The organism is Corynebacterium sp. (genome assembly GCF_030532965.1).
In the GTDB taxonomy this organism is placed as follows: domain Bacteria; phylum Actinomycetota; class Actinomycetes; order Mycobacteriales; family Mycobacteriaceae; genus Corynebacterium.
The window spans coordinates 1-53,965 of sequence record NZ_JAUNKC010000021.1 but is presented as its reverse complement, the minus strand read 5'-3'; the positions used below and the strand labels follow the sequence as shown (position 1 = coordinate 53,965).

Sequence of the window (53,965 nt, the reverse complement as noted above, 5' to 3'; positions counted from 1 at the left end):
AACATGAATGCGGTACCACCATTATAAAATACATGTTCGATTATATTCAATACCCCAAATCCCCATTCACCCGCGTTTTACCCCCAACAATCCCACTCGAATGTAATGACGTCTTCTCGTTAGTTCTTTGTTGAAATGCATATGAAAAGCCAGGTTAACTTTTAACCTGGCTAAGGGTAAACAGGTGCCAAATGATGGTCGTGTTTTAGGTCTAAATTTCTATGACGATTCCATGCCGCCGTAGAGTTTTGCCGGTTTACTGGCCGGATCGGGAAGTTCCAGGATTTGGAAATAACCGCAGTCTCCGATTACGAACGAATCGTCAATTGATTCCAAGGTGACAAGATGCCGCCAGTTTGATTGATGTGATTCGTCAAGACCATGATACTTACAAGCATCTTCACTGGGGTCGTGGTAACCGGCGTAGTGGCCGCCGTATCGAATATCGCCATACGGGGCGACTACTTCAAGCACCTCCCCGTAGACATCTTGGACGTCGTAATCGTCGCCGAAAAGCTCTTCATACTGGTAGCCACATTCACGTGGAATGTCGTGGGCGAGGGCGCTTCTAAGCAGATGCGGAGTGGCGAAAAGTTCATGGACTTTTGTGCTATCGCCCACCACATAAAACGAGGGGTACACAAAGCTTTTAGGTGAAGGCATGCGCACCAGCGGGGTTCCGGTTGGGATACGTTCCACATGGACTGCTGCTGGATATGCCTCTTTTCCGGCAAAGACCAGCAGAAGTTCGTCGGCAAGCGGTGAAAGCTGAAGCTGGAATAAAAACGCAAGCGGATTACCACCATCATCGATCGGCCAAGTAAACTCGGCCGGAACGTCAGGTTCGCCACCGATGCGGCTGACCCCAAGCGGTATCTCGGCGGGGGTTGCGGCAAGGATATTAAAGCAGAGCGTTTCACGCACGGAAGCGATGATGCGGTCGGCGTATTCGGCAAGGTACTCGTCACCGGTTTCATCGATTGTGGTGCGGATTGCATCGAGGGCGTCCATGAGGCTAATCGCTTTCGTTAAGATTTTTAGTCTGTGATGCAGCCATAGACGCGACGGTTACCTAATGCGTCGACATGCTGCAGTATGTGGAAGTATCCGACATTCCGAATACAAAGATCATCGTATGCTGTTTCGGCGGATTACGTTACTGATTCCAAGCACCAAACAATCGGCCATATTGCTGCCATGATCGTTGTCCGGGGCATCACCGATCCGACGAATTCCAGTTGGAGTTTCTTGCGTTACGGGTGCTCCGATCGGATGGCCGGGGTATGCGCGGTGAAAGCCTTAATGATTTAGGTTTCCAATGATCCGTAGGTGTGGCGGACACCGTTTGTATCAGTGCGTTGCAAGATTTGGAAGTAGCCAGCGTCCCAGATGCACAACTTGTCCAGTTCTAACTGGTTGGAGGGTTCTACGGATTCTAAACAGGTCAGTAACGACCAGTCGGCCACATTGCTGCCGTCTGTGATGAATTCTGCGGGGTCGTATCCGATCCCACGATGGTAGCCGCCGAAGCGAACAATGACGTTTCCATGGTCCGGTTCAGCCATGAGAATAAATTGTTCGTAGGTTTCTGCAAAACCTTCAATGATGTCCTCATCGTCCGGGACTATGTCGAGAAGCTTCTCGTAAGCTGTGGAAACCCACCGGGGGAGGTCGAGTCCTTCGTGGGCGGTGAGGGTGTGCGGGGTGGTGAATATGGAGCGGGGGTTGGTGTCGTCGTAAAAGCGGGGGAGTTGTCTGTTCGTCGGGACAGTTGCTGGTGCTAGTGGAGTGTTTTTCGGGAAGAATTCCACGTGATGGGGGACATCAGCGCCGGAGCCGTGAGCGCCGATGAACACTGCAATAAGATGATCGTCGATTGCTAGTTGGTACAGGAATGTTAATGGTTGGTTGTTGTGGGTGGGCCAGACGAAGTCGTGTGACACATCAGGGGCACCCCCGATCCGACTTATTCCTATTGGGGTTTCTTTGGTTACAGGTGCACCGATCGTGAACCAGATTGAAGGCTTAGCGGCCTGGCAGATTACTTCGGTATACGGGTCGAGAATCCTCTGATCACAGTGGGTGATAGCGGTGGCAATATCCTGTATCGAATGAAACAAAGTAGTGTCCTAGCGTGATCGGGCGGTTGGGGTATGCGCGGCGAAGGCCTTAATGATTTTAGGTTTCCAATGATCCGTAGGTGTGGCGGTTACCGTTTGTATCGGTGCGCTGCAAGATTTGGAAGTAGCCAGCGTCCCAGATGCACAACTCGTCCAGTTCTAACTGGTCGGAGGGTTCTACGGATTCTAAACAGGTCAGTAGCGACCAGTCGGCGGCGTCGCTGCCGCCATCAATGTCTTCTGCCGGGTCGTAGCCGATGCCGCTGTGGTAGCCGCCAAACCGCACGATGACGTCGTCGCTGGGTTCCGTCATGAGGCTTAGCGTATTGAAACTATCTTCCTGGTCGAGGAAATCGGCGTCGTCGGCAAAAAGTTCTTCGTGCGCCCGCGAAAACCAGCGGGGGAGGTCGAGTCCTTCGTGGGCGGTGAGGGTGTGCGGAGTTGCGAATACGGAGCGGGGGTTGGTGTCGTCGTAAAACGAGGGGAGTTGCCTATTCGTTGGGACGGTTGCGGGTGCTAGCGGAGTGTTTTTCGGGAAGAACTCCACGTGATGGGGGACATCAGCGCCGGAGTCGTCGTCGCCGATGAATATTGCGATGAGTTGGTCGTCGATTAGTAATTGGTAGAGAAACGTCAGCGGTTCGCCGTTGTGGATGGGCCAGACGAAGTCGTGTGGTACGTCAGGAGCACCCCCGATCCGACTTATTCCGATTGGGGTTTCTTTGGTTACTGGTGCACCGATCGTGAACCAGATTGCAGGCTTAGCGGCCTGGCAGATGCGGTCGGTGAAGGGGGCTAAAACGCCGTCGTCAAGCGTGCTTATGGCGGCTGCGATGTCCTGTGGATTCGTAAACACAGCAACAGTCTAGGGCATGGAGGTTGTAGCTTTTCGATGTTTTGCCGCACAGGCGGTGGTGCGGGGGTACTTATAGGAAATCTGTAACAGTCGCTTAAGAAAAACTGACACTCTAAGTGAGATGCATTATTGCTAACGCAAACCTAGACCGAGAGGAAAGACGATGAAGTTATCGCGTTTGACTATCGCCGCTGTCTCGGCGGTGGCTATCACTGCGGGAACTATTGTCCCGGCAGCAGCACAAGACGTTCCGTGGATCACGATGGAAATGACCGGATTCACCGAAGATGGTAAATGTGTTTACGGACCGGCGAAAATTGAGGAAGCCGGCGTCGTGGCCTTCAAGGATAAATTCACCGGCCAAGCAAACTCCGCGATGACAGCTACTCTAGCGGACCTCGCAATCACCCAGGAGGAACTGGATCGGTGGGTGGCTACCGGCGAAGGTGATAAGGAAATCTACGCAAAGGTGGATAAGGTTACCAAAGGCCAATACACCTACGACACTGTTGATCTTTTGAAGAAAATGCATCCATTCGCCAAGGGTGATATCAATGCGTATCGTGACTATTTGGTCAATGGCGCCAGGCCGGGAGTCCTAAATCTGGATGGCTTTGAAATTGATCCGGCGAAAATGCGGGTGAACCGTGACTTTTTGCGGAACGCCGAACGGATTGCTAATAATCCGATAGCTGATTTTATTAATACCCGCGATGTTCGGCGTCACCTCACTATTGTCAAAAGAGATATGGGAAATGCCGCAAGCAAGTCACTGTATCCAATCATGGATCCTTGCGCGGATAAAGCATCGGGCTCGTCGGCTCTTGGTCGGATTTCCTCAGATTTCAGCAGAAATTTCAATGAGATCCGTAAAGAACAAGAAAAGGAGCCAAAGGGTGAACGGAATACGCTGTTAACAAAGCTCTTCGGCTCACTCTTTGGCTATGACGGCGTCATTGTGGCCTTCTTCAAGACGATCCTGCGGACGCTGACAAGCTTGTCGAGCACCCCGGATATCAAAGGATCTTCCTAAGCCACGTAATTCGGACTGACTAAAAGTAATTGCCGCGCACTGCCTTTAAGTGCGCGGCAATTTTTAGCCCAAGATGCTTAGATCTTTGTTGCTTCTAGTTTCCACACTTCACGGGCGTAATCGCCGATGGTGCGGTCGGAGGAGAAGCGGCCAGATTCGCAAATATTGATCCAGCACTTCCGGGCCCACCCGAGCCGGTCGTTGTAGAAGTCCCGAGCCATCTTGTCGCGGGTCTCGCGGTATGCGGCGAAATCGCCGAGCACGTAGTAGACGTCTGGGGTTTCCCAGCCGCCGCCGTCGAGAAGCGAGCACCGCAGGTCGTGGAACATTCCAGAGTGGTTGTCGTGTAAGGTGCCGTCGACAAGCGCGTCGAGTACCCGCTTGAGACCTGGGACGGTCTCGTAGTGGTGATGCGGGTTGTAATGCGCGCGCAGTTCCGGAAGTTCTTCCACCTTCGCGCCGAAGATGTAGGCGTTGTCGTCGCCGACGGAATCAACGATTTCGACGTTGGCGCCGTCGAGCGTGCCCAAGGTCAGCGCACCGTTCATCATGAACTTCATGTTGGAGGTACCGGAGGCTTCCTTACCGGCGGTGGAAATCTGCTCCGAGACGTCTGCAGCAGGAATGATGTGCTCCGCTGGGGAGACGTTGTAGTTTTCGACGAATACTACCCGCAGTTTCTGGGACACCACTGGGTCGTTATTGACCAGGTCGCCGATGGCATTGATGAGCTTAATGATTGCCTTGGCACGCACGTAACCCGGTGCCGCCTTAGCGCCGAAGATAAAGGTGCGTGGTGGAACGTTTGCTTCGCCGTCGACCTTGATGCGGAAGTAGAGGTCAAGAACGTAGAACGCGTTCATCAACTGACGCTTGTACTCGTGCAGACGCTTGATTTGAACGTCGTAGATGGAATGCGGATCGATGCTTATGTCCTGGCGATCCTTGATCCAACCGGCGAAATCAGCCTTGTTCGCGTCCTTGATATCAAGAAGCTCTTGCATGACTGCATCGTCGGTCACGTAATCGCGTAGTTTCTTCAGCTCGTCGAGGTTGGTGACCCACGCATCGGAGCCGGATAGGCGAGTGAGTAGTTCAGACAACCGTGGGTTACACATCTTCAACCAGCGACGTGGGGTAACACCGTTGGTCTTGTTGTTGAATTTCTCCGGCCAGATCCCGTACCACTCTTTGAGGGTGTCGGCTTTGATGATCTCCGTGTGAAGTGCCGCAACGCCGTTGATGGAATACGAGGCGTAGCAGGCGATCCACGCCATGTGGACTACACCGTCGCGCACTGGGGACATGTAGTGAATCTGGTCGGGGTTGATGCCAAGACCGGCTAGTTCGTCACGGAACCGACGGTCGATCTCCACCACGATTTCGTAGACGCGGTGGAATAGCTGCTGGAAGATAGAGCAGGACCATTGTTCCAATGCCTCAGCCAGTACGGTGTGGTTGGTGTAGGCGAAGGTTTCGGTGACGATCTTCCAGGCGGCTTCCCAGGTCATGCCGTGCTCGTCGAGAAGCAGGCGCATGAGTTCCGGAATTGCCAGCACCGGGTGGGTGTCGTTGAGCTGAATGCAGTTGTACTTGCCAAAGTCGCTGAGATCTTCGCCGTGGTGCGCGATGTAATTATCGATCATTGCCTGCAACGAGGCGGAGACGAAGAAGTACTGTTGCCGCACCCGCAGGACTTTTCCGGCGTAGGTGGTGTCGTTGGGATAGAGCACCCGGCATAGATCCATGACGGCTTCGCGTTCGACGATGGCGTCGGTGAAACGCTGGGAGTTGAAAGCGTCGTAGTCGAACTCGGCCATGGGTTCTGCTTTCCACAGCCGCAGGGTGCCCACGTTGTCGGTGCCGTAGCCGGTAATCGGCATGTCGTATGGGGTTGCGCGCACGGTCATGTCGTCGAAGCGGACGATGCGCTGTTGGTCTTCCCGGCGGATGACGAATGGGTAGCCGTCTTCTTTCCACGCGTCGGGTTCTTCGGTTTGGAAGCCGTCGGTGAAGATTTGTTTGAACAAACCGTAACGATACAGAATGCCGTAGCCGGTGACTGGGTAGTCTTGGGTGACTGCGGAATCGAGGAAGCAAGCTGCCAGGCGTCCGAGTCCGCCGTTGCCAAGAGCGGCGTCGTTTTCGGCATCAAGGATGTCTGAAAGCTCGTGTCCGCAGGCGCGGGTAGCGGCTTCGGCTTGCTCAACCAGGCCGAGGTTGGTCAGGTTGTTAAGAAGGGCCCGCCCCATGAGAAATTCGGCGGAGAAGTAGTGCTGTTGCCGGGTGGCGTCGTATGCCTTGATGGTTGCTTCCCATTTGTCGGCGATCTGTTCCATCACGGATGCGGAAAGTCCGAACCAGAATTTCCGGTCAGTTGCGGATTCGGGGCTTACGCCAGAAGCTGCGCGGACATGCCCGCTTACGGTGGATTGTAGCTCGGGGAGCTGATTAGAAACGCTCATATTCGAGTGGAATCTCCTGAAGATAGACAGTAAAAACTTTTGTTATTTAAGTTTCTCGGGCTCTTAGTTTAATCATTGGTGCCTAAAAACGCTTATCGACGATCCTTGCAGGGAGTTTGGCACGGTGCTTTTCGACACCAACCGGCGGGACGAATAAAAACCGGCCCCCTTGATACTGCGAGTCAAAGGGGGCCAGCTGAAGGAAGAAAATATGGCTCAGGGAAGATTAAGCCTTGAAGTAAGAACGGAAGTTCTTGAAGAATTCAACGATCTTCTCGAATACCTTGCCAAGGCCGATGGCTGCGGCGAGGGAGGAGAAGAAGGTGAGAAGCTTCTCGCCGAAGTTCTCCTTGTTCTTGTCCTTGACGATGGAGCTGAACTCGTTGAGCTTGTCTTTAGCGTCGCTGGAGCGGCTGCTCTTATCGTCCTTCTTGGTCGAGCAGGTGCCCAGAGCCTTAACAACTTCACCGTTGATGGTCTCAGGGATAACTGCCAGAGGGGTTTCGATTACTGCGAGCTTCTCGGTCTTCGCAGCTGGGCCTGCAGCCTTGATAGCTTCGATCTTTGCATCGACTGCGGAAACCTCGACGGAGTTTTCTTTAGCTGCATTGTCGTAAGCGGCCTTCAGGCCTGGGCCGAACTTCTCGTTGTCCTTGCTTTCGATCAGCTTCTGAGCGGCAGCGAGGTGCAGGTGCAGCTTAGCAACCTCGTCGTCGGTCAGGGTGTTGTCCTTTTGCTTGATGACAGCTGCGACCTCGTTGTAGTTGCTGTCGCCCTTGGTTGCTGCAACGAACTTGGTGTAGTTCTGCTCGTCCAGGCCGAACTGGGTCTTGGCTGCAGCGATGCCTGCCTCGAGCTTCTCAGCGAAGCTGTTCTTGAAAGCGGTCAGCGCGTCAGCGTTTACCTCAGATGCGGTCAGGGTGCACTTGGTTCCGTCGACAGCGCCCGTGATGGTTACAGGGCTGGTTGCGCCTTCTGCGGCGAACGCTGGAACAAGGCCGGATGCGGTTACTGCGGTAGCGCAGGTAACTGCGGTGAAGATGCGGGAGAACTTAGACATGTTCCAATAATCTCCTTATTTAAAATTTAGGAAAATCTTACATTGGTGAGCATACTTACTAACGTTGAAAAAATGCAACCCGGGGTATAAATGGGGGAGTCTTGCTGGATCTAGCAGGCGAAATATCGGAAGCTTATGTGGTTCGCCAGGTTGGGGTGTGATGCTTTTGGGGCATAGGGTCATGATGGCGAATGTAGGCGTTTGGCCTGATTATTAATTTAGGATTAGTAAATAACGGCTGATCGATAAGGATATGTATACATGGCTGCCGAATTCCCCCAACACTGCAAGTTGGGTACCCGCATTGTTAAGCGTAGGCTGAACGGTACGTAGGTAACATAAGGAACCGAAAGGACGACGATGAAAAATCGTGGTGTTCTAGCGATGGTACTTGCCACCGCTTTAACCACCGGCCAGCTAACCGCCAACCAGGCCACCCCAGTGCTCGCGCAGCCAGCACCCGCCGCCGACAGTGCAGCTGAGCAGCCAGCTAATCCGGACGCACCAACAGACAAACAACCGCCAGCCCAGGACGAGAATCCGTCGGACCAGGGCTCCTCAGAAAAAGACAAGATGATTGCCAAAGGCGTCGGGATCTTTGCCGCCGTCATGGTAGTTATTGCTGGTATCGTAGCCCTTATCCGAAAGCTCGGAATCAGGTCCCCGTTCTGATAATCAGCATGCTAAACAACCAGTCAACAATCCGGGCAGGCAGAAGTTACGGTAACCAGATTCTCAAGGGGGCGAACAGATACTGAACCGGCAAAAAGATTGTGATGTGGGTGGGCTGAAACTGAAGAAGTGGCCGATTTTTGAAGGACGTCCATGATCCAGCACAATAGCGATAGCAGAAACACGAGCGGAGGAGACCTGGTGAAACCCATTGACGTTGTGTACTACGACGCCGATTGCGGATTCTGCCAGCGTGCCGCCCTATGGCTTAACACCCTGACCGCCCGCTCAATACCCAGCCGTCCCGCCCACCCGGACCACCTAGACTGCGATAGTGACGTGCGCCGCGAAATAGCCACCCACGTGGTGGCCTATTGCGGCGGCACAATGTTCGTCGCCCACCACGCAATCGGCCAGGTCCTACGCACCCACGGCCGAAACGGGCTCGTGCGCCTTGCAGGAAACGCGCTCCTAATCCCGGTTCTCTCCCCGGTGTGGGCCCGAATCTACTACTTCATCGCCAAACATCGAAGCGCCATCAGCGCCCGCATCGGCGCACCGCAGTGCACCATATCCGATAGCCAAACACATATTGGAACCAAGCACTAGCGAGCCAGGTACGCCAAAGTAGCAATCAACCCCGCCTCCTGGGCGGCGGTCACAGTCGGCGAAAAATCCGGCAAGAAAGTGCCCATATGATTCACCGGAATCGTCTCAGCGATGGTGCCAGCCGCCGCAGCAGCATCCCACTGATCGGCAGGGGTCGCCCCAACAAACCAGAACAAATACGGGCAATCAAACGACCGCGGAATATGCGAAAAATCCTCCGACGCCGACCACGGGGTCGCCGTAACCGACCGCGCTGCAAAATGGGCGTCGAAAAGCGGCCGAACCTTATCGAACACAGCAACGCTGTTATCCGTCACCGGACCAGTGCCGAAATACCGAAACGTCGGCTCCTCCTGGATACCCGAAGCGGCGCACTCCGCCCGAACCACCCGTTCAATCGCAGAATACAACTGGGCTTTAATGGCGTCGTTATACGTGCGGCAATTCAACACCAACCGGGCCTGATGCGGGATGGTGTTATTAGAACGCCCCGACTCCAACGTCCCCACCGACACCACAGCGAACTCCTCCGGTGGAATCTCCCGCCCCACAATTCCCTGCAACCGAATGACAATCATCGCCGCCGCAAAAGTCGGATCGATGCTCGCATGCGGCATGGAGCCATGCGCAGATTTCCCAGTGATGGTTATCTCGATGGAATCGCACGCCGCCAGGATCGCGCCGGGCATACTCATCACATTTCCGGCGCGCCCGGCGACAACATGCTGGCCGAAACACACATCGGGGCGCGGGATTACCTCACCAAGCCCGGAGTCTACCATGCTCAAAGCGCCAAGCCCGTTTTCTTCGCTGGGCTGGAATAACGCGATAAACGTCCCCGACCACTTGTCGCGGTTGCTATCCAACATCGCACAAACCCCGAGAAGCGCGGTGACGTGAAGGTCATGGCCACAGGCATGCATCACCGGGGTGGTGCCATCCTGCCACGGCATTTCCTTGGTGCTGGCGTAGAACACACCGGTAGTTTCCTTAACCGGCAGCGCGTCGAAATCAGCGCGCATGAGAACAGTCGCGCCGGGGCCGTTGCTGAAAACTGCGGTGATGCCATGACCGCCGATGCTGGTGGTTACCTTGCACTCGAAGTCGGCGAGTTTAGCCGCTATGGCGGCTGCGGTTTCCGCCTCGTGGCCGGACAGCTCCGGGTTGGCGTGGAGGTGTTGGTAGAAGTCTTCTTGCCAGCGTAAGTCGCAGTCAAAATCGGCTGGGGTGGGTGGTGTTGACGTGCCGTTGTGGTTCATGATTGCCTATCGTTGCAGGAGCGGGTTGTATTTGAGGCTATTGCGCTGGACGCGGCATTCGGTGGCGATGCGGATATTCGCCGCGATCTTTCCTTCTTTCCGCAGCCCGTACATGGCAGATACCACCCGGTCGCGCATGTCCCAGGGGGAGATGGTGTTGAGATAGATTTTGGTTCCGCCTTCAAACCCGGCCAGCGTGGAGACCCGCCATTTAATCATCACGCGCCACGGGGTGGGGATGTCAAGGTCGATGGGTTTATGGTGCCACTCTTCGTTGCACGGAATATCCGGTCCGGCGGCCGCATGGCAGGCGTGGACGAGGTCGCTTAGCGCTTGGATTTCGGCGGTGGATTGGAGCCACGGTTCCGGTGTGGCGGATTTGGAAAAGACTTCCAAGGTGGGGAAGCGATGGCCGAAACCGGCGAAGCAGACGGCGTGGTCGTTTTCGGCGATGATGAGGTTTCGGGTGGCGGCGTAGTCGACGGCCCACTCGTTGTACATATTGGGGTTTTGTCGGAGTTTGGATATTTCGTGTTCGGCCTGGAAACCGCGTTCGTCGATGGCGACGAGTTGTTTATGGAGATGATCGAAGGACGCCCCGGCAGGCTTCAACCAGTTTTGGAAAACAGCAACATACGGGGCGTAACGATTCCGGGCATAAAGATCGCGCATGGAATCCACGGTGAAGGTGGTGAATGCGAAGTGTTCTTCGGGGGTTAGGGTTCCGCTTGATGCTAATTGGCTGTGGTCGGTGGCGTCGTCGATAAAGTGGCGGCGTCCGATGATGATGTCGTGGCCGCCGCCGAAGAAGCACTCGGCGCGTTGCAGGAGTTCTGATTCGGTGAGTGGGGTGTCCTCGCCGCTGGCTGCGCGTTTGGTTTCCACGGTGTCCAGGACGTGTTGTTTGCCAAGCGGGCTGGACAGGTATTCGGCCATGCGCGTGGCGGTGCTTGGGTCCATTTCGTACTGGTAATTTGCTTTCCAGTATTCGTAGGTGACGATTTCAAACAGGTTGGGTACCCGTCGGAATTCGGCGTGGGTGCTGTCTAATTCGGCTGCGGGCACGCCGCGTACTATCTCCCAATTGTCGCCGCTTCGGATCACCCGGGATTTCTCCGGTGGGGTTTCTAACTTCCGGTTTTCGCAAAAGGCGCAGGTAGTTTCGCGTTCGGCGGGGTCTAATGGGCGGTGATCCTGCTGGGGTTGGGTCAGAGGGCGATTGCCTCGACCAGGGACGGTCCATACTTCGGTTCCGGAAAACGGGTTGATTTGTTTAACGGTGCCATCCGCCATGACTTGGATGGGGTTGATGCGGGCTGAGAGTGCAGTCATGGTTATTAATGTAGTAGGGAGGTTTTGGTGATTCATAGCGTGGCTGCGGTATCAGTGTCATGTGTCGTAGCGTAACGTGACCGAGCGCGCTGTGCTCCGCTATGCTCACGGATATTATGAGTGCCGCTGAATCTTCCTCGTTGCAGTCTGCCGCCGGGTTTTCGCTTGTCGACGAGTTCTCCCGCACGTTCACCTGGCCCTTCGGTTGGTTGCAGGGAGTGGGTTTAAATGCCCTCCTGGCGGCCACCTATTTGGTGATATGGCCGCTTGCCGCAAACGATCATTACGACGTGGTGACGCTATTTACGGTATATTTCGCTAATTTCATCATGGCGGATGTGACTACAACTAATATTTTCGGCCATGACTTCTTCCGAGCCCAATCCGCTGCGACAAATCGGAGGCGATTTGCTAGGTTTTTGCGAAATAAGAATATCGTGCAGGCGGTTGTGATCATGCTTCCGATGGCGATTATCACTGCGGTAATCACATGCGTGGTCGATGGCTTCGCGGAATTAACGTTGGCCATCCCCGCGGTTGTGTATCCGATGCTGCTGTGGCTCGGGGTGGGCAATGTCCTATCGGTGGTGTTTCCGGTCATCGCGGTGGGGGCGAAGTGGCGCTTAGGGCATTTTCGCCAGTGGCGCTGGCACGTCCCGGTGTTTATCAGCTATGCGATTCCATGGTTGTTATACGCGGCGTTTGCGATTTCGGATGTCCCCGGACACTTGAATGCAGTTATCCGGTGGTGTTGCGGAAACCCCCACCCATGGGAGAGCGCAGTGGCGTTGTTGGTGGTCTCCATTTTTATTTTCATTGTGCTCAATCAAATTGCGGTGTGGTGGGCTACACGACGTGGCTTGGTGCTGCGCTATCAAGACGACGTGATCGCCCACCAATCAGCGGCGTAGGTCATGGTTGCGGACGTTAGGGGGAGAGTTGTGTTTGAGATGAGTCGTGAATTTGGGTGCTGGTGGTCGCTGAAGGCGGTGGGGACGGAAAAATCGGTATGGTAGTAAGGTATGCCAAACATATGCTTTGATTGCCTGGTTCCCGATGCCGAAATTGACCAGCTTGTGGGGCGGTTTCGCATGTTGAGTGACATGCTTGCTCGTGACGAACGACTGTCGGGTGCGACCATCAGCGTGAGCGATGACCCCCAAATCGCGCCGGATATTCCGGCCCAATTACGGCAAACGTACCGGGATGAACATCGCGAGATCTTCGACAATATCGAACAAGCGCCAGCTAAGGTAGCGCAGCAACGCATGGTTGAACACGGAATATTCGACCCGGACGCCGCCCAGGTGCATCGAATCGTTGTTGCCCTTGACCACGTTAACGGCTCCGTCAATCAGATCGCCATGCTGTATTCCCGGTTGCTTACCCCACCAGCACCGATGGTCGACCCCACCGCCGTGCTTTTCGACGACCAGGCCTTAGAAATTCCCGCCAGGTATCCCTGGACGGTTATGGTAACCGGTTAAGCAGGTCAGCGATCCGATGGCCAACTTCGGTGAACTGGGCTTTCGGGTCGGCGTCGATAAGCTCAAGTACCGAAACCCCGGTCGGCGGGTTTATCAACGAGGTGCCAGTCACCACGATCGCCGGTGTGTCGCGGGCGAGTTTCAGCACTTCGCCCACCACCTTTCCGGAAAGCGATTGAGCATCAAACCGGCCTTCGCCCGTGATAACCACATCGGCATCGGCAATGTGATCGGCCAGGCCAGTCGCCTCCGCGACGATGGCGGCACCGGGCAGGATGTGTACCTGGGAGGACGTCCCGTGTAAAAGGGTCGATAACCAGGTAATACCTACCGCTAACGCGCCTGCCGCCCCCATGCCCGGTGTTGTCGGGTCGATCGCACACACCTCGCAGAGCCGGGAGATCCCGGCGTCTAACAACGCAACGTCTTCTGGTGAGGCGCCTTTCTGTGGGCCAAAAACCGCCGCCGAACCGGTCGGACCAGTAGCGGGATTGGTGACGTCGGCAAGCAAAACCCACTCCAGTGCAGCGGCCGGAATATTCAATTGCGCGGTATCAATCGAATCTAAATCCCGCAACGCCGCACCACCCGGCTGCAGCGCATACCCCGCCGCAGAAAGAGGGCTTGCCCCCAAAGCCACCAGAATCCCGGTGCCACCGTCGGTGGTTGCGCTGCCACCTAGCCCTAAAGTAACCCGCGTTGCGCCACGAGTTTGTGCGTCCGCGATGAGCACCCCGGTACCGAATGTATCCGCAGTTAAGGGACGTAAATCGTCCGAGACCTGCGGCAAACCGGAAGCGGCGGCGACATCAATATAGGCGGTGTGCGTGGTTTCATCGAAGATATAACTGGCCTCCATTAACCGGCCATTCGCATCGGTCGTGGGCAGGGTAATGCGCTCACCGCGAAAAACTGCGGCGGTGCCCTCGCCGCCATCGGCCATCGGGATAACAGTGATCTCTAGATCCTCGGCACTGCTGGTTCCCGTGACTGCGTGACGAATCCCCGCACTGATCAGCGCGGCCGCCTCATCGGCCGAAGCCGTGCCTTTAAAAGAATCTGGTGCAATAACAATGCGCATAACCGCCACGCCCTCACATAATTGAACGAAACTTAATAGACCTCATCGCAATATTCTCATGAAAATACCACGATTACTAGGCGATCTCACCTGGCGGAACGGCAGCCGCTTTGCGGTGGAACGAAGTGAATATAACCCATCTGAAATCTTATTTTATGTGTCAAAGTCGAAAAAATTTCCAACCAGATAGGTAATATTTTTTCTCGCTGTGTAAAATTACCAACCGTAAATTCGCGCAATAGCGAAACATATAAGCCACATGAGGGAAAGGAACCACATGTCCACTGTTGAAGAAAAGGTTTCTGGCTACTACGACCTCCTACTCCAACGCAATGCTGGCGAACCAGAATTCCACCAAGCGGTGGCGGAAGTCATGGAATCGCTGAAGATTGTATTAGAAAAAGACCCACACTACGCCGACTATGGTCTTATCCAGCGGCTGTGCGAACCAGAACGTCAATTGATCTTCCGCGTCCCGTGGGTCGATGACGAAGGTGTGGTCCAAGTCAACCGTGGCTTCCGCGTCCAATTCAACTCCGCTCTCGGCCCATACAAAGGCGGGTTGCGGTTCCACCCATCCGTGAACCTCGGCATCATCAAGTTCCTTGGTTTCGAGCAGATCTTCAAAAACTCCCTCACCGGTCTGCCAATCGGCGGCGGTAAAGGCGGCTCCGACTTTGACCCCAAAGGTAAGTCGGACGCAGAAATCATGCGGTTCTGCCAATCCTTCATGACAGAACTCCACCGTCACATCGGCGAATACCGCGATGTTCCCGCCGGTGACATCGGTGTCGGCGCCCGGGAAATCGGCTACCTCTTCGGCCAATACCGCCGCATGGCAAACCAGCACGAATCCGGCGTACTTACCGGTAAGGGCCTTACCTGGGGCGGTTCGCTGGTTCGCACCGAAGCAACCGGTTATGGTTGCGTCTACTTCACCCAAGAAATGATGAAGGCGCACCGCACCACCCTGGAAGGCGCAAAGGTCATCGTTTCCGGTTCCGGAAACGTTGCGATTTACGCCATCGAAAAGGCACAGGAACTGGGTGCAACCGTCATCGGCTTCTCCGATTCTTCCGGCTGGGTACACACCCCGAACGGCGTTGACGTTGCCAAGCTCAAGGAAATCAAGGAAGTTCGCCGCGAGCGGGTTACCGCTTACGTGGATGAAGTCGAAGGCGCTACCTTCCACGCCGAGGGTTCCATTTGGGATCTGCCTTGTGACGTTGCTCTTCCGTGCGCTACCCAGAACGAGCTTGATGGCGATAATGCCCGCACCTTGGCAGCCAACGGCTGTAAATTCGTGGCCGAAGGCGCAAACATGCCATCCACCGCAGAAGCCATCGAAGTGTTCCGCGAGACCGGTGTCCACTTCGCCCCAGGTAAGGCCGCTAACGCGGGCGGTGTTGCTACCTCGGCGCTGGAAATGCAGCAGAACGCTTCTCGCGACTCGTGGTCCTTCGAATACACCGACGAGCGGCTGCGTGACATTATGAAGAACATCTTCCGCACGTGCGACGAAACCGCTCGGGCCTACGGCCACGAGGGTGATTACGTTGTTGGTGCAAACATTGCTGGCTTCAAGAAGGTTGCCGATGCGATGTTAGCGCAGGGCGTGATTTAATCCGAAGCATCTGATTATTTCCCTGTAAGTGTCGCCCCGTCGGTGAGGTCATTATTATTACTGCGGCTTCACGGGCGGGGTTTCGTCGTCGAAAAGCAAAAACTTGCGCGATTTCTGCGAGCGTCACCCGGTGGCGCGGCGAATCAAACATTAAGCTTGTAAACCATGTATCGCGTATTTGAATGCCTAGATGAACTAGTTCGCAACGTGGAGCAAGCCTATGGCGTTCCCATGACCTCTAACTGCATGGTTCCCCGCAACGAAATGCTTGCGCTTCTCGACGATCTGCGAAATGCGTTACCTGTAGAGGTCGATGACGCCCAAGACGTTCTAGATAAGCAAGACCAGATTCTCGGCGACGCCCAGGACCAGGCGAATCAGCTTGTCGACAACGCCAACGCCGAGGCACACTCGCTGGTTAACCGGGCGCGGGAAGAATCCGACGCAATGCTAAGCGACGCGGAAAACCGCGCCCACGCCACCGTGGCAAAGGCGCAGGACGACGCCAATCGTATCGTCGATTCGGCGCGGCGCGACGCGGATGACACCATTAACCGGGCGCAGAAAGAAGCTCAGCGAATGATCGATTCCGGTAACGAGCAATACCAGCGCAGCATCGACGAAGGCCTGGCCGAACAGCACCGCCTGGTAAGCGAAGCTGAGGTCGTGCGCCGGGCAAACGAAGAAGCCCACCGCATTGTCGATGCGGCGCACGCCGACTCAAACCGGCTGCGGAGCGAATGCGACCAGTTTGTCGATGCGAAGCTTTCCGAATTTGAGGAAGCGCTGTCTGCGACGTTGCGTGCCGTCGCCCGAGATCGAAGCGCCCTGCGTAAAGGCGCAGGTGTGGGCGGTGCGCAGACGAATTACCGGGACCGGGCTGAACGAAGTGACCTAGGTGATTCCCCCGAGCGGGAGTACGGTCGCGGCAATACCGGATACAGCGGAGATTACTCGGACTAAGCGCGGAGACGTTTTCGCGGACAATGGTTCAGCCGCCGGACGAAGGTGTAGACGTCCGGCGGCTGAGTTTTTGGATTTTTGTGGATTAAATGCGGATGATGCCGTTGGCGCTTAGCATGTGGGCAAGCCAGCCACCTACGCCAGCGAGAACCGCAATGGCAAGTGAAATCACGGCGGTGATGATCGCGTGGAAGCTCTTTTGGTTTTTCAGCTGATCGTTAAGCTCAGCGATTTCCTTGTCCTTAGCGTTCAGCCCAGCCATGTCGGTCATCGCTTTGATTTCCGCTAACTCCTTTTGCGCAGCGGCTTTTTCTTCTTGGAGTTTTTCAATCTGCTTGAGATACTCAGCCTCGTTTTTGTTCTTAAGGTCGAGGTCTTCTATGGCCTTGGCTAGGTTGTTTTCAGCGAGTTTGGTCCGTTCTTGTGCTTCGGTGAGCGCTTTTTCGTGGTTGCGTAAGATCCCGGAAAGCTCACTAGGGCTAGGCATATCTGCCCCAAAGACTTCAAGTTTATTGCGGATAGTGGATTCAGAGGCAACGAGTTCTTCGTAGGGTGGCTGAAGTCGCGGGGTCGGAACGTCGTCGGGAAGTGGTACCACCTGCCGGTTTAAATCCTCCCGGTGAATCACGGTGGTTACTGCACTTCGGCCCTGGGAATTGCGAATGCGGTTGATGCCTAAGGTCTGGCCGACATAACCTTTTCCTGGTACCCAATTAGGTCCGCCGGAGTCACCACGGTCGGAACGTAGATCGATGGCGTAAATGAGATGCTCGCTAACCCGAAGGACGACACCGCAGTAAACCGCACGGGTGGTTGCGCCGAATCGGCAGATTTCTTCGCCTACTTCCGGTATATATGGCCGGTCGCCGGAATAGGAATTGGTGCCGCCGAACTCTGGTTTCCGCAGGTTGATATAGCCGATATCGTAAAACTGGTAGCGCAATTTCGCTTGTCGACGGGTCTCCTCGTCCTCAGCTGTCAACGATTTATCTTTGATTGAATAGCGGTGCCTGAACTGGCCGATATGGTCACCGAATTGATTGAAAGCGTGTGCCCGATCTTCAGCGCAATGCCCAGCCGTCCAGATTCGCAAATTGGCTGTGTCAATATAACCTGCGGTGCAGCGGCTGTGTCCTCTATCATCTGACAGGGTGATGAGATCGCCCTGGTTGACCGGGGCTACCGCTGCTGCCGCGGGGATTGGCAATTGCAGTGCTGTGACGACTGCGGTTATGAGGGCGCATCGGCCCAAAGATTTTTTCATGAGTGTGCTCTTCGCTATCGGCGATAGAAGACCGCCAGAACCAATAACAACAGCTAGGATATTAGAATAGCCTTACCAAAACAGGAAAATGCGAGTATCGCGGTGCAAATTTGGGGGTGCTTTATGAAGAATGCGCTGAAAAATCGATTGCGTAGTTAGTGGGGATTCCGTTTTGGCGGCACATGCGGCGCATTGGTCGGATGATGATGGGTATTTCGCGCGTTTCGGCGACGATAATCGTAGCAAATTTCCTTACAATAATTCGCAATTGTGAAGCCTGTATTAATTTGCCCCCAAAATTGGTTATTTATATTTACCCTATTGAGGGCAAATGCTAAGGTAAACCTATATTAAATCAAAGGTATCTATTTGTTTAATTTTAAAAATTCATTGAAGGTGAGCCTTGCCTGGGTTTAAGCTACTGGCGAAAAATCAACATGGAAGGAACACTATGTCATCACATATGTGGCGAACTGCAGCATTAGCGGCAGGTACATCTGTGTCGCTCATTCTCGGCACAGTTCAACCAGTGGCCTTTGCTCAAGTCGCGTCAGCGGCCGATGTGCAACAAACAACCAACATTCGGCTTCGGGTAGACGGCAATGCCATTGCTGCCGAATGGGACGCCGTCGAAGGCACCGATCACTACACCGCCGAGCTTATTTCCGTGGCAAGCGGTGCCGTGGTGGGGGAATCGTCCCATACGATTCACACCCGGACGTTCTTTACCGCCGCGGCGTCAGGGCGCTACTACGTGCAGGTCACCGCGTGGCAATCAGCAACGCAACACAGCGAGCCGGTGCGTTCCCAGGAAATTGAAATCACGGGCGAAATAACCGTGCCTGCGGCACCCGATGCGCCGGTATTTGAATTACTCGGGGGTGGCACTGCCCGGGTTCAGTGGCAGCGAAACTCCAACGGCGGCAGCGGCATAACCGGATCAGAGATCACCCTGCGCCCGCAAGGTGGTGGAGCGGACATCACGAAACTCGTGGAAGGTGAAACCAACAGCGCGGAAATTTCCGGCCTGGTGCAAGGCAAGACCTACACCGCGGTGGTACGCAATCGAAATATAGAAGGCTATTCGCCAGAATCTCAGCCTTCCGACCCGATCGTCGTCACAGCTGATCCCACCGGGCCGCAATTGACGGTCACCCCAACCAAGGTTGATGCCACAAAAGCCACCGAGTTTAAGGTCGACGGAGTTGGCTACACCGGCGGGGCAGTTGCAGAAGGGGTATTCATCGTCGTCTGGGATGCCCGCAAATGGACACCCGGCCAGCGGCCATCCACCCAGGATTTCGCGTTCAGCAGGTCATTTGTGGTTCAACCCTCCGAAATTACCGATGGGCACTTCTCTAAGAAGATCACAATCGAAGCCAATTCTTTCGACCAATCGGCTAACGCCAGCTACCTGATCGGTACGATTGCAGGCGGTACGGCAATCGGAACGGACCGACGGGTCGATAAAGCCGTGCCGTTGGAATTGCAGGCGCAACCAGTGACCAACGTTAAGGCTGCAATTGCGGAAACCGACAACGTGGTCGTGACATGGGATCCGCCAACCGCCCAGACAAAAGTCGCCGAATACCGGGTCAAGCTGTTCAAGGTGCAACCGAATGGGGAGCAAAGCTTCGTCACTCAACTATCCAGAGGCCCTCAATTCCGCGAAGCAACATTTGTCGATCAGCGCCCCGGACAGTACGTCGCAACTGTAGAAGCGAACATCTCGGAAGATTTCTGGGTGCAAAACTTCTCCACGCCGGTTCGCAGCAACGTCGTGGAAATCAAAGCACCGGAAGTAACCAAGCCACATGCGCCAACCAGCGTTACTCTTCGAGCAACTCAGATCCCAGGTCAAGCCGAAGTGCTATGGATTGATCCAGGGGATACTGGTGGAGGAAGAATTCTTGGATACCGGGTAACCTTGATTGGAGGTGCCGAACCAGCGGTGAAAGAAATTGGTGGTAACGAAACTAGCGCTCAATTTAGCGGTTTGAAAGCGGGCGTTACTTACACTGCGACGGTCGAACTGCGTAACTCATTCGGCTATTCTGATCCTTCCGCCCCGAGCGGACCATTGGTCCTCACCGAAGGGGCTGCCACCGAAGATGAGAATGTGGAAATCACCCTTGCCGATACTCGCATTGATGTAACCACGAACAGCAGCATTGAGGTAACGGGGCGGGGTTACACCGGGATTTCCGAAGTTGATCTCTTCATCGTCGAAGCCGAAACCGCCGCACCTCGGTTCGCCGCAACAAAGGTCCAAGTTGTCGACGGCAACTTCCGGCACGCATTGCGGATTCCGGCACGTACCCTCGATCCACGCAAAAAGTACACCGTTATGACTTCAAGTAGCGGTAAATACGAGGCTCGGGCGCTTTTGAAATTCAAAGATCCCGCAACCGCACAGCCTCGGTTGACTGTGGATAGCAATAAGGTCGATTCCGCTAAGAAGACTGTCATCAAGGTTTCCGGAACAGGCTACGTCGGCGACGGTGCAGCACAAGGAGTGTATGTGGTGGTGTATGACACCGCTACCTGGAAGCCTGGGCAAAAGCCATCGGCTAGAAACGCGCTAGCAGAATGGGTGCGTTCGGATGCGATTGTGGATGGCCGGTTCAGCGTCAATCTGCAGATTCCTGCCGGATCCCTGGATCCGAAGAAGAAGTGGGCGATTGGAACCTTCGCGGCACACGCGCTCTCCCAAACCGATCGGTCGCTTGATAGCAGCTTGCCGCTGGAGGTAGCGGGCACGCCGACGCCACCAACCACGACCACGACTGCAACCACAACTCCCACCACGAGCGCAACCACTTCGACGACGCCGTCGAGCACCACATCGACCACGTCGGCACCAGCGCCTAAGCCCGATCCGAAGGAGCCATCCGACGCCGGATCAGCATCTAAAGACAAAAAGACGTGGGTGATCGTCGGCAGCGTTCTCGGCGTCTTGGCCGCTATAGCGGCTGCACTTGGTGCCGTGATGACGATGTTCCCACAGTTCCTGAACGGGTTACGGCTACGCTAGTGAAACAAACATGCGCTAACAGTTAACGAGCGTAACGATAGTAAAACCACTGTTGATCCCCATGACTATTAACTCTAGGGGCAGCGGTGGTTTTCCCATGCTTAGGATTTCGCACTCATACCAGCCGAATCACCCGGTTGCCCGGATAGTCGGCCGATGGATTAATCATTGTCTTTGGCCGGGCAGGTAGTATGCTTGAATCTCGATGAATACCACAAAGAAATCTCCCTTTGTTTTTTATGTCGCCGACGTAATACGCAATGGCATTACCGACTATCGCACCCAAACCGGACCAAGCCCAACCCGTATCGGGCCGGCGATGATCGCAATCCCCGAAGACGGCGATGTCACTGTGTCCGCGACGCTTAATCCGCTCGGCGAAGCAGTAATGGTTGATGCGGATATTTCGGCCAAGCTGCAAGGAGAATGCGTGCGGTGCTTAGCGCCGCTGACTCCGCAGGCTGATCTTCACGTCACCCAGGTTTTTGCGCTGACTGAAGACTTTATCCAAGGCGACGATGCTGAGGACGAAGATGACGAACTCCCGATGGTGGAAAAAGACCACATTGACCTGCTGCAAACGGTGCTTGATGAGGCGGGCATGACGTTACCGTTTAACCCAGTGTGCCCGGATGGTTGCACAAACGAAGATACCCCGGCGCCAGACGGGGAATCGGAGAAAGCACAGGAGGAAAAGGTCGATCCCCGTTGGGCTGGTTTGGAGAAATTCCTGTGAGCAAGAAAAAGAACCGGATTACCGGAACCGAAGCGCTCGACCAGGCGTTCTCCAGCACCGATCACACACCGTTGATTCACGCGTTGGGTATCGACATCCCGGAGGATCTTCTTAAACTCGCACTCACGCACCGCTCTTTTGCCAATGAGAATGGCACGTTGCCGAACAACGAACGATTGGAGTTTTTAGGCGACGCCGTTTTGGGATTGTCGGTGGCAGGGCAGCTTTATGCGCAATACCCAACCCGGGCGGAAAGCGACATTTCCAAGATGCGGGCGAGTATTGTTTCCCGTTACGGCTTGGCCGATATAGCCCGGGAGATCAACTTAGGCGAACATATTTTGCTGGGCAAGGGGGAGTTGATTACCGATGGTCGCAATAAGGATTCGATCCTTGCGGACACCACGGAGGCGCTGTTAGGTGCGGTTTATTTGGCACACGGTTTTGAACCTGCCCGTGCCGTGGTGTTGCGGCTGTTTAAAAACAAGATTGATACCGCTTCAGCAACCGGGCTGCACCAAGACTGGAAGACCGCCCTGCAGGAACGCCTCGCGGAATACAAATTACCCATGCCGGTCTATGAAGCCACCTCGGTCGGCCCGGAGCATGAGCAATTATTTACCGCCACGGTTTCCGTGTGCGACAAAGTCATCGGCGTTGGGGAAGGAACTAATAAGAAGCTGGCGGAACAAGCTGGCGCCCACCAGGGATTGCAAAAGCTCAACGATCCGAAGACAAGGGCCGAACTAATCGCATGCCAGAACTCCCAGAAGTAGAAGTTGTCCGCCAGGGCTTAGAGCCACACGTGGTGGGAAAAAGCTTCCGCGATATTGATGTGCGACACCCGCGTGCAATCCGGGGCGTCGATGGCGGCGCGGGGCAGCTCATCGCCGCTTTAGCAGGGCAGAATGTGCAGCAGGTTCGGCGGCGGGGCAAGTTTTTATGGCTAGAGCTGGGAAATTCCACCCCGGATCAGCCGTGTGTAGTGGTGCATCTGGGCATGAGCGGCCAGATGCTCATTAAAGATGTCGACGCGCAGCCAACCACGCACGCGCGAATTTGCACCACGCTTGACGACGCCACCCAGCTGTGGTTCGTCGACCAGCGCACCTTCGGGTACTGGTTACCAACGACGCTTGTCGACGCCGGGGCGGGCGTCGTCCCACGCACAATCACCCATATTGCCCGGGACTTATTAGACCCGGAACTCGATATGGACAAGCTCAGCAGACAGATTTCAGCGAAGAATTCCGAGATTAAAAAGCTGCTGCTTAATCAGGAGATCGTTGCTGGTATCGGCAATATCTACGCCGACGAAATGCTTTGGGTAGCGCAAATCCATCCGCGTACACCTGGATCGAACCTTTCTAAGAAGAAAATAACGCTCCTTTTGCAAGCTGGCCAAGCCGTCATGCGGGCCGCATTGGAGCAAGGCGGCACCAGCTTCGACGAGCTTTATGTTAACGTCAATGGCGAGTCGGGGTATTTCGACGTGCGCCTCAACGCCTACGGCCAACATAACAAGCCGTGTGATCGCTGCGGAACAGAATTAGTCAAAGAGAAATTCACGAACCGATCGAGTCATTTCTGTCCTCAGTGCCAACGGCTTTAGTAACGACCAATTGGACGAATGAGGCTAAACAACGAGGAAGAAACAACCGCTCGGGTTTGCTATTTGGTCACCGATAATTAAATTGCGTCCTACTGATTCTTCGACTGTAGCGAATAATGTTCGGATGCGGAAGCAGAACGAGGCTCTGATGAGGCTGCATTACGGTTGGGCATATGCCCGAACCAGGAACTCTAATTCTAGGTAGCCTGCCATAAGCTGTGGATCATCATCGTAATGATCCACGGCATCGAGGAGCAGAATGAGGACATCAACGCAGTGGCCGGGGTCGTTGCTGGTTAGAAAGCTTTTGTAGTGGTTGAGCGCGACTAGGAAAAAGAACGGCTCCGGTTCCATATTGCCCGGATCAAGATCGCCCTTATCAATGCTTTCGAGCCATGCCGCAATGTCATCGATGGTGGCGGTGGGAAAATCAGCGGCTGCCGCGCGAAGACTGGCGTGAGCTTCTTTCGTTAATTGATAGTCCTTGTCACCTATCAGGGCAGCTAATGCTGATAGCGCAGCACGGGCAGTGGACGTTAAATCCGAGGCGTCAGCTGCATCAGCCCAGGCGATCGCTGCTTGTTCAGCATGGTCGTACGTCATGAAATTACAAATCCAATCAAGACATTCGTTAGCACATGAATGATCACCCCAGGCAGAATCGACCCGGATGTGTACCGCAGCCATCCTAGCACCCACCCGATTGCGAATTGAAGCGGTAGGAGGGGCCAAAATCGCAGGTCGACGCTCACAAGTAGAACATGGGGGAGGAAGAACAACACCGATTGGATGAGGTTGGCAACCAGAAAGCTGAAGCGTCGAAAAGCAACGCCTGCGATCAACCCGCGGAAGAAAAGTTCCTCCCCAGCGGCCAGCAACACGACTGCGATTCCGGCGGCAACGCTGGTGATCCGGCCGAATGTGGTGCCGGTGCTATTAAGCAGTTCTGTAGGCAGTAGCTTCAGGGCACCGACGCTTAGGGCGAAAAAGACAACGAAGATGAGCGCCGCATAGCCGTAACTTCGCTTGGAGCCCGGCTGCAACCCGAGAGTGGCGCACACATCGCGGGCGGTTGTCTGCGGTTTTCGTACTTGCACCAGGAAATAAATAATGACCGGCACGCACCATAAAGCTAACATCGCCACGATTCTCACCTAGATTCAAGCTGCGTCTTTTGCCCTCAATTCTAGCGAAGAAAAATATTCACACAGGCTAGATGTGTCACAGATCCTCATAACGCGGACCATCCCCCTGCCTGCACCGATCCCACGCTTTCTGGAATAAAACGTGCAGCGGCACGAGTGGCGGGCAACCGGGAACAATAGGCCGGGTTTTATCACTTTTCCACAGCGGATACAGCGAGGCTTTCCACGCTTCCATGGCGGGGCCGGTGGGGCTTTTCCCAAGCCACCCGCCGGGGAGGAAAACGCTGCGGCCAGCGGTTGCCCGTTTGGCGGTTACGACCAGCTGCCGTCGGCTAAGCTCCGCCTCGGCGGCTTCCAGTTGTTTCTTCGTCCAGCCGTTCCATCTTTTAACTTCTGTGTCGGTCGGATGTGAAAGCGCGAGTAACTGAAGGTAATACTGGGCAGCGGTGGGGGAGAGCTGCAATTCGGCTTCGACATCCCGTACCACGCCGGGTGCGGACACCAGGGGATTTTCCGCGAACCCGTCAACGGAGGTACCGGTGCGCAGATGTGCCACTAAGTCTCTAAGGTATCCTTCGGACACCAACCTGGGTGAATGTATCTCTGCCTCGATGCCGCGCCGAACTAGCTGGTCATAGGGTGCTCCCAACGCAATGGTCGAAGAACCCGTGGTGTAGTTGGCGAAACTTTCGATCCGATCTGCGAGCACCGTGGCGCATTCGCTTCCGGCGGGAACTAGGTGGGCAATATGGACATAAAACTGAAAAAGCTCGCCTTGGTGAATGCCGCCATTACGCTCAAATACATAATCACGACGAAACGCAGCTTCCGGCGTCCACTGGAGAACCTGTCGTACGATCGGGATGGCAAACATGTCGTCGGTGACGTGCAGCCATGGCAGCCCCCACATCTGCTGCCATAACTGCACCATGCGGGTGGTATCAGGGCCGTTATCTGGGTATTTATCCCGCCAGCCAGCCGCCAAGAGCTTGTGGAACGTGTGCCACAACGACCTATTGGCATCCCATAAGTGGCTCATTTCGGTGGCGGTTACGCTAAGTAAATCTTGGTCGGCCTTATCCCACTTCACGTGGTAACCAGCAACCGATGCTGGTGAAATTCCGCTCAGCGCCAGCCGCCACAACCCCGGATTAATAGGCGTCTCCGACGCCAACCGATGGATAGTGGGTTCGAACCAGGGAGGTTCGCCAGAACTGTCCAGTTGCCTAATCCGGTCGATGGCGGCGAGAAACTCATCTCGGGCGATGAAACCATCGACAACATCGGTTTTCTTGATAGCTGGTGTAATCCGAACATAGCCAAAGTCGTAGCGTAAAACGGCGCGGTGGTTATCCCACACATTGCTGGTTGGGCGGCCATCCGCGGTTGATTTGGAATAGTATTCGCCGACCCAACAGCCTAGTAACCCAATCCGGGCAAGCCAGGAAAAGAAATCGCACAGCTCGGCGCGGGTCTTGGAATCCACAAGGGGGCTGGCCAATCTGCTGAGAATCGCGGTTTCTTCCTCAAACATAAACCGGATGATTTCCCGCCCCATCCTCCGATCCAACCTGCCGGATTCTTGTGGATTGCTCAGTACTTCGGCCAGACCTGCAGCGTGTTGACAAGCCTTATCCCACGGCGCATCCACATCAATCGCGCGGAACAGAAAACGTAAGGCCAACCGCGATTTTTCGCTGACTGCTGGGAAGTCCCCACCTGTTACGTCTTTGCTTGTCGATGCTTCACGAGGGGCCGATTGCGCCGAGTTATTCCCCTTCACCGGTTGTCCGTGATGTTCAGCGCGTCTGTCCTGTAACCAGGCAGAAATGCGTGACTGGTCGTCGGCGCTGAATTTCTTCGTTTCAGCTGCAATCGGGTAGCCCAATCCGGATAGACTCTTAGAAAGAAGTTCAGAGTGTCCAGAGACAGAAAGCAATGCCGCAAGATCCCGGGTGCCGGTTTCAAGCCACAACGCGAAAGAGATCGCTTTCGGTTGACGCTTGGCAGGGCGCGGCTGCCACCGAACTCCCACCGCGAGCAAAGCATCGAAATAGTCCGGATTAATTCCCCACACCGGGGTGGTGATGCGTTGCCCGGCAAGTGCCGGGCCGTGGGTGTTTATCAGGCTAAAGATGTCCGGAATGGGTGTGCTTAATATGTCTGGTCTGTGCCTGGCAGTAGTAAAAATCATCTGTAACCAGTCCCGACACGCCTGGTCGTCGGAAAGCAACTGCTGCCAGATTTCGCTGCGGCGCAGAACGAAAACGTAGTCCGGAAATTCCAACCAATGGGGGATTTCCTGGACAAATATATCGCTAACTCGGTGCGGAATCGTGGGGGCTTCTATTAAACCTCGTGCTACCTGCCGGGTGACGGGACCAGGAGAGTGCGCTAAACCGTCGGTGGCGGCGAGCGACAACGCTATTTCTCGGTTGGCCTCAGCTTTCGGTAATCCAGCTGCTTCTGCTAACAGTTGCAGCTGGCGCAGTGACTGCTGTCTAATGGCCGTGCCCGCCTGGGCTTGGGTAGAGATCAACGCTAACGCATAGTTGTAGGCAATCGATGCTGGGTGACGGTGTGCTGCGTTTTTGATTTCGTCGATGAGGATATCGTGGGAAATGACCCCATAATGCGCAAATTCCCTCAATGCCTGTTCGTGTCGTTCCGGGTGAATGTCGAGACTGTGGGTGCATTCAATGGTGCGGGCTTTGGTGAAAAACGACGCCGCGGCTTTGGCATTACCGCCGGCGACGAAGAACCTGGCGACGTCCTCAAGAAACGACGGAAGAAAATGCGGCGCGGAACTATCTAGGTAAGATACGACATCACCGATGCGAGTTTTAACCCGGGCAGTCAACTGGGGTGCTTGCCGACGCAACCACAACAGGTGGTGCGCAACCGCCACCGCATGATGGGCGTTTTGTGGATCGATATGGATCGCCCATGCGGGAAACCCCGTGGTGGTTGTCGCGGTAAATCCCACCGCCGTTTCTGGGTGGGCGGCGGTTAATCCCAACACGCCGAGCATTTCCACCTCTGCTTCCACCAATGGCTGGGGGATAATGCGCACGACCGGATCTGCGAAATGCGGTGAGCTAAAACGCACGGTTATCGCCGGAACCAAATGCGGTTTGGGGTGATGATAAAGCGCATGGGTGATCATGTGCTCAAGCCTTTCGATGATACTGGTTAGGGACTAAACGCAGGTCATTTACAGCGGTGGGAATTGATCCGCGAATGGTTCTTCCGTGGGGTCGAAGGTGGCGCAGCAGCTTAAGAAAAACAGCGGGACTGTTTCATCTTCACCAAGAAAAACTAATCGCTCAAACAACGTATGAAAGCCACAATCAAAGTTTTTCAGCAACAGGTGGATTTTCCACAGGATTTCCGCTCCGGTGAGATGACCGTCATCGGCTGTGATCTCCGCGATGAAGGTGCATTCTCTCAGTGATGGGTTTGCTTCGCCCAGGAGGAACCGACCATCGGTTACCTCCCACACGTTCGGCTGGGATGCGTCTGCGTTAACGGATAGCAGGGCGGGGGAGGGTGAGGTGTCGGTCGGCAACCACGCCCGAAACTGCAACCTGAGGCGGGGAAGCGTCGAAAAGCGGGGTGGTAGATCGAAACACGGCGGTGGTTGGTGACATTCGGCGTGCCCCCGGGAAATCTCGGCGACGAAACTGTCCTGGTCGGTGATGAGGTCGTTGGCGGCGGTTTCTGCGAAATCCACCACGATGGTGCGAAGCAGCGAATCGGACGGCAGCTTCACGAGGCAGTCATCCAACAGTGCGCGCCGGTCATCGAAACTAATCTCCGGTGGATTCGTGCTGAGCTCCACGATATGGACAAACGCCTGCATTGCTGGGGATAGTGGCCTGCCAAGGGTCGACTGCGCCATGTCGATTTCGGCTAAAAGGGAGTATATTTCGTGGGAATATCTTCCAGGATCGTCCGGCGCTGCCGTCAACGTTTCCACCATTCGGTGCGCTATCGCAGCGACTTTGGGCTCAAGTTCCTCATCGATCAGTGCAGTGACCGCGGCGGAGCGGGTAATCGTGTGAACATACCGCGAAAGATCTGTGGGCATAACTATGCAGTCTAACTACCTAGCCGGCACTACATATGGATAAATATGCTATATCTCACCTGCTGTATTTCTTTTCAGTGAGTAAAACAGTTCTGGAATGCAGATGTGACCGGTATCATCACTGGCATGGAAAAACTTGAGGAGTTCGTGACTAAAACAGTTAACGACAATATTTGGACCGTCATCCCGTATCTGCTCATCGCAGCGGGACTATATTTTGGAATCACCACCCTGGTCGTCCAGATTCGGATGATTCCGGAAATGTTTCGCTCCGTCGTCGACCGTGGCGGCGAAGTCAAAAGCGATGCGGAGGGAATCTCCTCATTTAAAGCCTTCACAATATCAGCGGCATCCCGCGTGGGAACCGGTAACGTCGCAGGCGTAGCCGTCGCCATCACCCTTGGCGGACCCGGCGCGGTGTTCTGGATGTGGATGATCGCACTACTCGGTGGCGCGACCAGCTTCGTGGAAGCCACCCTCGCCCAGTTGTGGAAAACCAAAGAAGGCGACGGCACCTATCGCGGTGGCCCCGCCTACTACCTCACCCGCGGGTTAAACGCCAAGTGGCTCGCCTACGTCTTTGCGGTTGCGATCACCGTTACCTTCGGTTTTGTCTATAACGCCATCCAGTCCAATTCCATCGCAGAATCGGTCGCTACCTCCGTCGGTTTCGACTCGCCGACCTTCAAATTCGTCATCGGTGTCGGACTCGCTGTGATGACCGGCATCATCATTTTCGGCGGCGTGCACCGGATTGCGAATTTCACCCAGGTTGTGGTGCCGGTTATGGCGGTGCTGTACCTGATCGTTGGCATCATCGTGGTGGTCATGAATATCACCGAAGTGCCGGGGATGTTCAAGGAAATTGTCTTCCACGCCTTCGGCTTGAAGGAAATCGCCGGTGCCACCGTGGGTGCGGCCTTCATGAACGGTATGCGTCGTGGTTTGTTCTCCAACGAAGCAGGCCAAGGTTCGGCACCGAACGCCGCCGCTACCGCAACCGTTTCCCACCCAGTCAAACAAGGCCTCGTGCAAACCCTCGGCGTGTATTTCGATACCCTCCTGGTGTGCTCGCTCACCGCATTCATCATCTTGCTCGGTGATCCCGCCGTCGGCGAAGGAGTCTCCGGTGCGTCGTTGACCCAAGAGGCATTGGCCGGTCAGGTCGGTGCGTGGGGCATTCACTTCGTCACGATCATTCTGTTCTTCCTGGCATTTAGCTCGATCATCGGTAACTACTACCTTGCCCAAGCCAACCTTGAGTTCTTCACTCAGTCCGCATTAGTGATGACTGGGTTCCGTGCCTTCGTCATGCTGTGCGTTCTCGGCGGCGCGATCGGGTCGGTGCCGCTGGTGTGGGCATTGGGCGACACCTTCGCCGCAATCATGGTGTTTATCAACCTGATCGCCATCATCCCGCTGGGCGGGGTTGCGGTGAAATTGCTCAAAAACTACAACGAGCAAAAACGCAAGGGCTTGGATCCGATCTTCCACCGCGACATGCTTCCCGAATTAAAGAACGTCGAATGCTGGGACGGTTCCGATGCAGTGTGCCGCCGGGGCGGAAAGATCATCACCGAGGTCTAAGCAAACTTAGGAACTATTGTGGTCGGTAGTGGGATAGTTCTCACCACTACCGACCACAGTAACAAGCAAAGGTAATCAATCATGGCTGACGTTCGACTCACCGCATGGGTACACGGCTACGTCCAAGGCGTGGGATTTCGCTGGTGGGTGTACGGGCAAGCGAAAGAGCTCAAGCTTTCGGGTTCCGCCACCAACCTTGTCGACGGCCGGGTGTGCGTCGTCGCCGAAGGCAGCCAAGAAGATTGCGAGCAATTGCTGCACCGGCTCGAGATACCCGACGCAGTGCGCACCTACCGCCGCCCCGGATCAGTAGAACGGGTCATACACCAATGGAACCCGGCGCGCGGATTAACCGACTTTGTCATCCGGTAGATTTACCGGCCGTTGCGCCAGCCTAACCGTGGTGCTCCACCGAAACGTCCGCACCCTTTGCTACAATCCCACGGGTGTATTTGAAGTCGCTGACGCTTAAAGGGTTTAAGTCCTTCGCTTCCGCGACGACCCTAAAATTCGAGCCCGGTATCTGCGCCGTTGTTGGCCCCAACGGCTCCGGAAAATCCAACGTCGTCGACGCACTCGCCTGGGTGATGGGGGAACAAGGTGCGAAAACGCTGCGCGGCGGGAAGATGGAAGACGTCATTTTCGCAGGCGCTGGTGACCGTAAACCGCTCGGCCGGGCGGAAGTAACACTCACCATCGACAACTCCGACGGTGCGCTCGACATCGCCTACAGCGAAGTCTCCGTGACCAGGCGCATGTTCCGCGACGGCGCCAGCGAATACGAAATCAACGGCACCAAAGCCCGGCTCATGGACATCCAAGAGCTCCTCAGCGACTCCGGCATCGGGCGGGAAATGCACGTGATCGTCGGGCAGGGGCGGTTGGCGCAAATCCTCGAATCCCGCCCCGAAGACCGTCGGGCGTTCATCGAAGAAGCGGCCGGTGTGTTAAAACACCGCCGTAGAAAAGAAAAAGCACAACGCAAACTGGTGAGCATGCAGGCAAACCTGGACCGGCTCAGCGACCTCACCGCCGAATTACGACGCCAGTTGAAACCGCTCGCCCGGCAAGCGGAGGCGGCGCGCCGGGCCGCGACGGTGCAGGCGGATGTGCGGGATGCGCGACTAAAGCTGGCTGGCCACCGATTGGTGGAACTGCAGGAGGCGTTGGGCAGCGCCGAGTCGCAGGCGCGTATGTTGTTGGAACAGGTTGAGGACGTCACTGCTCAATTGGAAACCGCGACCGAGACGCAGGTATCGATTGAGGACGAACTTGAGTCGGTGGTGCCGCAGGCGGAACACGCGCAGCAGATTTGGTTCGAGCTTTCGTCGTTGGTGGAGCGGATTTCCGCGACGATTCGGATTGCGGCGGATCGGAAGAATAGTTTCCAGGAAACTGCCTACACCGGGCCGGATCCGGATGAGTTAGTGGCCAAGGCGCAGCGGGCCGATGCCGAGTATGAGGAATTGGCGGCCCAAGCCGCGATTGCGGCGGAGCGGTTGGAAAGCATCCAAGAGGAGGTCTACCAGCGCGAGGCCATTGCCCAGGAGGCGGATCGGGAGCATTTGGCGCAAGTGCGGGCGATTGCGGATCGCCGGGAGGGCGTGGTTCGGCTGCTGGCGCAGGAAGAATCCGTTCAGGCGCAGCTAAAGGCAGCGAAAGAAGAGGTTGCCCGCCACGATGAGTTGCTGGAATCGACGCTGGAGCGCACCCATGTCGCGCAGCAGGAGGTGCGGGACTGCGTCGACCAGATTAATGCGGTGACTCTGGAATTGGAGCCGCTTCGGGATACACATATCCGCAGCGTAGCGGAGGCGGAAGCGGCGGAAAACCGGTTAGACCAATTACGCGATGAGCAGCGGGCCTTGGAGCGAAACGTTTCGGGGTTGCAGTCGCGGATCGACACGCTGAGCCAACAGGTGGGGCAGGAGACCGTTCCGATTTCTGAGGTGCTTGATGGGGCCGACTGTACTTCCGTTGCGCACTATGTAAAGCCGAAACCGGGTGCTCCGGCGGGCGTCGACAAGGCGTTGTCCGCTGCGCTGGGTAGCTGTGCGGAAGCGGTCGCTGGTTCGCGCTCGCTTTTCGACTTTCTTAAGGCAGCCACTGCTATTCCGCGTACCGCGGTGGTTATCACCGACTCCGCTACCGGTGTGTCCGATTGGCATATTGATGCCACCCTGCCAGGTGCAGCACAGTGGCTTTTGGAGCATGTTTCCGTCGACGAGGCCGTGCGGTCGGCAGTGTATCGGATGCTGGCCGATGTTGTTTTCTGCTCCACGCTTGACGACGCTGTGGCCGTGGTCACCGCCGACGAACGGCTGCGGGCGGTCACCCCGGTCGGGGAGATCGTGGGCCATAACTGGGCGGAACTAGGCCAAGGAAGCCGTTCGCCGGTGGAACTTGCCGCCGAGATCGATGCGGACGCGGCGACACTAACCGAAGCCCTCCAGCAATTGACTGGGCTGTCGGCAACCCTCGAAGGCGCGAAACAAACAGCCGCCGAAAGTCGGGTAGCTGCAGCTGGTGCCACCAGTGCGCTGCGGGAGCAGGAAGCAGTGTTAGAACAGCTGCGGAAAGACCAGTCGCGGCTGGAAGCCCAGTATCAGGCCAATAAAAAAGAACATGAACGCACCGCTCACCAGGCGGTGCAGGCGGAGCTGCGGGTAGCCGAGCTATCAGAGTCTTTAACCGAGGTCACCGACCGATTGGCGCGGGTTGAATCCGACGTGACGGACGAAGAACCCTCCACCCACGCCCGCGATGAAGCGGCGGCCGCTTTGGCGCAGGTCAAAGCGATGGAAATGGAGGCGCGGCTCAACGTTCGGACTACGGAGGAGCGGGCGGAGGCTATCCGGGATAAGGGCGATAATCTGCGTCGACAAGCAGAACACGAGCGGGCCGCCAAAGCCCGGCACGAACAGGCGAACAAGCGGCGGCGGCAACAAGCCGAGGTTGCCGAGGTGGTGGAAACGTATGCCCGGGATCTATACGCCCGTACCGCTGATGCCACCGAGCGCGCTACCGCCAACCGTGATGAACTTCATCAGCAACGAACCGGATTGCAGTCGAAACTTTCAATCGCCAAGGATTCGGTTAATGCGCTTCGCACCCAATTGAATCGGCTGACCGATACCGCCCACAATTCGGAGATAGCGCGCAGCCAGGCGCAAGTCCGGCTGGAGGAGGCGCAGGCCAAATTGGTGGAGCAATTAGGGGTTCCGGTTGCCGACATCATCCGCGACTACAGTCCCGGCCCGGATTTCGATCTGGCGGAAGAAACCGCGCGGTTACAGCAGGCAGAAAAGGACCTATCGGCGCTCGGCAAGGTGAATCCGCTGGCGCTGGAGGAATTCAAAGCGTTGGAAGAGCGCTACGAGTTCTTAGCAACCCAATTGGCCGATGTGGAGCAGGCCAGAAAAGACCTAACCGACGTGATCGAAGAAGTCGACGCGAAGATTCTGCAGCTTTTCACCGATGCGTGGCATGACGTGGAGGCGGAATTCCCACAGGTCTTTAGCACGCTGTTTCCGGGCGGCGAGGGGCGCTTGGTTCTCACCGAGCCGGAAAGCATGCTTACCACCGGAATTGAGGTGGAAGCGCGGCCGCCGGGGAAGAAAGTGAAACGATTATCACTGCTATCTGGTGGTGAGAAATCGCTCACAGCTTTGGCCATGTTGGTTGCGATTTTCCGGGCCCGGCCGAGCCCGTTCTATGTGATGGACGAAGTGGAAGCCGCGCTTGATGATGTCAATCTGCGGCGGCTGATTGCGCTGTTTGAGCAGCTCCGTAAGGATTCCCAATTGATCGTTATCACCCACCAGAAACCCACGATGGATGTGGCCAACGTGTTGTATGGCGTGACGATGCGTGGGGACGGAGTGACCCGGGTGATTTCGCAGCGCATGAACCCGTCGTCTTAAGTTGACTCTTAGCGGAACCAAATAATACATTCGGTGCCTACTGTCGAGTCTTTCGGCTTATAGTGGGCTGGTAGAACGATTTCTTACACAACGAAAGGGCACGCTACATTCATGAGCGAGTTGGAACACCCCATCAAAGACGTAACCGATTCCTTGTTAGGGTGGGCCACCCAATGCGAACTGGAGTTGTCGCAAAAACTCAGCCTTAAGACCGTCACCGTTGTTGCACATGTGTATCTGTCCAGCGACGAGCTAGAAAAAATTGAGAAACTCTATGGAATTTTCTTATCTCGCCAGGTAGCCGCCGGTGGCGACCTCGCCGCCCTTGTGGGCTTAAGCCCAGCAACCTTCATCACCACTGTGGTGGGGCGGGCCACCAAGCTGGTGGACCCGGAAACCTTTACCGCCGAGTACCTAGGCGGGTTGCGGTTAAACCCCGAGTACGCAACCCAGATCGATGTGCTTCTGACGGAAAAACTAGGGGAATACCTTGAGATGATGGGGCTGGCCGATTTTGGCTCAAGCCACGGCGTCGACCCAGTTACCAGCCTGTGTTGGCATGCCGGAATAATTAACACCGAGGTGCCTACGCTTCTGGAGACCCTGGATAACACTCTAGGTGCGGTTGAGAGCGAAGAAATCGATGTCGAGACGACGGAATTGCCGGAGTACTTTGCCGGTTTCTACGCCGCGTCAACGGTGGCGAAACAATACCTCGATGCGGTTGTAGCCCTACGGAATTTCACCATCAGCCACCCGCATAGCTGGTTCGATCGCAGCCGGGGACATATCGAGCCGAAACTACCCGCCGCTCTTAACGAAGCAGTGGTGGCGGAACTGCGGGAACGCCCAGTCGGAACCGAAGATCGGGAGTCCGCCGTGGGCGTGGCTAACCGAGAGATGCGCCCGCGTCTCATTCTCGACTCCACCCGTAAGAAAGTGTGCCTGCGCCTGCCCGAGCAACGCGTGCCCGCTCGCGGGGAAATCACGTGGCGGGTGAGCCTCGAAGGCTCGACCACCGTGTATCGCACCGGCCGCGCCTGGGGCGATGTTACTGGGTTTTCCGAGCCCCTAGATATCACCCTGCCTAAAGCGGTGCGGGAAGTCACCGTGGAGGACTTGGCCAACGGCATCACCTGGAACGTGCCGGTGGTCAATACACATGATCCGCTCTTGCTTTTTAACAAGCGGGGCGGTTCGGTCACCGACAAAAAGTCACTGCACCACAAGCGGCTTCGGGCGCTGGTACCAGCAGAAAACCGACTCGTGGACGTGGTACACGGCACCGAGATTACGCCGGAGTCGTCGTTTAGCATCGATGGTTGGGACGGCTGGGTGTGTCACAATCTTTCGCTCACCGATATTGACTCGCTGATCGCCCTGGAACCTGGGGCGCAACCCGACCTGAATCTGCTGCGGGTGGTTGACCCCCGCCAGCGCGTGATGTTCAGAACCCCCGATGACGCCATCGCGCATGTGAGCACCACCGGCGGCCTGAAGGTTCATTCCCAGTCGTTGTTGGCGGAATTCCCGCCGACCCCGTCGGGCCGCACCGAAATGTGGCACCTGTCCATTTCCTCATTCGCCGGGGTGGGCACCGCGGGCGAAGAGATCACGCAACCGGAGCCGCTGGAAGTACCCGCCGAGGGCGGCATTTTCGAGGTGTTCGACCCGGAGCTTTACGACGCCCCCTGGGTGGGCGAATACCTCGTGCGGATGCGGGGGCCACGCAATGAATCCTTCCGCCACGAATTCGCCATCGTTGAGGGGATGCGCACCGCCACCACCTACGCTGGGCTGTGTGGTTCCTTCCGAATCCCGGCAAGCGGCGGGCTTAGCGAATCCACCCTCATCGTCAAACCCAGCGACAAGCCTTTTACCGTCGAGCCGAAGCACGCCGTTGTTAAATCCCACGAACCCGGTGCGGATTTCGTGGTGTCCACCGAAGAAGGCGACTTGCTGCCACTTCGGTTCAACCCACCCCGGCTTAATTTCGAATTCCCGCTTCTTACCGAACCCGCCATGTGGCGGGCCAGCCGAATGACCATTCACCCACGCATGGTGGATATAAGCGGCGTTGTGCGGGTACGCGGTGCAGGGGTTTTGGGCGATCCGAAAATCTCCGTGCGTAACCACCACGGCCAGCCGGTGAAAACCACCAAACTCACCACCCTTGATGGTGGTTTGACCTACATCGCCCCGATGAAAAACATCGTCTCGACCACAACCATCCTCCCCAAGGGCCGGGTGGATTTGGAGTGGACCGACCCCGCCACCGATAAACGAATCTCCGTCGCCCTTGCCGATGTGGAAACCACCGAACCGGCGACCATCACGCTTGAGGGCGACCGGATTGTCGTCAAGCAAGAGCACGCAGAGAGTACTACTAATCTCGGCGTGTGGGTCTGGCCGGAAACCGCACCGTGGCAGCCCGCCGACACCTTCGCCATCACGGACAATGCCGTGACCCTACCTGCGGAATACGTCAATGCAGGTAACCTCATCGTGCAATTACACACCCGTGACCCCTTCACTGTGCTGCGCACCCCGGTGGCCCCCGGCCCGGAAGCCACAGTCGTTGAGCAGCCAGGATTCTTCGGCACCAACGACGGCGGCTTAGGCTCCTTGTCTGCCTTCATGTCCGGCGAATCGGATGAGGTTCCCACCGACGACGCCGTCATGCCGGTGCTGTGGGATATGTTGGCTTCCGGCGGGCAACGCCAAGAAGCAATCAACGCGGTGCGCACCGTCTTTAACGCAAATCCCAACGCGGCGCTGCGCGGATTGTCCCAATCTTTGGTCGACTCGCACCAACAACCGGGCCGATTCATCGAAACCGGTTTGGTGCGGTGCCGGTTTAGCACACCGGACGAAACTGACGAGAACCAGGAAGCCAATTACCACCTTGCCGCCTGGATCGGCAGCCTGGAACTGCTCGGCGAGCTCAGCGACCTCTACGGCACCGAAGGCTACGCCAAAGAGGATAAAGCACAGGTCAAAGAGCTTCTGGGGCAGATTTCAGCACTGGCTGGTACGAACCTCATCGACACACTCAAAACCGCCCGGGACACCACCTTGGATACCGCCTGCATTGATAAATCCACTGTCATGGTCGCTGGCATGGACCCGGCCCAGCAACGGTTCTTGCTCAATCAGGTCTTCGGTGAGCACATCGTCCCTGGTGCCGTCATGGACGATTCCACCCGGCTACTCGCGGTCTTTGAATCATTCAATTCCCGCGACAAGCTGCGGGAATTGCTCAGTTCCGAAACGCTGATTTCCTCCGCAGTCACCTTGCTGCGGACGCTGCGCAGCTCCAATAAGGCACTGTATGCCCTTGCCCGCATCCGCTTCGACAAGCTCGATGGGGTGGACACCGACTCGAAGGAAAACATTTGGTCGCTAGCGCCAGTTGTTTCCCTCGTCTTAGCACTCGCGTCACGGATGTCTGCGCATGGGCTCATCACCTCGAATAAGACCCTCGATGCCGCCACCCCTGCCTGGGCACGACTAGCCGATATTGTTCCCGACCTGGTTACTTCCGACATCGTTGCTGCCGACGCCATCGTCCTGGCACTGACGAAGCCCGGTATTGCCTAGCTAAGAACTACACGCCATTTTTCGTAGTGGTCCACAATCTGTTGGTAACCGCTACGAAGTGCTGGTTCAGCGGAAGCTATCAACTGCGCTGGGTCTGCTTCGATGGTGGGGCCGAAAATAAACCGTCTTGATGGATAAAGGTGCACAGCGCGGCAATGCTGTCCTCGGTGACCCGCACGGTGATCAGCGCCTTATCAACATCGGCTGTCACCGTGACAGACTTAAAACAAAAATCTATGGTTGCGGGAATTTCATACGGTTTATCAGACATGGTGGTATGCGGTCATGATTCAACGGGCAGGAGCGATAATAGACGCTGCGCCTTGGTTCGGGTAGCAGTTTTCCGAGGGGCGGCAGCCAATTTTGCCACAGCGTCCCATTCGGTGGTTGGGATGATCGACCGGATGGTCGCGGTGGCAAGAAGCGGAGCATTGTCGATGGCACAATCTAAAACTCGGGAGGTCCAGCGGGGCGGAGTTGATTCGCTGGCAGCAAATTTTAGCGATTCGGTAATCATCGGCCACAACGTGGGCATCAAACTGGGGTCGTGCTCAAGCACATATAAGGCACGGCCGGGTGAAAAATCAGGGCAAGGTAATAACACACGCATGGCATTAGCTAAGGCAGCAGCACCAAACCGCCCGGCTTTGATTGCGCTTTCAATAGCATGGCGGGCAAGCCACACATCATGATTGTCGGAAAGAGATGCCACCAAAATCGTCGTAAAGCTATCCGGCATCGGTAAGGATTCCTCGGTCGTTATTCCGCGTACCGCGGCAGCGTCGATCACCGACATCGCGCCGTCCTTCCACCATAACCAGGCATATTCTGGTTCACCTTCTTTGCCTGTCGAAACAACCACGGGGTTGGAAAGCTCAGGTTTAAATAGCGCAATGCCAGGTGAGAAGAACAACGGTGATGAGTGACCCGGCACGTCCAATGTGCAGGTAATGGTGTTTGCCGTGGTTGTAGTTGTGCTCACGCGAACCCCGTCCGGTAACGCGGGTTGCTCCCCGGCGCCTCGTGGCCACAGAACCGAAAACTCCGATTCGGGCATAAGCGGATCAGATAGAGGTGACGGAGCATCAGCGTTTTGTGGTGGGAGTGCGGCGAGGATTTTCCGCGCTGCACTGACAGCCTGCGATGTGCCTGGTCTACGGGCGATAGCGGCAACACCCGGCAGCTGAATCACTGCGGGTGATGCCGCGCCCGTCTGGACTGCGTCGATAACGTGTGGCAAGAACTGGGCAACGGCCCTGACCACATCGGCGGTGCCAGTGGGCAGGCGGGGTGAGGTTGCTGCGGCAGCGAGCATGGCGTCGAAAAGCGGCCACACGATGGACAGCATGTCGGCGGTTTCCGCCAGGTTCGTCAGCGCAGTAACAAGGGAGCCAATATGGTGAAAGCCGACGTGGGAGCCCGCGAAATCGGCGACCCCTGGCAACAAAAGGCCACGTTGCCAAGCCAACTGCAGTGCGGCAGCGCAGTCCGCGGTGACTTTCGGCTTACTGCGTCGTTGACTATCGAACAACGCCATCGCCGTGTGCGGGCCGATAGCGGGAACGGAAACCGCCACACCAAGCGCCTTAAGCCCAAGGTCAGGTGATGCATCTGCCACCCACTGCAATCTTCTGGCTATTTGTTGATCTGATAGGTGCGGAAGCGCACGTAAAAACTCGGTGACGGCAGGATCCAATGCGGTCACTGACTGGCAGGTCAATGACAGTATCGCCGATTCCAACTTCTCGACGTCGCCAGGTTCGACGGAAATCCCGGAATACTGCGACGAAACCGGGGTAGGCTGCCACAGACAGTCAGGTGGCAAATCCGGGGCAGGGGAGACACACCACCGGGAAAGAAGCTCAGCAGCAAGCGTTGCCTCGGTAGTGTGCGTTTGGGTCGCGAGCTCACCAAGCCGGGCGGATAAAGCGTCGATAAGCTGCGGCGATGGTGAGATATCGAGCAATGCTTGTAAAACGAGCGTCCGAGATTTCTTCGTCTTCGCGTATAACCCCGCAAGCGCAAGCTCTGGTAGCGCCGGGGTAGCGTCGACGAGTGGATAAAGCGGCACTACTAACTTCTCAATAACAGCCGCCTCACCAGTCTGAGCGCAGGCGGAAATCGGCTGGAGGTATGCGCCAAGCTCGGAAGGGCTCACACGTAGCTGCGCGATGAGAACATCGACCCACACTTTGCGGTCAGCGGGACGGTTCGCGCAGTCAAAGGCTAAGAAAACATAATCAATAGCTTTTTCGCGGGTAATAGCACCGAGCCGAACTGCCGCCGGGATCACCACAGCAAACGGGCCGGTTGCCGGAACCCCAACCTCAACACACATAGTAAGATGCTCAACTAACCGAGCAGTCACGATGTCACGGCTTGGATACACATGATGAGGGAAGAACTCCGCACCGGGAACCTTAATCCCCGCCAAGCGAAACGCCGCAATAGCCGCCCAGTCTTTGCAATATTCCAGCGAGTGCGGAACCGCTATTCCCAACTGAGCAACGAGCGCGACCGTAGCTGAGCCAAAAGTGGAAACTGCATGTTCCCACCGGCGGAAGTCCTTGCGTGAAACCTCGGATATAAAATTGGCGGCAAACTTCTCACCCCGCTGGGAGACCACTGCGGCCAGGATCGCCGTGTCGCATGGTATAAGGATCTGCGCAGCGCGCCGGGCGGAAACCCCGCACCGAATCGCAAATAGCGCCAGCATCGCTTCATTGACGTCGGCAATAAATTCCGAGAACACCGCCCCGGACGGTTTTTCTACGAGCTGGTGCCAATCGCCAGACCCCAGGCCGGACACCACCGCTTTTTGTTGGGTGGGACTACCGATTGGTAGATGCGCCGCTTGCGATATTTCCGCTTCTGCCCAGCCGAGTTCGGTGAAAATAGCCACTGAGTCATAGAACTGCGGATTGATATTCATCTGGTTCATCCCTCCACTATGCTGAGAATCCGTCGTGCTGCCACCACTGATGTTGCCTTACCTTGTCGGTTCGCAACTGCCCGAAGCCCCGGCAATGTCAATACCTCCCGCGGTGCGTGTCCCGCTGCGACTGCCGCGATCACGCTGGGCAGGAATTTCTCCATCGCCTCAAGGGTCTGTTCAGTTCCTCGGATCAACCGTGATTGCTGGGCGGAATAGGAAAGGATCTGGTCAAAGACCAGCCACGTTACCGGTAGCAGGCCGAGTGGTGAAAGCTCCACCAACGCAGCCACGAAACTTGGCACATTGCTGGGCTTTTCCGCCCAATCGAGGCGAGTGAAGTCTGCCGCGCCGGGGCGAAGTAAACCGCGTTGCCATGCGTGAAGTGCTGCGGTGACGCACTGTTCGGTGATTTCTGGCGTGGTTGCGCGGCACACAGCCAGCAGATTGATCGCCACTTGTGGGGTAAACGGCTTTTCTGACCGTGCCACTTGCAGCGCGTGGTGGCCCACACTCCGATCGGTGGTTTTCTCCCACAGCAATTGATACCCGTTCACGGTCTGGTTGGTTGGAAACGTAGTGTGATCTGCATCAACGATCCAGCTGTAGGACTCAAGTTCCAATAATTCACTCACCGGTTCCATGAATGATTGATCGTCGTCGTGGAAAAATCTTTTATGTCTAGGGTTGTGTTTTGGTAATGATTCCACTGGCTTTGCGGTAAAGGCTGTGAACACCTCCGCGACGGTTGCCCGCAACGGCATTCCATGTTTTGGTTTAATCCGCACCGTGGGGTCCATGGTCACTGACGAGGCGTTTTCGGCGTCGCGCAACCGGCACAACGCCAGCACGAGATCAGGAAGCAAGACCGGCACCTGTGCCTTGGCGTAGTCGTGGACGCGTTGGGCGAAATCGGCGACGGTGATCGAAAGGTCGACGTAGCTTGGGGTGCTCAAGATGCATGGTATCTGGTGGTAGCAGGCCAGCAACGCATTGATGCGGGCGTCGTGCAACGAGTATTCCTCATCGAAATCCTTCCACTGGAACCGAAGTATGTCACACCGTCGTAAAGCCGCGCGGGTTGCCGCAAGATCGGTATGGGCGAGTCGGATAAGTGCGACAAAGAACCGTTCGGTTTCTACGTCGGCGGTCCAGAAATCCCTGCTCGCAAGCACCACGAGCTTGTCGACGTCCACATCGTCGCAATCAAACGCCGGAAGCTGCCACACGGGTGGGGTTTCCGGCCACCCCACGATCACCGGTTCCACCTTAGGCTCAGGCTCTACCTGGTTGCCCCACGAATCAAGAAGATCGGCGGCCACTTTATGTGATGCGTCCTGGGCAAGCTCGGATAGCCGGGGCTGGAGGGCATCGATCACAGCCGCGCTAGGAACCGGTCGATCGGCAAGCGCACGAATGACACGGTGGAGCGTCTTTTTCGCGGTGGCATACAGGGCGGCGAGTGCAAGGTCAGGCAACGCCATGTCGTCGACAAGCGAAAGCAGCGGTATGCCGAAAGACTCCACCACAATAGTTTCGCCGGTGGCAACCAGTGGCACGATTTCGGCCACCCGTCTAAGCATCTCATCGGGCTCATAGCGAAGTTCCGACACAATAATCTGCGCCCATTTTTTGCGTTCGCTGGGGCGAATCGCAGTACCAAGGCCAGAAAACGCCAAATCCACAGCCGATTCACGGTCGAGCCTACCCACCCGGATAGCAGAGGTGAATACCGTACCGAACGGCCCAGTAATCGCCACACCAGCGGCTATAGCCTGGCGGACGTGCTCTAAAAACCGGGGAAGAAGTGTGCTTTTCGGCGGAAATACATGATGGGAGGCGGCTTCCTCGAAATTCACCCGAAACATTTGCCGTGCAGCAACAATCGACCAATCGGTTAGATATTCCACGTCCTGAGGCACCGGTAAGTGAGCATCGTGAACGAGGAAAACCAATGCTGTGCCAAACGTACTTAGGCCCTTTGTCCACAGCCGGCGGCGCGTTTTACCGCAGCAAGCAATGAAATCCTGAGCAAAATCGGCGCCGCGTTCGGCAACCACAGCTGCGATAACGGCGGTGTCAACGTTTTCTAAAACCTCCGCAGCACGCGCCGGGGTCACCCCGCAGCGAACCGCAAATAATGCCAGGAGCTTTTCTTTGACACCGGTACATCCCTCATCCCAGTACGCATACCCGTCGGTTTTCGGCTGATACCTCTGCCCTGATTGCAACCCAGCTACAGCACGCGCGCGTTGTGCACTACTACCTAGCGGAAGGGAAAGAACATCGCTAACATCAGCGCCGTCCCAGCCGAGCTCACGAAAGATCGCAACCGCGTCAGATAACTGTGGATTGAGCTTCACCATCTGCCATTCCATATCGCCACAAAAAGATCGTGTTGTACGTGAATTAACCTAGCTGGGCACCCTGACATGACCTTGCACCGATCCACTCATGTGGGGGTAGGAATGTCCCCATTCAGTACCGTTGGATAACGCACCGAAATCGTAATTGCGTAAGCAGGAAACACAAGGAGAACATCACGTGGGGTACTTTGCTGGCTGGGAACTTATTGACGGTGAGTGGAACCTTTCCGGCCCGGGCATTGGGCCAGAAGGCGATTGGATGTTTAGCATCGCCGATACATTCTTATTCTTAATTCAAATAGCACCCGAAGAGGGAAAAGCTGCGACGTATTTCTTCGGTACTAACCCCGTCTTGGTCTATGATCTGACCCTGCGGAAGTTCCAGTACATGACCTGGAAGAGTTCGTCGATTTCTTTAGCGTCAGGTATCCGGAGCGGGAGGAAGCAATTAAAGAATTCGTCGAAACCTACGCGAGTTTGCCCACCGACACCGAAGAAAAGTACCAATCACCACAAGAAGCTGACCCCGAATTGGGCGTTACTTGGTGTGCTGCGCTTGGAATCACTCCACCGGAAGCGCTGACCTAACAGCACCTTTCATTTTGGTTGTAGCTGGTGGGGTTGAATACCCAGATAATTGGTAGGGAATCGAAGCAGCTTCGGAGATTAGTCTCGCCATTGAGCTTTGCTGAAATCGTACAAGCGTATGCCGTTACGTGGGGTGCTTGATGTCACGGTCCGCATGTATGCGGGAACGTTTCCGCGCTTACCTGCATCGCTATCGATCATGAGGAACATTTGTGGGATAAAAACGTCAGTGGACATGCGCTGGTGGGTTTTATAATTTCCGGTATGGAAGCGCAAGATTTTTACCCGCTTTGCAGCGTGGGGCCAGATTACCACCATGAGTCTGATAGTCCGTGGCAATTGCGTGTGGCTGATGTGGGCACGATTACGATTAGTTCAGGAAAAATCGAAGCGTGCGATCCGTTTTTCACCCTTTCCGAAGATTACGTATTTCCGTTTCCCAACGGTACTTTTCCGGTGAAGGTCACGGTGGCTGATGCCTCTGAAAAACAAGATTGGTCGCATGAACGGGAAGCATATTTAAGCATCATTGTGCGTGACGAACCCGCCGTAGCCTACCGGCTCGCTCGGCCGGTCGGTGTTGGTGAAGCTGATCCTTTGCCCGCCGACGGGTTTTGGGGAGTTGGGGTTGATTCCGCCACGGTCGGTCTTGTGGATGCTGATGCCGCCCAAATATGCGTAGAGCAGGACAAAGCGCAGGACTTTATCTGGCCGGATGATGATAAGGCTGTGGGGTGGTGGGATTTCATCGACGATTCTGATCATTATGAAGTAGCAATGGCGAACATTCCCATCCCAGGGTGTGCTGATGGTGCGAGCATTGTTATCAGCCACTCTGGTTGGGGTGATGGGCACTACCCAGTCGTTTATTCCTATAACGCCGCCGATGAGTTGGTTGCCTGCCATGTTGATTTCAAGGTTGTTGGAAACTACCAGTACGACGAAGAAGAATAGGGACGCGGTTGGTATTAAGGCTCAAAACCGCCAAGAAGTATTGTATCGATTTGGGCAAGGTGGGGAGTGCTTCGTGACGATCTGGACAACCGTCCCAGAATTAAATTGTGGACAATTTAAAAATTGATGTAGCGCGGATTTTGCTTTTCGACGCCGCAACAGTCGTCGTCAAGCATTCTCGTCCAGAATTTTTCGGGCTAGTTTTTTCGCCTGCGACCGATTTGGGCGCTTCGCCAACGCTTCAATCCCATGCGACGGTGCAACGCCCCAAAACGCCGACATGTTTTTAACGACATTGATTGTTCCCATCGGCATCTTGCGGTGAGCGGTGGCGGCTGTCGCAACGATCTGATCCCACACTGGCCACACCACGGACAACAATCCTTCCTCCGCAAGCATTAACAACCGCTGATCCCACCAGGTTAAGGAATCAAGATTGCTGGTCCAATGAATCATCGCCCAATCAAGCTCGCCGGGAATAAGGAGTCCACGCTCCCAAGCGTCGTGCACGGCCTTATCCACCGGCCCTGGCACATTATCGAAACATAATTCCGCCAGTAGATTAATCGCCATCGCCGCAGGCAACGGTGTTTTTCGACGTGCCAGCTGGGTGAAGTGCAGTCCCTTCTCGTGCTCATTGAAATCTCGAAAATGATCGTGATTCATCGCGGCTGCACCAAAATGCGGAAACGATCCGATACTTAGCAAACCTTCCGGTTCTGGAGGGGAAGCTACCCGCCACGCTTCATAAGGGATGGACGTCCACTCCAACTCCGGTTCAATAATTGGATCATTAATGTACTCGATTGCCCGGATAGCCGCCTCAGAATCAATGCCAGCCAACTCATCGGTTACCGCAGCGACATCAATGCCAGCGACATCAATCCGGCACAGAGCAAGCACTAGATCCGTTTCCAGTGCGTCCAATCCCAATTCACTATAGCGGCGCAATCTGGAAACAAGATCAGAGGCGGAAATACTCACATCAACAAACGACGGTTCCGATAGCAGAAACGGCACTTCACCTAGGTGATCGAGCACCCCGCGAACGTGGGTAGAAAAGAAATCCTCCGTCTGAGCACTCCACATGGTCTCCGGTAGGAAAATCCGATCCAGCGAACCCCGCTCAACCAACCTTGCTAAAAGCTGGTCGGTTTCCACGCACGGCACTACTTTCTCGCACGGTCCGAGTATCTCCAGCAACGCGAAGATTTCCGCTTCGGTTGCCTTGCCACGCTGAAACTGCGGCAGCTCCCACAGCGGCGGGGTGGGTAACCAGTAGTCGTGCGGGTTGTGAATGTAGCCAGGGGTTCTAATGTTCGTCATACGAGGTTATTCATAAATTCGGGTGGCAGATAGAATATCTGCCAATTAACGGTTTCCTCATTACAGTATTCGCCTGTGTCCACGTTGTGGTAATGGACATCGCGGCTGCCGCTCACTTTTTGCCATCGGCGTTAAACTCGCGCAGTGGTGGTTTTGAAGTGGCCGCGGCAGGTGGCGGCTAGGAGGACGTCTGCGTGGTGGATAAGCACTTATTGAAGCAGTATTGGCAAGATTCTGTGCCGTGCTCAGCGTGTAAAGCCCGTAGGTGAGTTCCGTTTCGCACATGGTTTCTTAGCGTAGTGGTGACAAGCTACTGGTCGTGGCGTTTTCCTTCTTGGTAATGGGCGATGATTATTTTCAGGGAGGGGTGAAGGTGTGGCGGCGCTTTGTTGATTAGGGTGTTGGGGTTGTCGCGGATCGTGTCGCCGAAGAGGAAACGTAAACCCCGTGAGGTGATAAACGACAACTCGCCGGGGTGCTCGCCGATGAGTGTGACTAGATCGTGAAGGCTTGATGGGTTTATCAGAAGTTGGGGCCACCGTGGGTCGTGGATGTGGTTGATCTGCAGTAATGCGGTGAAGAAATACAGGTAGGTGCGCCGTGTGAACCCAAATTTCTGAATGTAGGCGCGAATAAAATACTCCTGATCCACTTGCGGGTTGGCGGGCCCTTCGCCGAAACTCAAACAGAGGTAATCCAGCACTAGCTGCTCGTAGTCCGCGCCTTCCATGGCGAGGGCATACACGGCGAATCCGCCGGGCATCATGGGGTGGCCGCCGGGGATGTTGGTGTAGGTGGCGTGCTCACTGATCACTGTTTCTGCGTAGTGAGCGATGAGGGGGTGTAGCTGCCGGTAGCGTGCCGCGCAGGCGAAGAGTTGATTTGCGCCTATGCGCCACAGGTGCGGGATGGGGAGGAAATAGGTGGTGGGTCCGGTGAATTCGATGGCGAAATTGTCCGGCTTGTCCACGGCGATGAGCTGTTCCAAGGCGCTTTGGTACGCTTCGGGCGTTTCGGCATCCACTGTGACGTGCACCGTTGCACTTTTCATGCTTATCGACGCTCACTTTCTGTCCCAAGATAAAACTCACGCAGTTGCCTCGCTTTGTCCCTGGCGGTGGTGGCTTTTGGTGTGGACGCCAACTGGGCCAGCCCACCCCATTCGGTTGGGTTGATGTGGCCGCGATAGGTGGCGGCCAGGAGGACGTCGGCGTGGTGGATCAGTACGTCGAGGAGTTTATTTACCCACGGTTGCATGCTGTGGTTGAGGGGTTCGGTAATCAAAGGATAGAGGACGGGAAGCAGTGGTGAGTGTTCTTTGACAATGGGGGCGAAGGCACTGGGGTTACACTGTGGGCTGGTCATCAGCCCACGGATTGCGATCCGGGTGTCGGTGGCGGTGGCGCCACTGGTTGTGATGAGGTTGCGGAATTCCCAGCGGGCGTCTTTGGCGGTGCGAGGATTCATGCACCAGCCCAGCATCACCGCGATCAGGATGGGGGTGGGGTAGGAGATCCCACCAAGTTCGTGGTTGTGTGCAACTTGTTTGGCCCAGTATGGGGTGGGGGTGTGGGTTTTCTCCTCGTGGTGGGGGTCGATCACTGTGAAGCTGAAGTCTTGTTCAAGGCGGAAAGTATAACCGGAGTTTGTGGGAATATCATTCGCCGGTTTCGCGGGGGTTGGCCACTTGAGGGCGAAAAGCTCGTCGTCAAGAACGGGAATGTCGAGCACAGGCACAGGTTTTTTCGGTGCGGTGTGCTTCTTTTCGGGGTGCAGTTCTGCTTCCAATTCGGCTACCGGCTCGGCGAGTTCGGCAGGGACGCCACGGTGCTTGAGCTTTGCTAACACTTTTCGCTTGGCCTTCGCGGTTTTCGCGTAGAGTGCGGCAACTGCGAGGGGAATAAGTTCCTCATCTGACACAATCGGGATCAGCGGCACAGCGAAGGCTTCGACGAGTACACCGTCACCGGTGGCCAAAACCTGCTCAAGCTGCGGCAAGTAGGCTCGCATTTCCTCACCTGTGACCGCAAATTCCTCAACAAGAATTTTTGTCCACGCCCGCCTTTCCGTGGCCTTCCTCGTGGTGCTCAGCCCACCAAACGCGCCGGTGACCGCCTCGTCGCGGGTGAGAAGCCCCTTTCGTGCTCCGAATGTGAGTGCTCCTCCGAAAAATTGTGTGCTGTGGGCAAGAGCCACACCAAGGTGACTTAAAAAGCGGTCGGTTGCCTTCTCATAGCTGTTCACCCACGCCTCCGCATACCAGCGGTTTTCCGGCAACGGCAGCTGGAACCGCTCCACCAACCCCAACACCACGAGGGGATCTTTCACACGGCGCTTCGTTGCCGCCGCGACGAACCGAAGGGCAAAATCCTCACCCCTACCAGCAAGAACATCCACCGCCACCCCAGGTTCCCCCGAAGAAAGAACCGCACAGGCACGATGGGGTGAAACCCCCAACCGGATGGCGAACAATCCCAACATGAACTCATGGCCACCCACATGCGAAACCCACCCGAAGGAACCATCCGGGTACGAGCCAAATTCTCCAAAGTCGCCCGTGCGCAATCCAACAAGGGCACGCCGCTGCTGCTCCGCTGAACCCAGTGGCAAATCAACCGCGTGTTCAGGGGAGGCATCAGCCCAGCCCAGCTCGCGGAAAATTTCGAGGGCGTCGTGGAGGCGGGGGTTAGCGGTCACATCTCTAGATATTAATAAACAGGTCTAACATGGCACCCAATCGTGTCCATGCTCACCAGCGGATTCATCATCCCCGACAGAACCAGGCAGAGGTGCGGGAATAGACCATCACTCGTAGATACGGGCCGCCTCCAAAATATCGACCAACATTTGCCACGTCAGAGTTTCTTCCCCTAAGCATTCTGGTTTGCCCATGTTCTGGTAGTAACCGTCCATATCTTCAATCCAGGATTGCATGGCCTCAAGAAAATTTTCCAACGTAGTGTTCTCAAAATCATAGGATTGAAATTCCGCCCGGAAATTTTCAAGAAAGCGCACAAACTCGCTGCGGGAGTGAATATCTTCCACGAAAGCTCCTCTCAATAAGAAAAGCGATGGTTATGTTTCGTTCCAGCTTTCCACAATCACCAACCACGTTGCAGCATTCTCACTGATTCACTTCTATGTGACTTTTCCCTAAACCCCAGTTGAGAGGGCAACTCGACCAATTTGCTTCGCACCAACGGATTCTTTCGTTCCGGGAAGCCAAAAGTCGAGTTGAGCATTGTGAGGTGAAGAAACGAGGGATAAATTTTGTATGTGTGCAGCTAAAAACCCCACGCGCCTGCTCGTGGGGGTTGCTATGTAGATGGGAAAAGCAGCTTTTTCTTGAAGTCAACGTGAGCAGTGGCGGGAATTATCAGAAGCCACAAGGCCCCCTCATCACGAATCGCGCCGTTACTTTCGGCCTTGTTCCACACACCTGCGTACATCCGCCAAGGCGTCCGCCACTTCCGGAAAGCGCTGGGAAAGTTCAGCCAGAAGCTTGATCACAAACCCCGCCATTCCCTTTTGCGCCAGCCGGTAACACAAGGTGATGACGTGGGGCAGGGCGGGGGTGTGGAAAAGCGCGGCGTCAATGTTGTCTTCCCGCACGAGCCCCCGCCGCCACGCCACTTCGATCGTTTCCTGGTTCTTACTCGACTGGAACAGGGCTGCAAGTGCTGGGGCGGGAAGCGGGCTACCAGCACACGCCACGGCCTCCAATCCTTCCGGGTCGTGCAGGAAGCGGCTAAACGCACTGTCGGCAAATTGGGGGAATGCGCGGTGATCGTAGCTGTTTCCCGCCCACCGGTCCGGCAGCACCGACAGTGAGTTGGGATACTCCACGTCCTTCCCGTAATGCCCGCGGGTTCCGGGGTCGCGAAACGGGTCGTGTGCGTAGGCGGCGGCGAGCTGGCCCGCATCCACACCAGGATCTGGGTAAAGCGGCACACGCACACCCGCCACCTGACGTGCGAACTGGTCGGCGTCGTCGATGCGTAACCTGCCCAGCGCCAGCACGAAATCCGGTTCCAGGATCGGCTGTCCAGCCTGTGCATACGCATGGAGGCGAGCGATGAACACATCCGCAGCGATACTAAAGTCCGCGTGGCTGGGCGTGGAGAACAAAAACTCTTGCCCTAAGTCCGCACAGGCTGCCAGCGGGTCTACCCACGGTGCTACTTCCACGCGGTGGACGGACAATCGCGCCGGGATGTGTTGCCCGAGCGCGGGTGGTTGCCACACCGGTGGCGGTGGGTGGATTTCGCAGGTGGGTGTGGCGGCGGGGCGTCCTAGTAGGGCGGCGGCGAGCTGCGCGATCTGACTATCCACGCTTGTGCACAACTCTTCCAGTGCAGCTTCAAGCTTTTCGACGCCGGTCGCAGCGCCCCCAAGCACCCGCAACGTTTCCCGAACGCGGTGACCACCGCACTGTCACAGGACACGAACAGGTGCGCGTTGCGGATCAGTTCCTCATCTGTGAGGGGTAGTTCACTGAGCATAGATTCGACATGCCACGTGGTTGTTGCCACCGCTATGGCCTGGTCGCGGGTGATGTAGTCGTGCTCAAGGCCTAGGGAAATCTCGTCACTCAGGTCGATTTTTAGGATTCGCGCAGCCGCCATGAGGTGGTCGTAGAACCGCCGTGCCACCTCCTCCGTGTGAGTAACCGCGCGGATGGTGTAGTACCATGCGCGCAGGTACGTGGGGTTATCGAGGTAGTTCAGCTGGTGCTCGTGCACCAGCTCTACTACCTTCTGGTAGTTAGAGCGGTTGCGGGTGGTGAGCGTGGTGTCGATGAACTCTTCTACGTGCATGAGGTAAACACCTCGCGGGCGCGTTTGGGGGCGTCGAAAAGCACTACTGGAATTAGGTTCGTCAAAGTTTCTCCACCAGTTCCCGAGCTTTAACCACAGATTCCGATTTCCCCGATTTTGCGGCGAACGCACGTAAACCTGGGCAGTCCCGCTGTGACGCGGGAACACAGTGACAATACTCACCCATGGCGCGCACCACGTCGACGATTCCGCTGGGGAGACGTTTCTGGGCCACCGCGTAAACCAGCAGTGCGTCCCACAGTGGCCACACCACGCTCAGCAGCCCTTGTTCGGCTAACTCGCAGGTTGTGCCCACTAAATCCGCAATGTGGGTCACGACTGGCTGCCAGTCGAGGTACTCAAGGTCGACGCGCCCTGGGATGAGTAGCCCGCGTTGCCACGCAACAACGGCGGCGGTGGTATCGGGGACGCTGAGCAGGTTGGTTGCCGCGGCCTGGCTTAGCGGCTCTGCACGATTGGTTGCGCGCACAGCACTCTGGGGTACGAGCCCCCGACCCACGTCGAGGAGGACGGAGTCGCCGAACGTGGGGAAACTTCCGGCGTCAAGGGAAATGTTGTGGGTTGCGAAATCCTTAGGGTAAAGCCCTGGTACTGACGTGAGGGATTCCGGTAGCGCCACAACCTCATGGCGGTAGCGTGGGTGTACGCCGTTATGGAGGTAGATCCCACGATCGAGCACTGGGTCATCGAGGTATCCACGCAGAACATCACCTGCGGTGGCGTCGATCCGCGTCCCGTCGACGTGCTCGAGTGGGAGGGGAAACTCCGGCACGGTGGTGAAATTGTCTGTGATGCGCAGCCGGTATAAGGCGAGCAGGAAATCCGCGATCATGATCGCCGCCCCCGACTCCAGGTAGCGGGCGAGGCGGGCGCATAGATCCGGCAAGCTGATGCTAAGGTCGGCGAAACTGGGTTCGGAAAGCATCCACGGTATTTTTCCGAGCACCGCCATCACACAGTGGATTCGGTCCAGTGTGTGGCGTTCGTCCACGGTGATTTCCTGCCCGTGCGCCCACTTGTGCAGCAGCCCGTTGAAAATATGTTCGTCAGCCCTGCTTATTGCTTGCCGTGCGGCGGCGGGGTTGTTGGCGGCAAGTTCGACAAGCCCCGCGAGGAATCGTTCGGCGTGTTCATCGACGAATGTTTCCCAACGGCTGCGGTCGATGCTGATGCGCGGCAGCTCCGCCACCAGCGCAGCCACGGTGGCGGGTGGGCGGTCGAAGCGGGGCATGTGCCACACAGGTGGGGTGTCGCGCCACAGGTCGGCGGGTGGTTTTTCTTCAACGAGCGGTGGTGGGGTCAATGCTGCGGCTTTCTTCGCCACTTTCGCGCTTGTCGACGCCGCCAACTCCGCCACCCGCGTTAGCAGCGTGGTGTCTAGTTCCCGTCCTTCGATAAGGCTCAAGGTTTTCAGTTGTGCTTGGGCTGTTTTGGCGTAGAGGCAGGCGAGGGCTGTTTCTATAAATTCTTGCCCTTCTAGGTGGGCAAGTAGCGGTAAACCAAGGAGTTCGATGGGGGTGGCGTCCCCTGTGCTGAGGGCGCCAAGGATGGTTCCTTTGTGGTGGATAAGTTCGGCGTCGGTGATGGCCAGTTCTTTGGCTAGGAAGGTTGCCCACTGGTTTCGGTCGCTGGGGCGTGCGGATAGCCGCAGCCCGTAAAGGCCCAGCTCGAGGGCTTGGTCGCGGGTGATAATTTGTGTGCTGTAGGCGTGGGAGACGAGATCAGCGATCGCCCGGGTGGCGAGCCCCAGTGTGGCGTGGGCGTGTTCGAAGAATCTGGTGTGCGCCAGTTCGGGGTGTTCGCGGACCTGTGCGACCCACAGGTGTAAGTAGCGCAGATCATCGGTGCAGTCTACTTCGAGGCCAACTTTCACTATGGTGTGGGCGATGTTGAAGCGGTCGTCTTGCATCCGTGCGGCGCGTTTGACCAAGGTGGTGGCGAATTCTTCGCCCCGCGAGAGGATGACGGCGACGTTTGTGTCGGTGTGTTCACCGCGCAGGAGTTCGAGGGTGCGGGGGATGGACACTCCGAGTCGGATGGCGAAGTAGGTGAGCATTGTTTCGTGCCCCTCCACATAACTGATCCAGTGGTAGCGGGGGTTTTCTTTGGTGCGCCCGCCGCGCCCCCAATCACCAGAGCGTAACCCGGCAAGCGCTTGTTTTTGTTGCTCAGGGGTGCCCAAGGGCAGGGTAAGCGCGTCGGTGACTGGTGCTTCGTGCCAGCCGAGGCTTGTGAAAATGGCGAGTGATTCTGCAAGCTTCATGTTTGTCCTATCTATAGATGTAGAAGCTATCATCTCGACCTAACACGGCCTCTAGCTGCTGTTTCAGGGGTGAGGATTCGAATCGTTCTAAGAATTCCGACATGGTTTCTTCCTGTGGGGTCTCACCGCGGTGGCGAACCGTCAGTGTGAAGTCTTGGGGAAAATCGGTGCCGCTGAGAAGCCGGATGAGGAAGGTGAGAATTTCGCCAGTGGGTTCACGCAGGTCAATGGTGATCCGGCCATTTTCCGCGTGTGCTGTCACGCTTTCGGTTTCAAGGTGGGTGAGATCAGCGGGGATGGGGATTCCGCTGTATCGTTTGATCGCGCCGGGGTCGAGTTCATCGCAGGCGCAGACGAGGTCGAAGATGCGTTGCGAAAGTCGCGCGGCGTCGGGGTGGTCGCTGTGCGCGACGGTGTGGGCGAACTCGCTGAGAAACCATAACTGTTCCTCATCGGGGTTCATGTCGCCGCGTTTCAGGTGATAAGTGGCCCCAGAGTCGGCGAGGTCGTAGTACGGGTAGAGAACGTTGTTTTCAATCCACGTCAGGTTGTCGCTCATCTGCTGCGACCAGGTGACAAGCGGTGGTTCGGCAACGCCTAGTTCTTTCGCAAGATGGCGAAATGCATGTGTGCGTGACACCACCTGTGTGCATTCCTGCGCGTATGCAGCGCCACGGGAGTGTATGGCTGCGAGGGTGAGTGCGGTGTCGGGGGTGGTGAATCGAAAATCCCGCATACGCTCTGGGCTGATTCCTAGCCGGATCGCAAACGGCAGCAACTTGGGAAGAAAGCGCCAGCTGTCGAAGAAGCCTGGCAGAATCCACCGATGAAAACCTGTTGCGTCGCGGTCGAAGTAGGCGATGTCGCCGCTGAGAAGGCCTTCGCGTGCCGCCGCGTTTTGGGCTGGTGACCCTAGCTTTCCTTCGAGTTTTCGGAATACTTTCAACGCTTCGGGTAGAGCTGGGTTAAGGCGTTGCATAGTGATTAGCGTAATGCTTTTTTGCAAACGTTGCAGATGGAATTCCATTGCAATCATGTTCGAGTGGGATTGTTGGGGGTAAAACGCGGGTGAATGGGGATTTGGGGTATTAAATATAATCGAACATGTATTTTATAATGGTGGTACCGCATTCATGTTAGATAACC

At 56.1% G+C, this 53,965-nt stretch carries 43 protein-coding genes; 18 read left to right on the top strand and 25 right to left on the bottom strand.

All coding sequences use genetic code 11. The features are described 5' to 3' along the window. Positions 1-219: 219 nt before the first annotated feature. Positions 220-1,011, bottom strand: a complete 792-nt coding sequence (locus Q4D85_RS09975) for a DUF1963 domain-containing protein (RefSeq protein ID WP_303200119.1) — start codon at positions 1,009-1,011, stop codon at positions 220-222. 84 nt (positions 1,012-1,095) lie between these two features. Here Q4D85_RS09975 and Q4D85_RS09970 point away from each other — a divergent pair, with 84 nt between their 5' ends. Next, positions 1,096-1,311, top strand: a complete 216-nt coding sequence (locus Q4D85_RS09970; RefSeq protein WP_144414185.1) for a hypothetical protein — start codon at positions 1,096-1,098, stop codon at positions 1,309-1,311. Here the strand turns inward: Q4D85_RS09970 and Q4D85_RS09965 are convergent. Together Q4D85_RS09965 and Q4D85_RS09960 are read right to left on the bottom strand one after the other, a co-directional pair. Continuing rightward, positions 1,308-2,120, bottom strand: a complete 813-nt coding sequence (locus tag Q4D85_RS09965) for a DUF1963 domain-containing protein (protein ID WP_303200118.1) — start codon at positions 2,118-2,120, stop codon at positions 1,308-1,310. The genes Q4D85_RS09970 and Q4D85_RS09965 overlap by 4 nt on opposite strands. Positions 2,121-2,178: 58 nt before the next feature. After that, a complete protein-coding gene (locus tag Q4D85_RS09960) occupies positions 2,179-2,976 on the bottom strand; it encodes a DUF1963 domain-containing protein (RefSeq protein WP_303200117.1) in 798 nt (265 codons plus the stop codon). Positions 2,977-3,139: 163 nt separating this feature from the next. On the opposite strand from Q4D85_RS09960, the gene Q4D85_RS09955 reads away from it, so the two are divergent. Next, positions 3,140-4,009 (top strand): hypothetical protein, encoded by an 870-nt coding sequence (locus tag Q4D85_RS09955; RefSeq protein WP_303200116.1) that lies wholly within the window; start codon positions 3,140-3,142, stop codon positions 4,007-4,009. A 77-nt stretch (positions 4,010-4,086) separates the two neighbouring features. Here Q4D85_RS09955 and Q4D85_RS09950 read toward each other — a convergent pair whose 3' ends face one another. Beyond that, a complete protein-coding gene (locus Q4D85_RS09950; protein WP_303200115.1) occupies positions 4,087-6,474 on the bottom strand; it encodes a glycogen/starch/alpha-glucan phosphorylase in 2,388 nt (795 codons plus the stop codon). Positions 6,475-6,700: 226 nt separating this feature from the next. Next, positions 6,701-7,534 carry a hypothetical protein gene (locus Q4D85_RS09945; RefSeq protein ID WP_303200113.1) on the bottom strand — a complete coding sequence of 278 codons (834 nt, stop codon included), beginning with the start codon at positions 7,532-7,534 and terminating at the stop codon, positions 6,701-6,703. A gap of 360 nt (positions 7,535-7,894) precedes the next feature. On the opposite strand from Q4D85_RS09945, the gene Q4D85_RS09940 reads away from it, so the two are divergent. Together Q4D85_RS09940 and Q4D85_RS09935 are read left to right on the top strand one after the other, a co-directional pair. Next, entirely contained in the window at positions 7,895-8,206 is a 312-nt protein-coding gene (locus Q4D85_RS09940) for a hypothetical protein (protein ID WP_303200111.1), read from the top strand. Positions 8,207-8,407: 201 nt separating this feature from the next. Further along, positions 8,408-8,815: a DCC1-like thiol-disulfide oxidoreductase family protein gene (locus tag Q4D85_RS09935; RefSeq protein ID WP_303200108.1), complete on the top strand. Its 408-nt coding sequence runs from the start codon at positions 8,408-8,410 to the stop codon at positions 8,813-8,815. Here Q4D85_RS09935 and Q4D85_RS09930 read toward each other — a convergent pair. Together Q4D85_RS09930 and Q4D85_RS09925 are read right to left on the bottom strand one after the other, a co-directional pair. Continuing rightward, entirely contained in the window at positions 8,812-10,074 is a 1,263-nt protein-coding gene (locus Q4D85_RS09930) for an amidohydrolase (RefSeq protein ID WP_303200106.1), read from the bottom strand. The two genes, Q4D85_RS09935 and Q4D85_RS09930, sit on opposite strands and share 4 nt — an antisense overlap. Before the next feature lie 6 nt (positions 10,075-10,080). Continuing rightward, positions 10,081-11,406: a DUF4921 family protein gene (locus tag Q4D85_RS09925; RefSeq protein ID WP_303200104.1), complete on the bottom strand. Its 1,326-nt coding sequence runs from the start codon at positions 11,404-11,406 to the stop codon at positions 10,081-10,083. Between the two features lie 116 nt (positions 11,407-11,522). On the opposite strand from Q4D85_RS09925, the gene Q4D85_RS09920 reads away from it, so the two are divergent. Together Q4D85_RS09920 and Q4D85_RS09915 are read left to right on the top strand one after the other, a co-directional pair. Further along, positions 11,523-12,317: a hypothetical protein gene (locus Q4D85_RS09920; protein WP_303200102.1), complete on the top strand. Its 795-nt coding sequence runs from the start codon at positions 11,523-11,525 to the stop codon at positions 12,315-12,317. 111 nt (positions 12,318-12,428) lie between these two features. Continuing rightward, positions 12,429-12,893, top strand: a complete 465-nt coding sequence (locus tag Q4D85_RS09915) for a hypothetical protein (RefSeq protein ID WP_303200101.1) — start codon at positions 12,429-12,431, stop codon at positions 12,891-12,893. Here the strand turns inward: Q4D85_RS09915 and Q4D85_RS09910 are convergent. Continuing rightward, a complete protein-coding gene (locus Q4D85_RS09910) occupies positions 12,877-13,974 on the bottom strand; it encodes a glycerate kinase (RefSeq protein ID WP_303200100.1) in 1,098 nt (365 codons plus the stop codon). The genes Q4D85_RS09915 and Q4D85_RS09910 overlap by 17 nt on opposite strands. A gap of 277 nt (positions 13,975-14,251) precedes the next feature. Here Q4D85_RS09910 and gdhA point away from each other — a divergent pair, with 277 nt between their 5' ends. Then, positions 14,252-15,598 carry an NADP-specific glutamate dehydrogenase gene (gdhA, locus tag Q4D85_RS09905; RefSeq protein WP_303200099.1) on the top strand — a complete coding sequence of 449 codons (1,347 nt, stop codon included), beginning with the start codon at positions 14,252-14,254 and terminating at the stop codon, positions 15,596-15,598. A 165-nt stretch (positions 15,599-15,763) separates the two neighbouring features. After that, the gene (locus tag Q4D85_RS09900) at positions 15,764-16,561 is read left to right on the top strand and encodes a DivIVA domain-containing protein (RefSeq protein ID WP_303200098.1); all 798 of its coding nucleotides are present in this window, start codon (positions 15,764-15,766) and stop codon (positions 16,559-16,561) included. 85 nt (positions 16,562-16,646) lie between these two features. On the opposite strand, the gene Q4D85_RS09895 is transcribed toward Q4D85_RS09900, so the two are convergent. Continuing rightward, positions 16,647-17,825 (bottom strand): hypothetical protein, encoded by a 1,179-nt coding sequence (locus Q4D85_RS09895; protein WP_303200096.1) that lies wholly within the window; start codon positions 17,823-17,825, stop codon positions 16,647-16,649. Between the two features lie 451 nt (positions 17,826-18,276). Between Q4D85_RS09895 and Q4D85_RS09890 the strand changes: the two genes are divergently transcribed. The 4 genes from Q4D85_RS09890 to mutM all read left to right on the top strand — a co-directional run bounded on the left by Q4D85_RS09890 (position 18,277) and on the right by mutM (position 23,207). Further along, the gene (locus tag Q4D85_RS09890) at positions 18,277-20,859 is read left to right on the top strand and encodes a fibronectin type III domain-containing protein (protein ID WP_303200095.1); all 2,583 of its coding nucleotides are present in this window, start codon (positions 18,277-18,279) and stop codon (positions 20,857-20,859) included. A gap of 205 nt (positions 20,860-21,064) precedes the next feature. After that, entirely contained in the window at positions 21,065-21,595 is a 531-nt protein-coding gene (locus Q4D85_RS09885; RefSeq protein ID WP_303200093.1) for a DUF177 domain-containing protein, read from the top strand. Then, on the top strand, positions 21,592-22,371 hold the full coding sequence (rnc, locus tag Q4D85_RS09880; RefSeq protein WP_303200092.1) for a ribonuclease III: 780 nt from the start codon (positions 21,592-21,594) through the stop codon (positions 22,369-22,371). The genes Q4D85_RS09885 and rnc overlap by 4 nt, the downstream gene beginning before the upstream one ends. Continuing rightward, positions 22,350-23,207, top strand: coding sequence for a bifunctional DNA-formamidopyrimidine glycosylase/DNA-(apurinic or apyrimidinic site) lyase (gene mutM, locus Q4D85_RS09875; protein WP_303200091.1), 858 nt, complete (start codon positions 22,350-22,352; stop codon positions 23,205-23,207). The genes rnc and mutM overlap by 22 nt, the downstream gene beginning before the upstream one ends. Positions 23,208-23,366: 159 nt before the next feature. On the opposite strand, the gene Q4D85_RS09870 is transcribed toward mutM, so the two are convergent. From Q4D85_RS09870 to Q4D85_RS09855, 4 genes are all read right to left on the bottom strand, one after another. Next, positions 23,367-23,810, bottom strand: a complete 444-nt coding sequence (locus tag Q4D85_RS09870) for a hypothetical protein (protein ID WP_303200089.1) — start codon at positions 23,808-23,810, stop codon at positions 23,367-23,369. Beyond that, positions 23,807-24,346 carry a CPBP family intramembrane glutamic endopeptidase gene (locus Q4D85_RS09865; RefSeq protein ID WP_303200121.1) on the bottom strand — a complete coding sequence of 180 codons (540 nt, stop codon included), beginning with the start codon at positions 24,344-24,346 and terminating at the stop codon, positions 23,807-23,809. The genes Q4D85_RS09870 and Q4D85_RS09865 overlap by 4 nt, the downstream gene beginning before the upstream one ends. An 82-nt stretch (positions 24,347-24,428) precedes the next feature. After that, positions 24,429-27,518, bottom strand: coding sequence for a hypothetical protein (locus Q4D85_RS09860; protein WP_303200088.1), 3,090 nt, complete (start codon positions 27,516-27,518; stop codon positions 24,429-24,431). 48 nt (positions 27,519-27,566) lie between these two features. Continuing rightward, positions 27,567-28,442 carry a hypothetical protein gene (locus tag Q4D85_RS09855; RefSeq protein ID WP_303200087.1) on the bottom strand — a complete coding sequence of 292 codons (876 nt, stop codon included), beginning with the start codon at positions 28,440-28,442 and terminating at the stop codon, positions 27,567-27,569. Between the two features lie 126 nt (positions 28,443-28,568). Between Q4D85_RS09855 and Q4D85_RS09850 the strand changes: the two genes are divergently transcribed. The 4 genes from Q4D85_RS09850 to Q4D85_RS09835 all read left to right on the top strand — a co-directional run bounded on the left by Q4D85_RS09850 (position 28,569) and on the right by Q4D85_RS09835 (position 37,552). Next, positions 28,569-30,029, top strand: coding sequence for a sodium:alanine symporter family protein (locus tag Q4D85_RS09850; protein ID WP_303200120.1), 1,461 nt, complete (start codon positions 28,569-28,571; stop codon positions 30,027-30,029). Positions 30,030-30,110: 81 nt separating this feature from the next. Continuing rightward, on the top strand, positions 30,111-30,401 hold the full coding sequence (locus tag Q4D85_RS09845) for an acylphosphatase (protein ID WP_303200086.1): 291 nt from the start codon (positions 30,111-30,113) through the stop codon (positions 30,399-30,401). A gap of 74 nt (positions 30,402-30,475) precedes the next feature. Next, entirely contained in the window at positions 30,476-33,952 is a 3,477-nt protein-coding gene (gene smc / locus Q4D85_RS09840; protein ID WP_303200085.1) for a chromosome segregation protein SMC, read from the top strand. A 111-nt stretch (positions 33,953-34,063) separates the two neighbouring features. Beyond that, positions 34,064-37,552: a hypothetical protein gene (locus Q4D85_RS09835; protein ID WP_303200084.1), complete on the top strand. Its 3,489-nt coding sequence runs from the start codon at positions 34,064-34,066 to the stop codon at positions 37,550-37,552. A 79-nt stretch (positions 37,553-37,631) separates the two neighbouring features. Here Q4D85_RS09835 and Q4D85_RS09830 read toward each other — a convergent pair whose 3' ends face one another. Genes Q4D85_RS09830 through Q4D85_RS09820 form a run of 3 tightly spaced genes read right to left on the bottom strand, consistent with a single transcriptional unit; the run spans position 37,632 to position 42,850 of the window. Then, on the bottom strand, positions 37,632-37,823 hold the full coding sequence (locus tag Q4D85_RS09830; protein WP_303200082.1) for a hypothetical protein: 192 nt from the start codon (positions 37,821-37,823) through the stop codon (positions 37,632-37,634). A 12-nt stretch (positions 37,824-37,835) separates the two neighbouring features. Then, complete coding sequence (locus tag Q4D85_RS09825) at positions 37,836-40,493, bottom strand: hypothetical protein (protein ID WP_303200080.1); 2,658 nt, start codon at positions 40,491-40,493, stop codon at positions 37,836-37,838. Continuing rightward, complete coding sequence (locus Q4D85_RS09820; RefSeq protein WP_303200078.1) at positions 40,490-42,850, bottom strand: hypothetical protein; 2,361 nt, start codon at positions 42,848-42,850, stop codon at positions 40,490-40,492. The genes Q4D85_RS09825 and Q4D85_RS09820 overlap by 4 nt, the downstream gene beginning before the upstream one ends. 178 nt (positions 42,851-43,028) lie before the next feature. Between Q4D85_RS09820 and Q4D85_RS09815 the strand changes: the two genes are divergently transcribed. Then, a complete protein-coding gene (locus Q4D85_RS09815) occupies positions 43,029-43,433 on the top strand; it encodes a hypothetical protein (protein WP_303200076.1) in 405 nt (134 codons plus the stop codon). Positions 43,434-43,516: 83 nt separating this feature from the next. On the opposite strand, the gene Q4D85_RS09810 is transcribed toward Q4D85_RS09815, so the two are convergent. Continuing rightward, positions 43,517-43,675, bottom strand: a complete 159-nt coding sequence (locus Q4D85_RS09810) for a hypothetical protein (RefSeq protein ID WP_303200075.1) — start codon at positions 43,673-43,675, stop codon at positions 43,517-43,519. Positions 43,676-43,702: 27 nt separating this feature from the next. Between Q4D85_RS09810 and Q4D85_RS09805 the strand changes: the two genes are divergently transcribed. Next, positions 43,703-44,392: a DUF4241 domain-containing protein gene (locus Q4D85_RS09805; RefSeq protein ID WP_303200074.1), complete on the top strand. Its 690-nt coding sequence runs from the start codon at positions 43,703-43,705 to the stop codon at positions 44,390-44,392. Positions 44,393-44,560: 168 nt separating this feature from the next. Here the strand turns inward: Q4D85_RS09805 and Q4D85_RS09800 are convergent, their stop codons facing one another. The 8 genes from Q4D85_RS09800 to Q4D85_RS09765 form a co-directional block, all read right to left on the bottom strand. Beyond that, a complete protein-coding gene (locus Q4D85_RS09800) occupies positions 44,561-45,718 on the bottom strand; it encodes a hypothetical protein (protein ID WP_303200073.1) in 1,158 nt (385 codons plus the stop codon). 310 nt (positions 45,719-46,028) lie between these two features. Further along, the gene (locus Q4D85_RS09795) at positions 46,029-46,769 is read right to left on the bottom strand and encodes a DUF6138 family protein (protein WP_303200070.1); all 741 of its coding nucleotides are present in this window, start codon (positions 46,767-46,769) and stop codon (positions 46,029-46,031) included. Between the two features lie 2 nt (positions 46,770-46,771). Then, positions 46,772-48,415, bottom strand: a complete 1,644-nt coding sequence (locus tag Q4D85_RS09790; protein ID WP_303200068.1) for a hypothetical protein — start codon at positions 48,413-48,415, stop codon at positions 46,772-46,774. 108 nt (positions 48,416-48,523) lie between these two features. Further along, positions 48,524-48,763 (bottom strand): hypothetical protein, encoded by a 240-nt coding sequence (locus tag Q4D85_RS09785; RefSeq protein ID WP_303200067.1) that lies wholly within the window; start codon positions 48,761-48,763, stop codon positions 48,524-48,526. Positions 48,764-49,132: 369 nt separating this feature from the next. Continuing rightward, on the bottom strand, positions 49,133-50,050 hold the full coding sequence (locus tag Q4D85_RS09780) for a DUF6493 family protein (RefSeq protein WP_303200064.1): 918 nt from the start codon (positions 50,048-50,050) through the stop codon (positions 49,133-49,135). Further along, entirely contained in the window at positions 50,011-50,535 is a 525-nt protein-coding gene (locus Q4D85_RS09775; RefSeq protein ID WP_303200061.1) for a hypothetical protein, read from the bottom strand. The genes Q4D85_RS09780 and Q4D85_RS09775 overlap by 40 nt, the downstream gene beginning before the upstream one ends. Before the next feature lie 61 nt (positions 50,536-50,596). Beyond that, on the bottom strand, positions 50,597-52,819 hold the full coding sequence (locus Q4D85_RS09770; protein ID WP_303200059.1) for a hypothetical protein: 2,223 nt from the start codon (positions 52,817-52,819) through the stop codon (positions 50,597-50,599). A gap of 7 nt (positions 52,820-52,826) precedes the next feature. Then, positions 52,827-53,798: a hypothetical protein gene (locus tag Q4D85_RS09765; protein WP_303200058.1), complete on the bottom strand. Its 972-nt coding sequence runs from the start codon at positions 53,796-53,798 to the stop codon at positions 52,827-52,829. Positions 53,799-53,965: the final 167 nt, after the last annotated feature.

Coding starts and splice junctions, on each gene's coding strand:
- Q4D85_RS09860 (WP_303200088.1), bottom strand. CDS start 27,518: ATGATCACCCATGCGCTTTATCATCACCCCAAACCGCATTTGGTTCCG.
- Q4D85_RS09930 (WP_303200106.1), bottom strand. CDS start 10,074: ATGAACCACAACGGCACGTCAACACCACCCACCCCAGCCGATTTTGAC.
- Q4D85_RS09925 (WP_303200104.1), bottom strand. CDS start 11,406: ATGACTGCACTCTCAGCCCGCATCAACCCCATCCAAGTCATGGCGGAT.
- Q4D85_RS09810 (WP_303200075.1), bottom strand. CDS start 43,675: ATGTCCACTGACGTTTTTATCCCACAAATGTTCCTCATGATCGATAGC.
- Q4D85_RS09870 (WP_303200089.1), bottom strand. CDS start 23,810: ATGACGTACGACCATGCTGAACAAGCAGCGATCGCCTGGGCTGATGCA.
- Q4D85_RS09940 (WP_303200111.1), top strand. CDS start 7,895: ATGAAAAATCGTGGTGTTCTAGCGATGGTACTTGCCACCGCTTTAACC.
- Q4D85_RS09795 (WP_303200070.1), bottom strand. CDS start 46,769: ATGAAAAGTGCAACGGTGCACGTCACAGTGGATGCCGAAACGCCCGAA.
- Q4D85_RS09955 (WP_303200116.1), top strand. CDS start 3,140: ATGAAGTTATCGCGTTTGACTATCGCCGCTGTCTCGGCGGTGGCTATC.
- Q4D85_RS09865 (WP_303200121.1), bottom strand. CDS start 24,346: ATGTTAGCTTTATGGTGCGTGCCGGTCATTATTTATTTCCTGGTGCAA.
- mutM (WP_303200091.1), top strand. CDS start 22,350: ATGCCAGAACTCCCAGAAGTAGAAGTTGTCCGCCAGGGCTTAGAGCCA.
- Q4D85_RS09915 (WP_303200101.1), top strand. CDS start 12,429: ATGCCAAACATATGCTTTGATTGCCTGGTTCCCGATGCCGAAATTGAC.
- Q4D85_RS09830 (WP_303200082.1), bottom strand. CDS start 37,823: ATGTCTGATAAACCGTATGAAATTCCCGCAACCATAGATTTTTGTTTT.
- Q4D85_RS09845 (WP_303200086.1), top strand. CDS start 30,111: ATGGCTGACGTTCGACTCACCGCATGGGTACACGGCTACGTCCAAGGC.
- Q4D85_RS09770 (WP_303200059.1), bottom strand. CDS start 52,819: ATGAAGCTTGCAGAATCACTCGCCATTTTCACAAGCCTCGGCTGGCAC.
- Q4D85_RS09820 (WP_303200078.1), bottom strand. CDS start 42,850: ATGGTGAAGCTCAATCCACAGTTATCTGACGCGGTTGCGATCTTTCGT.
- Q4D85_RS09850 (WP_303200120.1), top strand. CDS start 28,569: ATGGAAAAACTTGAGGAGTTCGTGACTAAAACAGTTAACGACAATATT.
- Q4D85_RS09855 (WP_303200087.1), bottom strand. CDS start 28,442: ATGCCCACAGATCTTTCGCGGTATGTTCACACGATTACCCGCTCCGCC.
- gdhA (WP_303200099.1), top strand. CDS start 14,252: ATGTCCACTGTTGAAGAAAAGGTTTCTGGCTACTACGACCTCCTACTC.
- Q4D85_RS09835 (WP_303200084.1), top strand. CDS start 34,064: ATGAGCGAGTTGGAACACCCCATCAAAGACGTAACCGATTCCTTGTTA.
- Q4D85_RS09765 (WP_303200058.1), bottom strand. CDS start 53,798: ATGCAACGCCTTAACCCAGCTCTACCCGAAGCGTTGAAAGTATTCCGA.
- Q4D85_RS09775 (WP_303200061.1), bottom strand. CDS start 50,535: ATGCACGTAGAAGAGTTCATCGACACCACGCTCACCACCCGCAACCGC.
- Q4D85_RS09910 (WP_303200100.1), bottom strand. CDS start 13,974: ATGCGCATTGTTATTGCACCAGATTCTTTTAAAGGCACGGCTTCGGCC.
- Q4D85_RS09920 (WP_303200102.1), top strand. CDS start 11,523: ATGAGTGCCGCTGAATCTTCCTCGTTGCAGTCTGCCGCCGGGTTTTCG.
- Q4D85_RS09825 (WP_303200080.1), bottom strand. CDS start 40,493: ATGAACCAGATGAATATCAATCCGCAGTTCTATGACTCAGTGGCTATT.
- Q4D85_RS09975 (WP_303200119.1), bottom strand. CDS start 1,011: ATGGACGCCCTCGATGCAATCCGCACCACAATCGATGAAACCGGTGAC.
- Q4D85_RS09970 (WP_144414185.1), top strand. CDS start 1,096: ATGTGGAAGTATCCGACATTCCGAATACAAAGATCATCGTATGCTGTT.
- Q4D85_RS09805 (WP_303200074.1), top strand. CDS start 43,703: ATGGAAGCGCAAGATTTTTACCCGCTTTGCAGCGTGGGGCCAGATTAC.
- Q4D85_RS09885 (WP_303200093.1), top strand. CDS start 21,065: ATGAATACCACAAAGAAATCTCCCTTTGTTTTTTATGTCGCCGACGTA.
- Q4D85_RS09895 (WP_303200096.1), bottom strand. CDS start 17,825: ATGAAAAAATCTTTGGGCCGATGCGCCCTCATAACCGCAGTCGTCACA.
- Q4D85_RS09900 (WP_303200098.1), top strand. CDS start 15,764: ATGTATCGCGTATTTGAATGCCTAGATGAACTAGTTCGCAACGTGGAG.
- Q4D85_RS09950 (WP_303200115.1), bottom strand. CDS start 6,474: ATGAGCGTTTCTAATCAGCTCCCCGAGCTACAATCCACCGTAAGCGGG.
- Q4D85_RS09890 (WP_303200095.1), top strand. CDS start 18,277: ATGTCATCACATATGTGGCGAACTGCAGCATTAGCGGCAGGTACATCT.
- Q4D85_RS09800 (WP_303200073.1), bottom strand. CDS start 45,718: ATGACGAACATTAGAACCCCTGGCTACATTCACAACCCGCACGACTAC.
- Q4D85_RS09945 (WP_303200113.1), bottom strand. CDS start 7,534: ATGTCTAAGTTCTCCCGCATCTTCACCGCAGTTACCTGCGCTACCGCA.